Here is a 57,671-nt window from a genome sequence, read left to right as displayed (position 1 = left end):
GCAACTGAAAACCCAGGGCGCCACCATAACCGATGATCAATCGGGCTCCGTTGCTCAAGCGCTGGGGGATAGTGTTTGGAGCATACATACCTGGTTTGGTTATGTATTAGCGGGGCTATTGCTGTTCAGGCTCATCCTTGAACTTTTTCAAGTAACCGATCAAAAATTCATCCGCCGGATAAAGGACCTCTATAGTCAGTTTCATTCCACAAGAAAAGAGCGTGAACTTGCCAAACATGAGCTCATCGTGAAAGCCGTTTATGCAGCATTCTATATCTTGCTTATTATAATGGCAGTAACGGGTTTATTCCTGGCATTTGAAAATCTGTTAGCGCCATTTAAGGCTATCAGGCATAGTGTTAAAGAAGTTCACGGATTTTGCATGTATCTGATTATCGCGTTTATACTCGTGCATTTAGCTGGCGTATTTTTGGCTGAGCGGAAAGATGACAAAGGCATTGTCTCAGACATGATAAACGGTGGTAATAATAACTAAATATCATTTTCCGGTAATCAGCTTTGCCATAATAAACGCGGCCCCTGCAGCAAGAGCTCCAATAATTACTACTTTTAACGCGCCGCTTAACGCAGGCTGGCCGGTCATCTTGCTTTTGAAATAGCCAAAAATGAACAAGCAAATTATTGTTACCCCGCATGAGTAATAAAGTGCCTCTTGCGCCTCATGAATAATAATATAGGGTGAAAGCGGGATGATACCACCTACGATATAGGAAATACCAATAGTAATAGCACTTTGGGTAGCGCGGTTTGCATTAGGTTCCTCCAGGCCCAGTTCATAACGCATCATAAAATCAACCCATTGTTTCTTGTCTTTTGCCAGCTCATCCACTATCTCGTCCTGCAGATGCTTTGAAAGTCCGAAATCTGCAAATACCTTCTTTACTTCTGCCTTCTCCTGTTCAGGCACACGCTCAACCTCATCATATTCCCGCTTCAACTCAGATTGATAATGGTCAACTTCCGTTCGACCGGCAAGATATCCGCCCAGCCCCATGGCAATAGATCCGGCTACTATTTCGGCGATACCCGCAGTAACCACCAGGGTCTACGAACTTACCGCTCCACTTAGCCCTGCTGCAAGCGCAAAAGGCACGGTTAAACCATCAGACATGCCGATAACGATATCCCTGATGGTTTCTGAACTTGTTACATGATGTTCACGATGCATAAGACTTTATTTAAACTTCATTGCTAAAGTTACAATATTTGAATTTAAACCCGTCGAGCGCATGTAATGTCCCGCCCTGATCTCCAGCGAATTGAAATGCTGCCATCCAAATACGCCGGTTGGCGGCGATAACCTGATGTTGGCACCAACAAAACTACTATGGAGTGTTGACCGGTCGTAATCGCTGGTATAATACACAGCGGTTGGGTCATGTTGCCCATAAGGTGCAAAGTACCTTGTACCCTTCTAATTGTTATACCGCCGCCCTAAGCCTGGCCAGGATAAAGATCAACTACAATGGTGACGCTCATCATTCAATAAGATTTGCCCTTTACGGATATGTCTCAAGGCCTTCATGCAATGCCATTCCAGGTAAACCGCCCACACATAAGGGCCGCTTAATTACCTGTCATTTTCAAATAGTGATATATATCATTTATTTACCTGACGACCAGCATCATAAAAAAATAAAACAACAGCAATTTTGTGCTTAACATAAGTAGGTTAAAGCAGAAAATATGAGAGCATTAGTTTATCACGGCCCAGGTCAGAAAGCCTGGGAAGAAAAGCCCAAACCGGTACTGCTGTCAACAAGCGATGCCATTGTAAAAATCCTGAAAACAACGATTTGCGGTACAGATCTGCACATTATGAAAGGAGATGTTCCTGAAGTTGCCGATGGCAGGATCATCGGGCACGAAGGCGTGGGCGTGATCGAAGAAGTGGGGACCACTGTCAGTAATTTTAAGCCGGGTGACCACGTGATTATATCCTGTATCACATCTTGCGGTAAATGTACCTACTGTAAAAAGGGTATGTATTCTCACTGTACAGATGGCGGTTGGTTATTAGGACACCTGATTGATGGCACGCAGGCAGAATATGTTCGTATCCCCCATGCAGACAACAGCCTTTTTCTGGTACCCAGCGGTTCTGACGAAGAAGCATTGGTGATGTTAAGCGATATACTGCCTACGGGCTTTGAATGCGGCGTATTAAACGGCAAAGTACAACCTGGAGATACTATAGCCATAATAGGTGCCGGCCCGATCGGGATTGCCACTTTACTTACCGCACAATTTTATACACCTGCGGAAATTATCATGATCGATCAGGATGATAACCGGCTCAATGTGGCCAGGAAATTCGGTGCAACACAGATTATTAATAGCCGCAATGAAAATACAATTGAAGCGGTAATGAAACTCACCAACCAAACCGGCGTTGATGTGGCGATAGAAGCTGTCGGCATTCCCGAGACATTCGAGCTGTGTGAGGCGATTATCGCCCCCGGCGGCCGTATCGCCAACATTGGCGTTCATGGAAAAAGCGTCCGTTTACACCTGGAAGACCTGTGGTCGAAAAACATTACTATCACGACCAGGCTCGTGGACACAGTGACTTCACCAATGTTGTTAAAAACGATACAATCAAAGAAAATAGCGCCTGCCAACCTAATCACACATCGTTTCAGATTAGATCAGGTGGCAGAAGCATACGATACATTTGGCAATGCAGCCGAAGCGAAAGCGCTGAAAGTTATTTTAAGCTCTTAAACAACATGCATATACGTGCCGAATAAAACAACATCACAACCGTTAAACCTCGAATAATTATGGAAAAGATATTAGTTACAACAGATCAATCCGTTAATTCCAAAGCGGCCATCCGTTTTGCGATTAAACTGGCCAGCCAGCGTAAGGCCGAATTAACCATCCTTCATGTATACCATCTTTTAAAACCCTTCAAATGGACAGACCACGCTTTTGCGGCGTATACCAATGAATTCAGAAAAAAAACGACAGAAGAATTGTCATCATTTATTGCAGGCATCTATCGTGATATCGATGAACGCGAAATTAACTACCAATTAGTTTTGGTATCCAATATCGATGTAGTTGATGGCATCACAGATTATGCCAGCAGGAACAGTTGTTCCTATATCTGCATCAGTACCCGTGGAGCGGGCACTATCGCAAAAATATTCGGCACGCATACCGCAAAATTGATCAGCTGTTCGACTGTGCCTGTTATATGCATACCAAGCGCATACCATTTAAAAGAATTGAAACACATCATGTATGCTTCGGATATGACCGATTATGAAAACGAATTAAAAGAGGTTGTCGATTTTGCCAGGCCAATTGGTGCCAGTGTAGAGATGGTACATATCGCCTATCCTAATGAATTTGCTTTTGACAAAGAGTTGGCTGAAGCCACCTTACAGAAAAAAAATAGTTATAAAATTAGCCTTTTAAACCTGCAAAGAGATGTCAACAATAATTTACTGGAAGATATAGATCACGCTGTTAAGATCAGCAAACCGTCCCTTTTGGTCTTATTCACTCATCAGTCCAGGTCTATGCTCGAAAAGCTATTTTTCCCTTCTAATGCCACAGAATATTCCTTTTATGGAAAGGTACCTTTACTCACCTTTAAAAAAAAGGATGGCAAATAATTTTGCCAAGGTCCGCTCCTTGATATATGGATTGTCATTTTTATCTGTAGTGGACCAACGTTAATTGTCTTTGTTATACCCCGCCTGCGCTTAGTATTATTATAAGTTGTGGCTGACCGCTACAACAGCCAGCCTGTTGCCATTAGTTGTTTTTCAGGACTGCAAAGCTTTCCAGAAAATACACAACCGGAGGAGTTAAACCTGCATCTGGCTCTTTACAGGCCGCTCATCGCCCAGTAACACACCCCATTGCTTATAATTTTCGCTACGGTCAAACACTATTTTTAAAATAGATAGCACCGGCATCGCCAGGAACATGCCCGAAAGCCCCGCCATGCTTCCGCCAATGATAATACCAACGATGGAAACAAGCGGATTAATTTTCACCTGCGACCCTACGATACGCGGCATTAAAATATTGTTATCCAGAAACTGTACCACTGTAATCGCTCCCAATACAATCAGCACATCTGCAACACTATCTGACGAAGCGAGCGTTAACAGCACACCCAGAATATTGCCGATCAGGGCGCCCAGGTACGGGATCAGGTTCAGAAAAGCGAAGATAATACCAATGAGCAGTGCATTCTGAATGCCCAAAAACCATAATATGCCACCTAAAAGAACAATGATATAGGTAATCTGTATCAGCAGCCCTACAAGATAGCTTTTAACCATTTTTTCAGTTTGCCTTACAGCTTCCTCCACATTCAGATAATCCTCTTTTTTAAACCACATCAGCAGAAATTTCAAAAAAAGGTTCCTGTATAGAATGATCAGGTAGATATAGATCGGCAATAATCCAATAAATATAACCATGCCAGACAAAGATCCAGCCGCGCCGCTTAAAACTCCGCCTAAAGAACTGAATAACTTTTTGCTTTGCACATTAATGAATTTCACTTGCTCTGCCGGGGAATATCCAAATGACTTGCTGATCCAGATACTTAGGTCATCCAGGTGTTTGGCCACGGTACGTTGAATCTGCGGAAAATCATCTACCAAAGCACCTATCTGACTGGATAACAGCCAGATGATCAGCGCCACGATGACCGTTAATAACAATATTGGCAAAAAAACCGCAATAACCTCCGGCACTTTGAGCTTCCTGAAAAAACGAAAGACGGGTAAAAGCACCAGGCTGAAGAAGAACGCCATCAACAAAGGCATAATGATCGTATTTCCAGCGATGATGATGGTTCCTAAAACAAACAGGCCAATTAGTTCTATGGCCCGTTTCACGGTTACCGGCATTTCTTTTACCATGGGAGCAGTTTTACACTTTTAGGAGCGCGCTTTTTTTATTACCCAATATAAGCCTTTTATATTGGTTTCCCATTTCGGAATAATAAGTACGTGCGATTCCTCTAACAAATCAAGGATGGTTAAGCTGACAATAATAATGTCAAAAGTAAGGGAGCCGCCGATAACCTATAAAAGGTAATGGCATTTACTATATAATAACTCCGTTATGCGTGAGGTTAACAAGTATAATGCTATTCAATCATTATCATTTCTCTGTTTTAATGGAGATATCGTATCAGTTCTGATTTCCGAATGCCTGATTTGTCCGCCTAAATAGCCAGTCCTTGCAATCAGTCCAAAGCTTATCAAGGATACGGCGAGCACTATTAACGCCATACGTCTAACCTGTGATGTGTTTTTTAATGTTGCAAAAAGCCCGATCAGCGAAACCCCACCTGTAAGTATTAAAGCGATCAAAGATACCAGGGCGGACTCCTCATGATCTTCAATGAGATATTTAGATATCCCTTTTAAATGTTCAATGGTTTCTTCAGCACCCTCGCCGGTCGCATAAGCAATACCGGCACCAATTGCTGAAACGATCAAAACATTATAAGCAGCGATTAGTGTACCTTTGTTCCTTTTCCATATCCCATGGATCAGGACAAATGCCCCCAAAGCCGTACCAACGATAGGCAGGTGGGTGATCAGCAGGTGGATGTGTGTTTGGTTCATGACTTTTTTATCAAAGGTGATCAACTAATAGCACTGTTTAAATAGCAGTAATCAAGCTAATAAATGATCTTAATCATTTATTGTCGGGTAATGAACGGATAGCTTTACAATCTAAAGAATTACGCCATGAAGATGATTCTAATGCTCACTGACTTTTCGATAAATGCAAACCACGCCGCAAAAACCGCCGCAAAAGCGCTGAGGAATTTAAATGCAGATATACTGCTTTACAATACTTATTATGACCACCCTATACTTCCTACATATGCCGGTGGCCCCTGGGTGGTAGAAGAATTCGTTTTTCGTAAAGATGAAAGCGCGGCACGACTGGGCCAATTGGCTATTCAACTAAGGCATATTATTTCAGATCTAACTACAGACGGCGTTGAACCTAAAATTGATTATCAATTTGGTGAAGGTTCACTTGGCAGAAATACAGCGGCGGTTATTCAGGAGAACAATGTTGACCTTGTTGTAATCGGCAGTAGTACAGACAGCTCTTTAGACCACTTGATCTTCGGCAGAGATACGATGCAGGTGATAGATCATTCGTCATGCCCCGTATTGATCATCCCGCCAAGAGCGGATTTAGCCCGGCTAAAAAAAGTAACGTTAGCCACGGCTTTCGATATGGCCGATATCAATGCAATCAATTACCTAACCGGCTTACAAAAACAGTTACGCTTTCACCTGGAAATTGTCCATGTATCCGCCATAGAAGAGGAAGGCGATCCTGTAAAAGAAAAGGCTTTACTTAACCATATCGAAGCAATCAAACAGGATAATACAACCTTTCGGGAAATAAGGGGAAAAGACGTGATTAAACGATTAAATAGGTTATGCAAAGATAACGGATCGGATATACTGGCACTTGTTCATCATCAAAACTCTTTTTTGTCGGGGCTGTTTGACAAGTCTACAACGGTGGCCGCTTTAGACAACCAGCATTTACCTCTGATGGTCATTCCGGCTGAAATGGTCTGATCGACTCGTGACTAATTATTAGCTGATCAAATAAATGGCAATAAATAATTTCGATATACAGGGCCTGAGCGAACAGGAAGTACTTGCGGCGAGATCTAAATACGGAGCGAACAGCCTTTCGTTTAAGAAAGAAAACGGATTTGTTAATGCGTTGATAGGATTGACAAAAGAACCGATGGTAATCTTATTGTTGGTTACCTCATGTATTTATTTTATTAGCGGAAAGGCCGGAGACGGTATTTTTTTAGCTTCAGCAATTGTACTCGTGGCGGGCATATCTTTATATCAGGACTCCAGAAGCCGGAACGCGCTCGAAAAATTGAAGGATTTTTCGCAACCTAAATGCAAAGTGATCAGGCAGGGAGAAGTTTTGGAGGTAAAAAAAGAAGAACTTGTTATTGGCGACAGCCTGATGGTAGAGGAAGGCACTTTTATTACTGCTGATGGTGTTATTGAACATTCCAATGATTTCTCAATCAACGAAAGCATTCTCACAGGCGAATCCCTGGCTGTTTTTAAAGACAAATCCTCTGCAGACAATCTGATTTTCAGTGGCACAACAGTAGCAAGCGGACTGGCCATTGCAACCGTAACGGCAATAGGCAATCAAACACGATTAGGTAAAATTGGCGGGAGCCTGGAATCTATAGCGGAAGAAAAAACACCCCTGGAAATACAGATCAGCAATTTTGTAAAGAAAATGGTGATCGTGGGGGTTATTGTGTTTCTGACGGTGTGGGGAATAAACTATTTTCATTCGGCAAATATCTTAGACAGTCTCCTTAAGGCGCTTACACTGGCTATGAGTATCCTGCCCGAAGAAATTCCCGTTGCGTTTACCACCTTTATGGCGCTTGGGGCCTGGCGGCTTATGAAAATTGGTGTCGTTGTTAAGCAAATGAAAACGGTGGAGACTTTGGGCAGCGCATCGGTTATATGCACTGATAAAACCGGCACACTAACCGAGAATAAGATGAGCCTGGCGAAAGCGTATGTCCTGAATGAGGATTGCATTTATAATCTTAATGAAAAGCAATTATCCAACGCAACAATAGAGCTAATCGCGCTTGCCATGTGGGCCAGCGAACCGATCCCTTTTGATCCCATGGAAGTTGCCCTGCACAATGCCTACACCCACACAAATCTGGCAGATGAGCGTCCGGATTATAAAATGGTTCACGAATATCCGCTGGGCGGCAAGCCGCCGATGATGACCCACCTTTTTGAAAATAAAAAAGGGAATCGCATTATCGCAGCCAAAGGTGCGCCTGAAGCATTGATCGGCGTCAGCAACTTAAATCAACCCCAGAAAGAACATGTGACTGCTGCAATAGCTGCTTTGGCTATCGAAGGTTACCGGGTATTGGCCGTAGGAGAAGCAAATTTTGTGGGAAGTGATTTCCCTGCTGCACAGCAGGAGTTTCATTTTGTATTCAAAGGGCTGGTTGCGTTTTATGATCCGCCAAAGAAAAACATCGCTACTGTACTACAGGGCTTTTACAAAGCTGGTATCAAGGTTAAAATCATCACAGGCGATAATGCAGAAACTACCGGTGCTATCGCGAAGCAAATTGACTTCCGTGGAGCAGACCAATGTATCAGCGGAGACATGCTCATGCAACTGTCAGAACAGGAACTTAGGGAGAATGTGAAGAAAGCCAACATTTTTACCCGTATGTTCCCGGATGCCAAGCTAAAGATCATCAATGCTTTAAAAGCCCAAAATGAGATAGTAGCTATGACCGGAGACGGAGTTAACGACGGCCCCGCGCTGAAAGCGGCGCATATAGGCATTGCGATGGGAAAAAAGGGAACAGAGATAGCGAAGCAGGCTGCCTCATTAATTTTATTGGAGGATGACCTTTCAAAAATGGTTGATGCTGTAGCCATGGGCCGGCGTATCTACACCAACCTAAAAAAAGCCATACAGTATATCATCTCCATTCACATCCCTATCGTATTAACGGTATTTATACCACTGGCTTTAGGCTGGATTTATCCGAATATTTTTTCACCGGTGCATATTATTTTCCTGGAACTGATTATGGGGCCGACTTGTTCGATCATTTATGAAAACGAGCCCATAGAAAAGAACGCCATGTTGCAAAAGCCACGTCCGTTCAGCACTACTTTCTTTAATTGGAAAGAGTTGGCGACCAGCATAATACAGGGGGTAGCCATCACAATCGGAACACTCACGGTCTACCAATATGCCGTAAGCAAAGCAGCAGATGAACAAGTAACCCGTACCATGGTATTTACCAGTCTGATATCGGCCAATGTTTTGCTCACCTTAGTAAATCGCTCGTTTTACTACTCGCTGTTTACCACAATCAAATATAAAAATAACCTTGTGCTCCTGGTTGTCGGGCTCACAATCTTTATATCATCTTCACTGATATACATCCGCCCTTTAGCAGTTTTCTTTGGTTTCAACCCTCTAAATGTGAGTGACCTGTTGATCAGTGTAATTATAGGATTTACCTCCGTCATTTGGTTCGAGCTTTATAAAGGATGGTTACGTAAGGACTCAAATGTAAAAACCTCGTCATAGAAAATACGTTGATCGTACATTAAGATTTTGAAACAGGCACTTTAGATGGAGAATTAAACCTGATGACACTCCTTATCAATTGATCAAGACGTGATCTTCTTTTTCATCTTACCTGTTATAGTGGCATCGGGTTAAATATTTCTCAGAGAATTTACAGTTTCATTGTGCCGCTTGCCACCCCCTCCGTTTTTTCTTGCTTAACAACCTGTCTATTCCCTGTAATACTTGCGCCTAAGGAATTTGGCATACTTCATAAAGAAACATTTGTTAATTCATTTTTTTGTCTAAATTTGAATTAGTAAAACTTAGACAAAATGAATTATTCCATTTCTGATCTTGAGCAATTGTCAGGTGTTTCCGCCCATAATATCCGTATTTGGGAAAGGAGGTACCAAGCATTTACGCCTTCAAGGACAGCCGGAAATACGCGCTTTTATAATGATGACCAGCTAAAGAAATTATTGAACATAGCCGGACTTTACCACGCGGGCTACAAAATTTCTAAAGCCTGCGCGTTAAGCCGGGAGGAAATGAACAAACTACTCCAGACTGAAATAGATAAAACCCGGCCCGCTCGGCATAAGCATGAGTATTTCATTTCTCAGATCATCAGCAATGCATTAATTTTTCATGAGTATGCAGTAAACGAGCTTATAACCAAATCGTTCGAGCAGAATGGAGTTTTAGGGACATATAAATTCGTGATATACCCCATGTTAGTACGTGCTGGTTTAATGTGGCTAAACAATTCGCTTTGCCCATCACAGGAGCATTTTCTTTCGTCCATTATCAGGCAAAAGCTATTTTCTGCAATCAATGATTGTATGGAGCAACAGCAAAATAGCAAACCGTTATGGCTGCTATTTTTACCGGAAGACGAAGATCATGATATTGGCCTCCTCCTTGCAAGCTATATGTTGCGGACTGCCGGCCATCGGGTGATTTATTTAGGTCCGCAGGTGCCCATGTCGGCTTTAAACCATGCGCTTGAAAGTACGCAACCTCACAACCTTCTTTTTTTTATGACGCGTGTAAGGCCAATTGCTAATGCACAGGCATATATTGACCAGCTCGCGTCTACTTTCAAATCTGTTAAAATATACTTATCTGGCAACAAGCAAGTCATAAATAGCGTTCACTTCCCGAAAAATGTGTATTGGTTGGAAACGCTTCCGGATTTTGAACAAATAATCGCGCCGGTTATATGAGCAAAAAGGAACGAAAAAGGTACGCGATACCAGGCACTGACATTGCGGGATTAAGCGCCGCGGCGTACCTCTTTTTTGCGGGTGTTCCGCCAGCCAGCGTTTCCGGTAATGTTTCAATACATCAATTATTAAACTCTCTGAAAAACCTAATCGATGAAAGAAAAATTTGACCGCCTTTCTGCGGAATGCAGTAAACTGGCAACGCGCAGGTACAGTACCAGCTTTTTTCTGGGCATCAATTTTCTTGATAAAGAATTGCATCAGCCAATTTATGCTATCTATGGCTTTGTCAGGCTTACTGACGAAATCGTAGACAGCTTTCATAATTATGACAAGCGTGAATTACTAAATAAATTTAGAAAGGATTGCTTTGAAGCGATAGAACTGGGTATCAGCCTGAATCCCATCCTTAACGCTTTCCAGGAAACAGTCAATAAATACCATATAGATCACCAATTGATTAACCAATTTCTGCATAGTATGGAAATGGACCTGGACGATCAGCATTATGACCAACAAAAATTTGAAGAATATATCCTTGGATCTGCAGAGGTGGTTGGCCTGATGTGCTTGTATGTGTTCACAAACGGCAATAAGGCACGTTACGAAGCTCTTAAGCCGGGAGCCATGCGCTTAGGTGCGGCCTTTCAAAAGGTTAATTTCCTGAGAGATATCGGTGCGGACTATCTTCAGCTCAACAGAAGCTACTTTCCGGGGATCGACCTTAAGCATTTTTCCGAAACAGATAAAAAGAAGATAGAACAAGAAATTGAACAAGACTTCAATGAAGCGTTGAAGGACATCCGAAAGCTACCAAAATCTTCCCGCCGGGGCGTCTATCTGGCTTACCAGTATTATCGCGAGTTGTTTAAAAAGATTAAGCTTGCGAGCGCCTGCGTGGTTTTTTCGAAAAGATTCAGAATTTCTAATGGCAGCAAGCTTATATTGATATTCGACACGTTGCTTAAACACCAACTCAATTACCTTTAAAAACCGTTTTTCAGATATCCAATTTTTCAGAAATATGTCTTATAGCGTTATCAAGATTGTCTGCGGAAGCAATCAAATAACTCACCGAACTCTCAAATTCCGTTTGACGGTCATCAGCGTCCTTTATTAGTCCGATAATGCCCATGATATTGGAAAGATGACGGCGAACTTCATGCGAATGAATGAACGCGAGTTCTTCGCTTCTTGCTTTAAACACCAGTTGATCATAATAACGCTTCTTTCTTGTCGCGCCATCAATAGTCATCAGCCATACGGTGAATATTTTCGATGAGAAGTTTGAGGTTGCTCCGCTCAAGATGATCAAACCCATTACGCATCACCGATTTCTTTTCAGGATCTTTTTCAATCCAGGCGCCCAATTTTAGCATAAGCCGGTCTTTCCACGACAGTCCGGAAACGACACACCTGCCGGGCAGGAAAAATATTTCGGCAACATCTTTGATTTTGGCACCAAGATTATTTTTTATTATCTCCAGTTGTTGCGTCATGTCATTAACTGCGAAGCTGCAAACAATAAAAATGAAAAGCTTTTTGTCTTTTAGCCTGATGTCATTTTCCTTTAACCAATCGCGTAGTACCAGCCGGCCGATATAAACTGAGCTGCCTATAATAATGGTATCATAAAGGGCTAAAACTGCAGGTGTTACATTCTCTACTTTTGATACCGGCATCTGCAATGTTTCTCCAAGCCAATGCGCATACTGGCTGGTTGCACCATATTTGCCCTGATAAATAATAATTCCGTTCATAGCGGTAATTTGATTTGGTTATACAAGTTACCGAACCGGAGCTAATGCAAAAATGACAATGGTCACCCCTGAACCGTCAATTATATCAAAGCCGACAATAGCGTCAGTCGATTCTTAACCCGAAACGAGATACATAAAGCTTTTATGAGTACCACTCCCCTGTTATTCATGACGAGAATCAATGATCTTGCTGACAGAAATCACAGCACAGTATATTGTGTAATTTAAATCATTAAATTAAAGGGGCCAAATCCCGTGCTAATACAATGTATAACACAAAGCTATTGCAGCTGCCCCCATGGCAGCAAAACTGCTCCAAAGCATCAATTTGGAAATAAACTTGCTATTGTACTCTCCCATGATTTTGGGGTTAGAGGAGATCCTGGCAATCAGGAACAATAGTGGTACCGCTGCTATCCCATTTAATACCGCCGCATAAACTAATGCCTTAACCGGATCGATGCCAATATAATTGATTAGTAATCCAATTAAAGTGGCAATGCATATGACAGCATAAAAAGAGCGCGCCTTTTTCAATTTTAAATTAAGCCCTGCCTTCCAGTTAAAGGCCTCACAAGCGGCATATCCTACCGAGCCGGAAAGTACCGGGACAGCCAATAAACCAAGGCCTATAATGCCGGTAGAAAAAATTAATTTGGCTAAAAATCCGGCGTTAGGAAAGGTATGCACCAGCGGCTCTATCGCCCTTGCCGCATCAGACGCACTTTTTATGTCAGTTACACCGCTATTGTGCAAAACGGTTGCAGCAACTACAATAATACTCCAGGCAGTGAATTCTGAAAATATCATGCCGATAGTGTTATCAATACGCATTTTTTTTATTTGCATCCAACCGGGCCTGGGTTTATGCCGCGAAATCCTCTCCTTTTCTTTCTGCTCCTCCACTTCCTGTGAGGCCTCCCAAAAAAACATATATGGAGAAATTGTGGTTCCCAAAACCCCCGTTATGATAAATAGAAAACTAAAATTTAACTCAAAATGAGGTATAACAGTTGCTTTCAGAACGGTAAGCCATGGCTGGTGTACAATAAACAAAGTTATGGGATATGCCAATAAAGTTACTGCAAGCCATTTTAGTATCCTGGCGTAAGAATGATAAGAAGTAAAAACCTCCAGAACAAGGGTCAACAATGTAAAAAACAAGGTTAATGCAACAAACGGGGCTGGGATAAGTAATCGGGCCGCAGCTGCCATAGCTCCTATATCGGCCCCGATATTGATTGTATTGGCCACCAATACGAGCCCGACAACCGCATATAAAACAGTTTTGCTGTAATGTTCCTTAATTACAGCTGATAGGCCTTTACCTGCTACCATGCCGATACGTGCGCAAGCTTCCTGAACGGCAATCATAAAAGGTAACATATATAGCGCTGCCCACAGCTGATTGTAGCCAAACTGTGCGCCGGTTTGCGAATAAGTAGCAATGCCAGAGGGGTCATCATCAGCAGCACCAGTAGTAAGGCCCGGGCCTAAAATTGAAAAAAATCTCAAAAAGCGGTTCTTTTTTTTCTGTTGATTACCTTTCATGGTATTGAATATCAGAAAATTATATTATTCCCATACACCAAATGATGAATTTTCTGATCACCTACTATGTTTTGACGCTGGTAGTAGTGGCCGCTTATGAGTTAAAGGTTCAAAATTTGATTTAACAACTTTCGCGCAAAATGAAGCTTATCTTATGCTCGTATTGCGTTGAAGCTTGCTGTAAATAGCCAATTCCAGGCTTGTGTCCATATTATAGATATCCTCAAACCTGATTAATTCACCTTTTTTTATGTCACATGTCAGGTAAGTGATTTTTATAGGAACAGGTTTATTAAGCACGAAATTATGTGTCTTTGATTTTTTAAGAATTTTAAACAATTTGTCGCTTTGCTCTGAAGCGTCATATTTGAGCAATAACGCGGCGAGCCCGGCAGCATCATCTAACCAGATACAACCATTACTTAAATCACGTTTATCTTTTTCAAACAGCTTTTGATCAGCAATTTGGTTTAAGTATATGTTGTACACATTTTGAAAATGAAAAACCAGCGATCCCAGGGTGTTATCGCAGCCGGGCGCCTGTTTAGCGTAATAGCCCTGGGGCGAAGTCAATATGCTCTTAAGTTGGGCGTTAGTGATATCTTTTAATTGACCAGCCTTATTATAAATACTGATCTGAAGCCGGTCAAGGAATAAACTATCAGCTATTGCTTTCGGGAGGATGTCGCGGATAAATATCCGGTCAGGAACAAGCCAGTCTGGAAAAGAAGTAAAATAGGTGATTTGGCTCTGCAAAGTCGGACTGGGGGTTTGCGCCGTTCCGACAATAGCTTTAAATACCACCAGCGTATCCGGCAAATGAAATGTCAGCTCGTAGGTAGGGATATTAATTTGTATATATTTTTCCCGGTCATCAACGTTTGCCCACCTGATTCTTTCCATGTTGACGGCGATTTTCATTACATCATTTCCTGGGGTTCCATAGCAATCATCCGGAGCTTGTCCTCTGATTATGTGCAGCATTTCCTGAAAAGCGGTATAGAGTTTTGCATTAGGTTGTACCTCCAAAACAGACTTCGTAAACTCCTGCGAATGTATAATGTCCTGCAGTTTAGCTTCTGCATGAAATGGTACATCCATACCATGATCTACCCTGTCGGATCCGTAGTCGGGATTAAGCTTTCCGTAATGCAAATAGTTCAGCATGGTAATGACAGCATCTGTAAGCAAAACATCAAACTGTGCCTTTAAGGAGTCACTAACCGAACCTGGATTTTCCAAAATATCGCGGAGCATATCAAACTGAAGCTCTTTAGGATGAAAATCATCATGCGATAATCCGTATTGTAACACACAATCTAAAAGCACCATTGCATTCCCGGTGTTTTGACGCGATTGCGGGTTAGTCCATACCGGAAGGTAATTGTTTTGGCGATAAAACCGGGTAACGCTTTGTGGGTAATGTAATTGTTGCGACGTAGCAGCGCTTTTGAGCTGTTCGTTAATTGCATTATTGGTAATCCCCTTCTTTTCCTGGGCAAATACATTAACCAGAAAAAACGAACTGAAAGTGAATAACAAAAGAACCAACTTTTTCATTGCAATATTTTGTGAGTATCCAAATCTTCTTCAGTGCGGCCCATGGCTACATTGATATTGTGTAAAGTTTTGAATAACACCCAGCAAAAAGAATGACACACATCAAATAACTTGTTGATGCAGATCATAAAATTATGCCTACCATCAAATTGGCGTGAGCACCGTCACTATTCATCCTGATATTTATCAAACTTAAAGTACTTAAGAGTGATGACATTAGCAATATGAAAATTGTTAGGAGCTTTAGTATTACTGATAATATAACAAACCATCAGATAAATATTGTAAAAGCGATAATTACTGCATCCACGTTTCTCTTCAGCTTTTCCTGTCAATTAAAAAGCGATAAAATAAGGCCGGTAGTTGCTTCCATATCAGAGTCCGTATATGCGTCCGGCATAATTAAAAGCAAGGATCAATATCAAGCTTTTACCTCAGTTAGCGGTATCATTCAGGAACAATTTGTAACTGAAGGTCAATATGTTACTGCCGGCACTCCTTTAATATCTATTAAAAAAGAAAATCAAAAGCTAAATGTTGAAAACGCGATGATATCGGCTTCGTTTGCCGACTTCAGGCTAAATAGAGATAAACTGGCCGCAGCGGCAATCGCGGTTGATCAGGCCCGGTCCAAGATGCTTAACGACTCAGTAATGTTGGTCAGGCAAAAAGAACTGTGGGGGCAGCAGATCGGTACGAAAGTACAGCTTGAGGAAAGGGAATTAGCAGTAGTCAATTCAAAAACAGCCTTACAAACAGCCATAATTAATTTCACAGAATTGAAAAGGCAATTGCATTATAACGCCGCGCAAAGCATAAATAATCTCAGTATTAACAAACAACAGGAAAGCGACTTTACTGTTAAAAGCAATATAAACGGAGTAGTATATAACCTTTACAAAAATCCGGGCGAAACTGTTAGTCCGCAAACACCGCTGGCCCTCATTGGCAAAGCCGACCGTTTCCTGCTTGAATTACAAGTGGACGAATATGATATCGTTAAAGTAAATCCGGGGCTTACCGTTTTTGTCACAATGGATAGTTACAGAGGCAAGGTATTTGAAGCCAGAGTAACCAAAATATATCCGGAAATGAACGAACACACCAAAACATTTCGTGTTGAAGCTATTTTTACTACCCCGCCGCTAAAATTATATCCTAACACTACTTTGGAAGCAAATATAATTATCCAAACCCGAAAAAAGGCTTTGCTTATCCCCAGAAGCTACTTGCTCAACGATTCCGTTGTGATAAGAAGCGACGGTGAAAAACTTAAAATAAAAACAGGTCTTAGTGATTACCTGCAAGTAGAAGTGATTTCCGGTCTCCAGTTAAATGATGAACTAATAAAACCGATACCATGAATTTTAAGCTGACCTGGAACATCGCGGTAGCTTTATTATTAGCTCACTTGAGACAGACGATTGTTGCCGCAACCGGTGTAACTTTTAGCATAACAATGTTTATTGCCCTATTGAGTTTTATGGGTGGCTTAAACAAGCTTTTAGATGGACTGGTAATAAACCGCACCCCTCATATCAGATTGTATAATGAAATTGCAGCTGCACGGCATCAACCAGTGGACCTTACCAACGCATATCGCCACAGTTACAACTTTGTAAGCTCCGTTAAGCCGCAGAACAAGCGCCTGGGCATTTACAATAGCAAGGCTATAATGAAGGCTATCGCAGTCGATCCACGCGTGCAGGGACTATCACCGCTAATTACCGCGCAAATATTCTACAATACAGGACAGGTTAATATCACCGGCCTTATTAACGGCATTGATCCGAATATGGAAAATGAACTTTTTTTATTTGGCGACTATATTATAGCGGGCAAATTCATTGACCTTAAAAATACACCCAACAGTATTATTTTAGGAAAAGGCATTGCAAAAAAAATGATAGTCCATCTGGGGGATATCATTCACGTAACCCCTGCTAATGGAAACCAGGTGCCTTTAAAAGTAGTAGGGATTTATCAATCCGGTCTTGAAGAGATTGACAACAAGCAAAGTTATACCTCTATCGCAACAACTCAAAAATTACTTGACGAATCAAACAATTATATCACAGACATCCAGGTCAAATTAAAAAACATCACCGAAGCACCGAAAATCGCAGCTTATTACAGGCAGGTATTCAATATAGATGCGATGGATATCCAAACGGCCAATTCACAATTTGATACCGGTAGCTTTATCCGCTCGCTGATATCTTACACAGTTGGGGTAACTTTACTGATTGTAGCAGGTTTTGGGATATATAACATTCTAAATATGATGATTTATGAAAAGCTCGATTCCATCGCAATATTAAAAGCCACAGGATTTTCAGGCAAAGATGTCAGCCGCATATTTAGTACAATTGCATTAGGCATAGGTATTTTTGGCGGCCTGGCAGGGCTGATACTGGGTTTCATCTTATCTGTTATCATAAACCACATCCCATTTAATACAACCGCGCTTCCCACAATTAAAACCTATCCCATTGATTTCAATATAGGTTTTTATTTTATCGCTGGTCTGTTCTCTTTTCTAACCACCTATTTCGCGGGATATTTTCCCTCAAAAAAAGCAAGTAAAGTAGATCCTGTAATCATTATAAGAGGGAAATAACATGGACTCAATAATATTAGAAGCTTTAAACATCTCAAAAACCTTTTATGAACCCAAAGCGGTAAAAGTATTGAGGGATGTTAATTTTTCGCTTCATAAAGGCGAATTCGCCTCAATTATGGGAAAATCAGGCTGCGGCAAATCAACACTATTATATATCCTTTCAACCATGGACACTGATTATGAAGGAGACCTGAGGATTGATCATATCAGTATGAAACAAAAGAACGAACGGGAGCTGGCCTCGGTAAGAAACGAAAAAATAGGCTTCGTATTTCAGTTTCATTACCTTTTAAATGAATTCTCTGTACTCCGAAATGTGATGCTCCCAGGCCTGAGGCTTGGAAAATACAGCGCAGAAGAAACTGAACACCGGGCTTTTGAAAAATTAAAAGTATTAGGCGTTGAAACGGAAGCAAAAAAAAAGCCGAATCAATTATCTGGCGGGCAAAAGCAAAGGGTAGCCATTGCACGGGCATTGATCAATGATCCGCTAATCATCATGGCTGATGAGCCAACCGGTAATTTGGATAAAAAAAATACTGAAATCGTTTTTAACATTTTTAACGAATTGATTACCAATTATCAACAGACGATACTTGTAGTTACACATGATAGTGAATTCGCGCGTAAGACCCAAAGAATTATTGAAATGGAAGACGGAACCATCATAAACTAATTGAAAAAACAGCAACCGCATCGGCATGTAAGAATGCTTCTCAGCGGAATCTCATCATCCAAGGTTTTCTTGCTTTTATCCGGGCTTTTCCTGGTTTTGTCGAACGATCTGCCAAGTCATTTTCTCAATCAACGAATTGGGCCATCCTGAAATTATTCACAGTTACAGCTATTATAATCATGGTGATCTATTGGCAAAAACAGGTTTATATTAAGAGGCCGTATCAAAATAAATTGATACGGCCTCGCTGTCTAACAATTATTTATTATTTAATAACCGGGATTTTGCACCAGTTCGGGCGAATTCCTGTCAATTTCGGGTTGCGGAATCGGCCAAAAATCATAGTTATCGGCATACTTGGTTTTCACAGTGGGGAATAAAGGATTTTGCACAAAGCCGTTCAACTTCTGCGTAGCAATTCCCCATCTCCTCAAATCAAAATAACGGATCCCCTCCAGGGCAAATTCAACCCTTCTTTCATGACGCACTTTCTCTCTAAACTGGGCCTGTGATAGGCCGGCAGCCAGGTCGGGCATATTAACCCTTTTCCTAACCAGGTTAATTGCGTTGTAAGCGCTTGCATCCGGGCCTACTGCCTCGTTTTGTGCTTCAGCATACATCAGTAATACATCTGCATAACGCAATAAAACAAAGTCATTATCACCCTTTACTCCATAGTCAGGGTCTACAAGTGTTGGATCAAGCCATTTTTTTACAGCATAGTAACCTACTATCCATGAATCTTTTCCGGGCTGGGCCACGGCATATGATCCTGTAAATGGCCACCCCTGCGCTTTGGTATCACCTGGAAAAAACAGGGTCATCCGCATCCGGGGATCGCGATTGTCAAACGGTTTTCCCTTTACATAAACGGCAGATGAGGTTGTGTCCTTGCCATCAGCAGCTTCGTACTCGTTAACCAAATCCTGGGTTGCTAATTCTCCTTTCCAGCGTTGTAAGGGCACACTTATACCATTATCCTGGTGCGAGAGATTTGGCAGTTGGTATTTAACCGAAAACATGATTTCAGGGCTGCTGTTCTGCGCAGGTTTATAAAAATTTGAAGGATAAGACGGGTTTAAAGAAAATTTCCCGCCTGCGATAATGGTATTGGCGAGCGTGGCCGCATCGGCGTATTTTTTCTCAAATAACAATGCCCTTACCTTGTAACCCTGGGCTGTAGCTTTAACAGCATGTCCGTTGCCATAGGCAACATCCGGTAAGCCAGCTATCGCCAGGTCAAGGTCTGCCTCTACTTGTTTCAAAACATCGGCCCTGGTAGATTTGGCCATGTGTTTTTTATAATCCAGCGTAAAAGGATCGGCCGTGGTAATGATCACATTTCCGTATAATATAGCAAGCCAGTAATAATTAAAGGCACGCAAAAAATAGGCTTCAGCCTTGTATTGTTTAAGCTTATCGCCGGTAAGTACTTTATCAACGTTTGCCAAAAAATAGTTAATGGAGGCTATAGCAGTATAATTATTAACATAATAGGACGATTGATAAAGATTATAAGTATCAAAAACGCCGGGAGATAAACCAGATGACAGTGCACTGGTACCGCCACCATAGTTATATTGCCCGTAAGAATTGTCACTAAAATTATCCCATGCAACCACCTCATATTGCGATGTGGAATAGCTCCCTCCCTGTGCATATAAGAAATTGTAACAACCTGTTAATGCCAGGTCGGCATCACTTTCTGACTTCCAAAAATTTTGAGTAGAAAGTTTATCCGGTGGATTGAGGTCAAGGGAACTTTTCTTACAAGATACCAGTATGACTACCACCGTCATCAGTATGTATATATACTTATTATAAAGTTTCATAATCGTTTTCTTTAATAATTTTAAAGTTTAATGGAAGCTCCAAAGGTTATCGTTCTGTTTTGCGGATAAGTAACGTAGGTTCCGTCCCCTACCCGTTCAGGATCAAGGCCCGGATACTTACTTATAGTAAATACGTTGTCAGCCGCTACAAAAACCCTCAGCGATTTTATCGACACCTTTTTTAGCGCAGGTAAGGCGAAATTATAACCCAGTTGTAAGCTTTTAAGACGAACGAACGAGGCATCTTTTAAGAAATAAGTAGAAGGATAATTTTGAACCGCCGCATAACCATCTGCCACGTAAATCTTAGGCATTGTATTCGTATGGTTGGTTGGAGTCCAACGATTTAGCCAATCTGTTGTTGGAACAGAACCTTGCCTGAAAGGCTCAATTCCCCAGCCATTAACATAAGCCTTTTGGCCCTGGGAGCCATATAGCTGAGCGCTAAAATCAAACCCCTTATAAGCAGCGCCGATATTGGCCGAATATTGATATGAAGGGAATCTGCCGCTCACATAAGTTCTGTCATTGGCATCTATTTTACCGTCGCCGTTAACATCTTTGATCTTCAGGTCGCCGGGAGTAGGTGTAACCGGCTGTTTAGGCGAATTGTCTATCTCCTGCTGACTTTGGAATATCCCGTCCCACACATACATGTAGTAAGCATCCAGTTCATGTCCCTCTTGCCTGATGGTGTGGTCGCTGATATCCTTTGATCCGTACCTTTCAAGCTTGTTTTTGTAGGTTTGAAGATTTACGCCTACGGTATAAGAGAAATCTCTTCCAATCCTGTCGTTATATTGCAGGGCAAACTCGAAACCTTTATTACGAAGCGCCCCGTCATTGATTGTAGGCGCGTTCAAACCAATATAGAATGGCACCTGCGAGCTTCTCAAAATATCAAAAGTATATTTATTGAAATAATCTGCCGACAAAACAAGTTTGTTATTTAAAATGGTCATATCAAGGCCAATATCTCCAACCCGCGTGGTTTCCCAGGTCAGGCTCGGATCAACCAGCGTATTGGCGACGAAACCTGAAGAAACAGAGCCTCCAAAGGCATAATTGGCACCCGACAGAGTTGATTGATAAGGATAAGTTCCGATATTCTGATTACCCAACTGTCCCCACGAGCCCCGGACTTTAAGGTCATTTAACCACAAAACATCCTTCAGGAAATTCTCTTTGGAAATTCGCCAGCCACCGGAGAATGAATAGAAAGTACCATACCTTGAGTTTGAAGGCAAACGGGAGGTTCCATCGTATCTGATGTTAGCGCCCAGTAAATATTTATCTGCATAATCATAATTGGCACTGCCATAAAATGAGCTGATCGCCCATGCGGATGATGTGCCGTTATTGGTTTGCCCGTCAGAAGGCCCGGCATTCAGTTCCCGCAGGTAGTTTGTTACATACTGGGTGCGGGACGCGTTGATGTTACTGGCATTATTTTTTTCCCGCTGATAACCGGCAAATGCCGAAAAATTGTGAAGCCCAAGGCTCTTTTTATAAGTCAGCTGGCTATAATATACCGTATAAATATTGTCTGAATTGCCCACATTTAAACCCGGCGACCCATCATCAAGGTTGCCCGCAGGAGACATATCACTATAATAATATGTAGGAATTACCGGCCTGAAATCATTGAATTTATAGTAGCCATAATTAAACCCTCCTTTATTTTCCCAACGCAAACCTTTAAAAAGATCGATATCCAGGGATAGGTTACCCTGTAAATAATAATCATTACCCCGTGTTCTGATATCCTCGCCTACAATAGCCGCGGGATTTTTATTACCCTGCTCGTTGGAGTATGCTTTTTTTATCCATCTGCCATCTGAACTTTGGGCAGGATATAATGGTGATTGGGCCAATGCCGAAAGAAACTGATCACTTGCGCCATTTTCAGGGGTCAGTTTTCTGCCGTACCGCATCTGGATATCCGATCCAAAAGTGATCCGTTTATTTAGCTTTGAGTTTAAACCCAGTGAAAACGTATATTTCGAATAGTCAAATCCCCGCATCACGCCAGGCTGGTTGGTAATACCGACGCCAACACTATACGTTGTACTATCCTTACCCCCGCTCATGTTCAGATAATGGTTTTGGGTATAAGCTGTTCGAAAAATATCATTCAACCAGTTATGATTCGGATATTTTACCCTGTCGGTTGCGTTTTGGTACAGATCTATCTGGGCCTGCGTATACAGGGGCGCGAGCGAGGAGTTTGTCCGTGCCTCATTTGACAATTGCATGTACGTTGCCGAATTGGTGATTATATCAGGGAGTTTGGTAGCCTTGGAGACCCCCAGATTGTATGTATACTGGATAGCCAGGCTACCGGCCTTACCTCTTTTAGTTTTTACTACAATAACACCGTTAGCACCCCGGGAGCCGTAAATGGCCGCCGAAGAAGCATCCTTTAATACAGATATCGATTCGATATCATTGGCGTTCAATACATCAAGGCTTCCCGGAAGGCCATCAACAATAATTAATGGATTGGACCCTGCCCCGCTGAATGTACCGACGCCCCTTATGGTTAATTGAACATTTTCATTTCCTGGCTCTCCGGAACCCTGAACAACCTGTAAACCCGGCAACTTACCCTGCAGTAAAGTTGAGGGTGAAGTAGCGACCCTTTTATTAAGTTCATCGCCAGAAACGGTAACTACTGCACTGGTCAATTTATGCCTGCTCTGCGTACTGTAACCAACAACAACTACTTCGTTAAGGGCCTTGTTATCTTCCTGCAATTGAATATTGACAACTTTTTGGCCATTTATCGCTACTTCACGGGTTACGTAGCCTAAATAACTGACAATTAACGTCGCGTTATAATCGGGCGCATTTATCGTATAATTACCCTGTCCATCGGTTGCCGCTGCTACAGTGGTTCCTTTTACCTTAATGGTAACTCCCGGCAATACTACTCCCTTATCATCGGTAACCTGCCCGGTAACTTTTACCTGTATTATCTCCGGTCCATCATTTTTATCTTCACTATTTTGTGAGCCGGTGTCGGCAGGTGTTCGGAGTTTTGTCAGGATAATTTGATTGTTAACGAGTTCAAAACCAATACCATTAGCAAGAAAAACCTGCTCCAATATTGCTTTTAAATCTTTCTGCCCTCCCGCAGTCGTAACCTTTTGTTGATTACTTAAAGTTTCTTTTAAATAGACAAACTTAACTCCCGCTTTTTTTGAAAGCATATTAAGAAAAGACTTCATATCCATATCAACAGCGGCGATATCAACCTTGCGGTCCAGGACTCCCTGCGCACGCGTGGTGCCGGCTACCGATACACCTGCAAATATGATGGCCAACAAAATCTGGCAACAGGATAACTTCATAATTTTATACCAGTTGATCGATATTAGTAAATTAATATTCATACATTAGTGTGTTTTATTTGGTAAAAAAATGAGACAAAAAAGCCCCCGCACCTCTACGAAAGGTGTGTAATGACACGGCCGGGGCCCGAAGAAAGCGTGGTAACGACACGCTTTCTTCATTTTACATAAGTGGTGTTTGCTGAGGTTAATCTTTCTTCATAATTTAACTTTAGGGTTAATAATAATTGGTTAATTGGTTGTTATGGCTCTCTGTAACACAAACTTCTTCCCATCGGTTACATAGCTAACGTTGAGGAGTTTTTCAAGTACTTCCATTATTTCGGGCAGGCTTTGATTGCTAAAGTCAGCCTGTAACTTGGCTTCTGCAAGATCGTGATCCCCGTCGGGCAACATAATTATCACATCAAATTGCTGTTGAAGTACACGAACTGCTTCTCTAAGGGACACATCATTAAATGAAAGGCTGGTTTTTCCCCAAATTTTCAATACCGAGTGCTTCTCTACAAGGCTAACTTCAAGTTTATCAGTCTTTTTTGCTGTTACCTGCCAAACTGCCTTTTGCTGAGGATGGAGCATAACATCTGCAACGTCTTTATTTCGATCAGCTATCGCGACAGATACTTTTCCGGTAACTACTGCTACTTCGGCGCGAAGCGCATGTTCATTATCCTTTACACTAAAACTGGTTCCCCAAACTTTAGTTGACATGTGCGCTGTCCGGACAATAAATGGATGGGCGTGATCTTTTTTCACGTCAAAAAACGACTCGCCGGTAAGCGAAACAGTCCGGAATTCACGATTAAATGTACGGTCGTATGCAACCATAGTCCCTGGGCTAAGCCAGGCCGTACTACCATCGGGCAGCGTTACTTTTTTTATCTTTTGCCCTGTATTTACAATCCTGACATTATCATTAATAACCGTTGATTTATTTGCCGCCGGTTGTTTGTACCATAAAAGGCCAATTGTAATAAAAATCAAAATGCTGGCTGCTATTGCACCGGCCCAATAATAATTAAACTTCTTTACGGGAGGTTCGGACAAGCGTATTTTCTCGCGTATTCCCAATATCAACCGGTCCTGTAAGGCCTGTTTAGCCTCCGGCGAAAGCTGATCATACGCATCCGGTTCATTTTCCGGCGCATTAAACCACGTGAGTACTGTGGCCTCTTCGTCAGTATTACATTTCCCTGCAAGGTATTTCTCAATAAGTTCCGGTGTAATAGGTTGCATGGTTTTAAAATTGTCCTTTTAATAACCAAGACAGTTAAAACCTATGTAGCACCCAAAAGAATTTTATTTTTATTTAAAAAAAGTTTTAAGATAGAGCAAGGAGTATATAATAGCAATTGTAAACAACTGGTGGAGGGATAATCGCAAAAATCTGAGTGCCCGGTTCATATGATTTTCTACCGTTTTTTCGGTAATACCCAGCTCGGCGGCAATCTGCTTATTAGATTTGTATTGTTTCCGGCTGAGTTCGTAAACAGTTCTGCATTTTTCGGGGAGTAAATGAAGATTCCGGTCAACCTCCTGCCCAATTTCTTTAACTATCAGCATTTCCTCAGGGGCGGTTTGCGGAACAGGCGCCGCTAAACGCAAAATTTCAGTGGCCCTATCACGAAGCATTTGCTTTTGAATATGATTCAACACCAAATTTCGTAACGCAACATACAGGTATCCACTCAGGGTTGCCTTTATATACAATTGCCCGCGTTTAATCCATAAATTCACAAACAGGTCCTGCACCAGTTCTTCTGCTATTTCTGCTTCGCGGCACCGTTTTAGTGCAAATGAATATAAAGCCCCGTGATAACGGTGAAAAATTTCTGTAAATGCTGCATGGTCAGAAAAATTTAACCGCTCAACCAACTCCTCATCGGTTAATGTTTTCCAATTGTTCATGCTTAAACTAAATTTAAAATTGGTTCTCGGTGCTAAGAACGCACTGGCAGTCAAATCTAAAATAGTATTTTAATTTTTCATTAACATAATCCGACTTTCTTATGTACGAATCAGGCATTTTATTAAGCCCTTTATGCAATTTTTACTTTTATTAAATTGTTGATTGACCTGTAAAAAAGATTTTGGTTGCCCCTCTTCACCAATTTTTGTTTGCATTCCTACTATTTGACTATAATAGCAAAATGCCGCCTGTATACCGGCAGATCTTTTATTGATCTGCCAGTAATAATACAACTCGCTGGTGTTGTGGCCTGATGCGGTATAAACTGCCATTGGCGCTTTTTTCCAGAGTGCCCTGCTGCATAGCAAGCCGGTAGGTATGGCCATCAAATTCATACAGGGCGCTGTTGCCTGTCAATTGTTTAAACGGGGTTTTAGCGCCTTCCGCAATGCACAAGTCCAGGAACCAGTCGCCGGCCGGGTGGTTCTTAGCCATGATGGTCAGGGATTTTTCGTCCATATTGATTTCGAAAGAACCTTTACCAACAGGCCATGAAGCATGGGCCGTCGTCTTATTCATATTTGTGAACACAGGATCTCCTCCCTGAACCGGCGCTTCCCCGGCCCCGTCGTTCATCATCAGGCGAAAACCCTCGGGTTTGCCGCGTTTTCCCCATTGAAAACCATCTGCCACCGGGAGCGTGTAAAAGAAACTTTGATTAACGGTAGTAACGTTATTCAGGTATTTATCCGGCACGGTTTCGTTAAACAGGTGGATATCGGTTATCCGCAACGTTCCATTTTCCCAAAGCAGGTTAGTCCTGTAAAACCTGCTGTTATACCAAACGGTTTTTTTATCGCTGTTTGCCAGGTCCCTGCTTACCGTAAAGGTTGTAGCTGGGGTTACCTTATAGGTACGTTTAAACCATTCGCCCGACTGCGCCATGGTTTCTACCCGAACCTTGCCCTGTTTGCGGAGACGGGCAATAACCGGCATCTGCCATTCCAGCCCTTTTTTCATGGCATCCCAGGTGAATGAATTTTCCTGCCCAGCCTGCGTATAATTGTAGCCGAGCGAGGAATCATTGGCAAAAGTTTGCAAAAACCAGTTGATCCACTGCTCATTTCCGCCCGCGTGGGGGTAAACAGGCTCAAGCGTGGTTACCGAGCTGCCATCGGCGTATTGCCGTATAGGGTCGCTACCCAGCATCCTGAATACGGGCACGGGCAACTGCCTATCTGCATGCTGGGCAGGCATATAAGCGTTTAAACGGCTCGGGTAATACGCCTGGTTCCAGTAACCGCCCCACAGGGTGAAACCATCGGTACCTACCTGGTCTTTACAGTTGGCAGAGGCAACAATCTTATATTTATCGTACATGTAATTCAGCGAATGCGCATCGATGACCCATGAAGCGATGGATTTGGGATAATACCCGAATATGCTTTTAAAATCAGCAAAATAAACGTCGATGATCTTTTCGCGTTCCGCAGGCGTGTAACCCACAGAAAAACCGATGTCTGAATGCCAGTCCCAGGCATATTTTCCCCTCCATTTGATCCCAGCTTTTTCAATCAGCGGTTGCGGCAGTTCCCACCATCCCCCAATCTCAAACTCATCTTTCGGAAGTGTTTTCAGCAAATCCTGGTAGCGCTTGTCAATCAGGGCATCGTACTGTAACAAAAAAGTTCCGCCCAGGTGATATTGCTTCATCAGCGCAATCTGGTTTACCACGGTCTGGTACAGGACATCTTTGGTGATACCCGCATCACGTGGTTCGATGTCGCGGATAAAATTGACAATGTTAACGATTTTAGGCGTATTGCCTGGCTTTGTTTTTTGAGCGAACAAAGGTGTGGTAACGACCGCCGCCATTGCCGCTGAAGTGAAGATCAAAAGAGTTTTAAATCTCATAGACGATAGTGCTTCTATTTTATTTTCCGGGAACAGGTATCGGTAGCTTTGCGCGCGGATGAACAAGTATTCCGTTTGCCTGGTTTATAGCGATTGTAACCGCTAAGTTATCATAATTCGATTTTTTCAAACAGCCTGCTAAGATATATAATGCGTATCCGTAACCGTCCCCAACTGTCTGTCGGAGCAAACCCCAGAAGTGTTCGGAAGATTTTTAATTCCCTCCCCTGGGAGGGGTGCGGCTGGATTTCGTGGTGGCAGGGAGGGGTATATACGTCATTTCAGGCGAATAAGTCTGTGAATGAAACCCCTCCCTACACCCTCCCAGGGGGAGGGAATCGCACAATCTTCGCTTTTTTTATTTCTTCCGAACACTTCTGGAGCAAACCCGGTCGATTAACCGTACTGGCTGCTACATACCGCAGGAAAATGAAAAACGACATCTATCAAAAACTCCGCAGATTTGGCCCCTCACTTGAACCGCGCAAAATAACACACTGTCCGAGTCAGTTGCTTCCGGTTTGTAGTATAGATAGATATAAGGCCGGCTAATTATCGATTCAGGCTTAAGCTTGATTTGATCGCTGTCAGTTCCCCTAAAAGGCGCGTTTCTTTTACCATATCTTCCAGGCCCAGCTCTTTGGCTATCCGTGCGATCTCCAGGTTGAGGGTGGCAATTTCCGTAGGGCGGTGTTCATTGATGTCCTGCAGGGTAGATATCAATTGTCCATCGGATGAGCGGCTGATGGCAAGCAAGGTCTCGGTTACCTCTTCCTCCGGAAGGGAGACGCCACAAACGTTAGCTACCTGGATACACTCTTTAATTATTCGTTTTCCGATTGCCAGCGCTTCATTATTACGGTGAAAAATACTGTTATCAATGTTCAGCAAAGGGCACACAGAGTTGAACACGCAGTTGACGATCACTTTTTTCCAGATCACTGCCTGGATATTTGATTCTGGTTTAAAGGAAAATGCAGGGCTGTTTATTTCTGATACGACTGCTGCAAGACTTTCCTCATTGCTATTGATCGCCCCTACCGGGCAGGTTGCTACCGGTTTGAACCGTACCACGTTTTCGGAGGTAAACTGGCCCGTCACAAACAACACGCAACGATATAACTGCGTAAAACCAAGCATGATAAATGGCTGCTCCACATTCAGGCCATTCTGCAAAAGGACGACAGGATAATGGACTCCCTTTAAAGCTAACTTCGCCGCTAAAGCGCTATTGGCAAATGATTTGGCGGTGATGACAACGATGCCATCAATCGTTTTTATTTGACTGAAAGTTTTTACATCAATGTTTTCACTTACTTCTGATCCGTCGGGCAAGTTAATCCTGATCCTTTCAGATGTGCCCGGCAAGCCATCAACAGTTCCGCGGATCAACAGCACATTCTTACCGGCATGCTTTAATATAACCGCAAGCGTGCGGCCTATGACGCCCGCTCCTGCAATATATATCGTTTTCATATCTGTTGTGTTCCCGGGTTATCGCTTGCAATAAACCACGAGGGAAGCTTTAGCCAGGGCCGCTTTGTTAAGCAGGTATCCTGATAAAGCAGCCGGCGTGCCAGTTGCAATACCCAATTTATCTGTATTCAACGCGTAAACCGTGATGATGTAACGATGCGGTGCTTCTCCTTCACCAGGGCAGGGCCCCTGGTACCCGGCGGCGCCCGTGTCATTAATGCTTTGCAAACTACCGGCCGGCGCCGCGCTGACTTTTGGGTCACCTGCTCCACGTTTCAGTTCTGTAACAACCGGGGGGATATTGACAATCACCCAATGCCAGAACCCGCTCCCTGTGGGGGCATCAGCGTCATACATGGTAATCGCGAAGCTTTTTGTACCTGCAGGCGCGTTTGACCACCCGAGCTGCGGCGAATGATTTTGTCCGTTGCAGCCAAAGTTGCCGGCCACAAATTCATTGGTAAACTGACCGCCAAGGTCTGCACTTTTAAGGGTGAATGTCTGTGCAGATGAGCAGTAATAACTGATTGCAAAAGCGCAAAAGAGGATGAATTTTTTCATGCCTCAAATATGCCTGCGTATTGCATAAGGCAATTGTTGCTGAAAGTTCAGAATATAATGAGAAAAGCTCAAATTATGGCGTTTTACGGTAATTCGCCGGAGTTACGCCATATTTCCTTTTGAAAGCCGTGTTGAAATTGGACACGTGCTGATAACCGTAGTCCAGGTATAGCTCGCTGGCCGACTTGCCTTTTAGCAGTTCGGTACAAGCCATTTCCAGTTTCCGCTCCCGGATGTATTTTTGAGGAGCTACCCCGTAATCTCTTTCGAAGTCACGCTTAAATGACGACACGCTCCGGTTACTCAGAAAGGCAAGTTCATCGAGTGTAAGGCTGCTTAACAGGTTATTTTCAACAACAGTTTTAAGGGATATATCTGCAGGGTTGCCGAACATGCCGGTCAAAAGTTCGGGCGCCAACTCATGCAAAGCGGTGAGCAATTCGGTAAGTTTGAGTAAGGCCATTTCATAAGAAAGGCTTTGCCTGCCGGCGATCAGGGATTTGATGTTGCGCACATACTCATTGATATAAGTGTTGGTCTTGAAATAAATATACGGCGCATCGCCGGCGCTGGCTCCCCCCTTGCCGGGGCGGCTTACCGTGAATTCCTGCCCGATGCTGCGCGGAAAAAAGACAATTACACTACCATAGGGCTCGGCGTTATTGCTGTGCTCGGCAATAATTGAATTGCCCTCAGGTATCAACATGCCATAACCCGGGGTAAGAACAGTATTTTCAGCGGCACGATAAATCTGTTTTTGACCATTTTGTACAAAGCTGACCGCGCACCGGCTAAAAAAAACGCGCGTACGGAAAGCGCTGCCCCTATCATGATAATCCACGAAAGTGATCTCACCAGCCGAAATGTGGGAATGGTGACGTGTAACTTCCGGTACCTGTATGATTTCCATGCTGTTTTTTGGAACAAATAAACCGCAAAATACGCTCAATCCAAAATGAGTGCGGATAAAAACCCGCGGTTCATGAACTAAAACCTTGACTTTTCCCTGATACCTAACCAGCGATTCATTCCTTAGATTTGTTGTTAGTATGAAGAAAATTGGCTTTTTATCGTTCGGACACTGGTCCGACCACCCTGCATATAAGACGCGTACCGCGGCCGATACCTTGCTGCAATCTATTGACCTGGCGGTTGCTGCCGAAGAAATCGGCCTTGACGGCGCTTATTTCCGCGTCCATCATTTCGCATCTCAACTGGCATCTCCCTTTCCTTTGCTATCGGCTATCGGTACAAAAACAAATCGGATTGAGATCGGCACAGGTGTGATAGATATGCGGTATGAGAACCCGCTTTATATGGTTGAAGACGCCGGGGCCGCCGATCTGATCTCGGGCGGACGGTTACAACTGGGCATCAGCCGCGGTTCTCCGGAACAGGTGATCGAGGGCTGGCGTTATTTTGGATATGAGCCTGCCGAGGACGAAAACGATGCGGATATGGGGCGTAAAAAAGCATTGGTATTTTTGGATAAGTTAAAAGGTATTGGTTTCGCCGAGCCAAACCCATACCCCATGTTTCCAAATCCGCCGGGCTTGTTACGTTTAGAGCCCTACTCAAAAGGACTGCGGGAACGCATTTGGTGGGGCGCTGCTTCGAACGCCACGGCTGTTTGGGCAGCCGAGCAGGGAATGCATCTGCAAAGTTCCACATTAAAGTTTGATGAAAGCGGCAAGCCTTTCCATGTACAGCAGGCCGAGCAAATCAGGGTGTATAAAGAGGCGTGGAAGAATGCCGGTCATAATCGCGAGCCAAGAGTATCAGTAAGCCGTTCTATTTTTGCATTGGTAAACGACCAGGACAGGCTTTATTTTGGCCAGCAAGGGAAAGGAGCAGACAGTTTCGGTTATATCGAAGCGGATAAGCGGGCGGTCTTCGGCAGAAGTTATGCCGCTGAACCAGACCGGCTGATCGCCGAACTATCTAAAGATGAAGCCATCCAGGAAGCGGATACGGTGCTTTTGACAATACCTAACACCTTAGGTGTTGATTACAATGTGCATGTGCTGTCTTCTATCCTGGAGCATGTGGCTCCCGGGCTGGGTTGGCGTTAAAACACTTGGTAAGCGCATGCGGAATGCAGCCATCCTGACGGTAGGCGCTATGATTCGCGCTTCGAATTGTATGCCCATGAAATCATGGCGGCGGCTTTCGGCATACCTGCAGATGTGATAGCTCCCCCGCTGCCGGTGGCAGGCATATGCTTTACTGAACAAGATGCTTTCGCCAACAATGTCGCGAAGGCACTTGTTTACGGTCGGATCATTCCTGCCTCAATGTATAACATGGCGGCTCGATAAGCATTGCAGGAAAAAAATAATAAAACCCTTTTTGTCATGATACATTATAATTGAATCATAACATTATCCAATCCCTGCTATCTAAAACTGATAAATATCATCTTTACCATTGATTTCTTGCAGGTAAAGCGGCCTGTAATGGCGGATATATTTGCATGTGCCAACACAATATCCATTTTCAGCATTTTCCGCCCGGTCCGAAGAAGAGCAGCGTGCGACGACACTTTTTAAGAAAAAAAATCCCAATGATTGTTTTTTTCGCAATGATGCGGAATTTGACTGGCTTTACCCGGAGCATTTGCAGTCCTTATCACAAAAACAATGGACGCCTATTGCCATCGCCAGAAAGGCCGCCGAATATTTAGCAGTAAAAGGCGCCAAAGTACTGGATGTTGGTAGCGGCATAGGAAAATTTTGCTTAACCGCGGCGCATTTTTATCCTGACTCTTTTTATTTCGGGGTTGAACAGCGACATGAACTGGTGCATTACGCCCAAACCACACAAAAATACCTGGATCTTAATAATGTCAGTTTCATACATGCCAATATCACCCAGGTTAACTTTCATCAATTTGATCATTTCTATTTCTATAATTCTTTCTTTGAAAATTTAGACCAGGAGAACGCTATTGATGATCATATAGAAACTTCCTACGGCCTCTACGCCTATTATTCACGGTATTTAAAATCGATGCTGAATGATAAACCGTCGGGTACAAGAGTAGTGACCTATCAGAGTTTCGGAGAAATTATTCCGATAGATTACAGCATGAAAGATCTCGCTTATGATTCCTTACTTCAGTTGTGGGTCAAAGATTAATTACGATTTAATTTAAACACTTGAATAACATGCAGTTCCCTTTTTTATGTATAGTGATACAATAAGTATTTCTTATTTCCGCAAAGACGCGGCTTTCGATACTTTGTATCCGACACACATCCGGGAGCTATCACAAATGCACTGGACTGGCCTGGACATTTCGCTCGAAGCCAGCAATTTCCTCGCAGCCCCAGGGGCCAGAATCCTGGATATTGGCAGCGGCGTCGGTAAATTTTGTATCGCGGCGGGCGTTTATCATCCGGAGGCTACCTTTTACGGCATTGAGCAACGGGAAGAGCTGTTCAATTATGCAGAATCAGCCAAAGCGCAGATAGGTGTACCCAATGTGCAGTTTATGCATGGTAACCTCACTAACCTGGATTATGACCTGTTTGATCATTTTTATTTCTTCAATCCCTTTTATGAAAATATAGAACCAAGCATCCGGATCGATTATAGCGTCAATACCTCGTTTGATCTGTACAACTACTATACTTTGTTCATTTACGAAATGCTGAACAAAAGACCGGCCGGCACCCGGTTGGTTACCTTCCATGCCCCGGAAAAACAGATTCCGGTTAGTTATCGATTAGTGAACAATTCCTATAGCCGGGTGCTGAAAATGTGGATCAAGCAGTAAAAGAGTTGGTTCAGCCTTGCTATAGAAAACATTCAGATCAGGCCTGATGAACGCGGCAATATTTATTAAATAATAATTGAACGATAAAAAATAAAAATCATGAATTACCCCGAACATTTATTTTATACCAAAGACCATGAATGGATCAGCTTCGAGCAGGACCATGCATTGATTGGTATCACCGATTTTGCACAAAAGGAATTGGGTGATATCGTTTATGTTGATATCCCATGCCTGAATAAGATCATTGCTAAAGAGGCCATATTTGGCACAGTTGAAGCGGTAAAAACAGTATCAGATCTTTTTATGCCGGTAAATGGTAAAGTAATAGCGGTTAATCCTTTGCTTGAAACTAACCCCGAGCTGGTGAACCAGGACCCTTATGGATGCTGGATGATCAAAGTGCTGGTAAGCTTAGCAGACGACCGCGAGTCGCTGTTGACGGCAGAACAATACCTGGCACAGATCGGAGGTAACTAATCCTCTGCGTTGATACCATTTTGAACGGTATTAAGCCAAATATTTAACCTTACTGGCTAAAAAACAAAATCAAACACATTATTTATTTAACACAAAACACAATGGAAAAATTTAAAGCGGCAAAAGATTTGATAGATGCCATAGAGAAAGACATGTTCAGCTTTTACGAAAAAGGCAACAAAGCTGCAGGAACCAGGGTTAGAAATGCTATGCAGCAATTAAAAGTTATGGCAACAGATATCCGTAAAGAAATAACAGAAAAGAAAAACAATCAACAATAGTTTAAGAACTGTTTTGGGAAAATAAACCTGGTCAACCTTTGACCTGGTTTATTTTATCAATAACAGCCTGACAAATCATTCTTTTTGATATATGATCGGATTTCCTTTACGTGTTACTTATCAGCAGCAAGATTTTATTTATTATATCATTGCTGCCCCGAGTAAAAAGAACCATACCCTTGAAATTCTTTTAGATGCTAAAAGTTATACTTTTATTCTGAGTTTAAATAAACTATGGATCGAAAAAGACCCGGATAAAGATCGTCCTCTTGATCAGGGGTTGGTGCTGGCTATAAGCAGAGCGGTGACCTTGCGTTACCCTATTTAATAACAGGATTATAACAGGTCAAAGCTTTTATTAACCTGCATAGGATTTTTTTGAGGGATCGGTGTCCAATAAAACTTCATCTGCCCGTTTTAATGCTTTTTCAAATGTGTCCCGGACATTGCCTTTACCGATTTGAAATAATAAACGCGTCTTTTTTAATGCTTCTGTTACCTGTTCGCTGTTTGCCTCCGACAGGATAAGTTTAGTTCCTTTCTTTTTTATTTCCTGATGAACATCCCTTAATACCCTGATACCGGTTGCATCAATGACGGGCACATTCCCCATCCGGATAATCAATACCCGGGCGGGTTTTTCCAACACTTTCATCGTGTCTTTAAATTTATAGGCCGCACCAAAGAACAAAGGCCCATTGATCTCAAAAACGTCAACCCCTTTGGGGATATCCGATTGGTTAAATTCATCATCAGATAATTGATCCCGAGACAAAATAGTTTGCTGTACAGAACTGGACTGCATCATTTTGCGCATAAAAAGGAAAGCGGCAACAATTATCCCAATTTCAATAGCTACGGTCAGGTCTACCAATACGGTGAGGCCGAAGGTGATCAACAAAACGGAAGCATCACTTTTAGAGCCTTTAAATACGTCCATAAAATTCCCCAGTTCGCTCATATTCCAGGCCACCACCACCAATATACCTGCAAGTGTTGCCATGGGGATCAGCGCTGCCCATTTGCCTATAAAAAGCATAATAAGAAGTAAGGTAATGGCATGGATGATCCCCGCTACGGGTGTACTTCCGCCATTTTTTATATTGGTAGCCGTTCTTGCTATTGCCCCTGTGGCTGGAATGCCCCCTAAAACAGATGAACAGATATTGGCCACTCCCTGTGCAATGAGCTCTGTATTGGACCGGTGATTTCCGCCGGTCATGCCATCTGCCACAACGGCTGATAATAAAGACTCAATGCTGCACAGCAAAGCGATGGTAAAAGCAGGCCTGATCAACTGCCTGATGGTTTCCAGGCTTACATCTGGCATAACCGGGTGCGGTAAAGCAGCAGTGATCACTCCAAAACGGCTGCCAATAGTTTCTACCGGAAGATGGAAATACCGGACAAGCAGTGTGCTCATGACAATTGCGATCAGCGAACCGGGAACTTTCCGGGTTACCCTGGGCCACAGCAAAACAACCAGTAAGGTAAAAACCCCGATAAACAAGGCATAAAGGTTCAGCGAAGACAGGTGCCGGCTATAGCCGATCCATTTACTGATAAAATCAGCAGGGACATTTCCCATTTTCAACCCCAAAAAGTCTTTAACTTCTGAAGAAAAAATGATGACCGCAATCCCGGTGGTAAAACCAATGATCAGCGGATAGGGAATGTATTTAATAGTATTACCCAATTTAGCCACCCCCATAATAATCAAAATGATCCCGGCAATAAATGTGGCAATAACCAATCCGCTCACACCGAACTGCTGAACGATCCCGTAAACAACAACGATAAACGCGCCTGTGGGCCCTCCTATCTGTACCTTGCTGCCTCCCAATGCGGATATAATTGCCCCCGCAATGATAGCCGTAAAAATTCCTTTTTCGGGGGATACGCCCGAAGCAATGGCAAAAGCTATGGCCAGGGGCAAAGCAACAACACCTACAATTACTCCGGCAACAACATCTTTATAAAATTGCGCGGGGGTGTAACCTTTAAGGGTGTCAATCAGCTTGGGCCTGAACAAATTCATCATCTTGTTCATTATTGAAACCATTTAAATTTATTCCCATCCACCGGTATTTCAATATCAAGTTCGGGGTGATAATGTACCTTGGGAGATAACCAGTAAAGCAATATTACACGGGAATACCTGAAATTCAAAGGTGCAAGCAAGAACAAACCACCGAGAATGGTACTGAGATATAACCATGGCGAATCATTATTTTGGGTTATCATGAAAGTGGCGACCCACAAGATGCCTCCCTCCGCAACATTCATAGCGTAGCTGATATACATCGCTGCATAAAAATAGCCGGGCTCGATCTCGAAGATCATCTGACAATGCGGGCAATTCAGGTTGATCTTGTTGGAACCAAAACGGTATGTTGCTCCTTCGAACATATTGCCCCTGCGGCAACGCGGGCATTTTGCATGGAGCATTGCCCACGATTTTGATGTTCTTATCATTAATACAAAGCTATGCTTATAATAAAGGCCTGATATGGTATGACATCAGCAAACAAACTGATATTTATCAGTTTTAGACGGCAAGCCCGCGCCTGTACATGCTGTAAGGGTTTTTCCGGTCATACAGGTCATACCAGCCAATAACATCGGCTTCATTAAATTTATATATTTGTAATATGAGTTTATCCGGAATTTTTCCAATTGATAAGTGGGAATTCACAACACAATCTGTTCTTAATACACTTTCCGAAGAAGATTATAACTTTTTAATCTCCCGGCAAGGCGCGCAGAAATATCAAAAAGGAGAAATCATCTTCAAAGAAGGTATTGTACCTTCCGGTATCTATTTTATTCACCAGGGAAAAATAAAAAAATACAAAGTTGACCGGAATGGCCGGGAGCAGATCATATATGTAGCTAATAAAGGCGAATTAATAGGGTATCATGCAATTTTGGCGGAAGAGCGTTGCCCTGATTCTGCGGCTGCATTGGAAGACTGCCTGATCAGTTTTATCCCTAAAGAGGACTTTTTAACCATTCTGGACAGATCGCCGCTTTTCATGCGGCGCTTATTAAAATCATTGAGCCATGAATTTAGTGTATTGGCCAATAGTATTTCCGTAATCTCTCAGAGAACAGCATCTGAACGCCTCGCTATTTCGCTGATCATTTTGAGAGAAAAGTTTAAAGGGGACGGATCAGGTGAAAAAGATGTTATTCTCAATATCTCAAGAATGGACCTGGCCGGCATGGCAGGGATAGCGCAGGAAAATGTGATCCGCTTATTAAAAGAATTTAAAGAGGAAGGCGTACTGGAAACCGACGGCCGGAAGATATGGATCAAAGACATTAAACGCTTAGTTAAAAAATCGAACTACGGATTTGGGAACCCGTAGTTACATAGGCGCAATTGCATCAGCGGGGAATTAATGACAATATCTTGTCAGTGTTCAATTTTAAAAAAACGGGTGTTCAATCAATTAAAATGCAATTTCACAACTAATTGATTATCAACAACAATCTGTTCAATTTAAGATTTATTAGATTTTAATTAAACCTTAAGTAATTGATTATCAATGGCAATTTATTTTGAAAAAATATCAACTGTTCACACTTTTAAAAGTTGAACACTCGTGAGTGAACAGTTACTTCAGCAACCCACAAGGTTTTGTAGCCCCCTTAATGATACCCCGGCGCCAAATGCCACCGGGGTAGTGAAGTGTAATTAATCTGGGCTAATTTATTTATCCCAAAACACAGGTGTATCCAGGTCATCCGCGCCTATGCTGGCCACCGCCGCTCTGTAGTTATCGGCATTAATAGCCGCTTCTGTTTGCGGGTAGGTGTACCTGCGTACAAAGTTGCCTTTGATTTGCCTGCCGGGATATGTGTTTGGCGCTAATGCAGGGTACCCGCTCCTCCTGAAATTAGCCCATGTTTCTGCGCCGTTTCCAAACGAAGTTATCCAGTATTGTGTATTGATCAGTTTCAGGGCATTGGCATCAGAATATGCAATTGCCGGGTTATTTAAATAGGCATTTTGTGCATCGCTGCTGATAACAGCGGTAGCATCATAGCTGGTAAATTGATCCATGGCCGCCTTTACGCCGTTATTATAATAAGTACTTGCCGTACCTGCTATATATCCCCTAAAAGCCGCCTCGGCCAGTAACAGCTGCGTTTGAGCATATGTTACAAAGAACTGCGGAGCGGTTATTTTACCAAATACGCTGTAATTTACCTGCGAATATTTGAACCCTGATCCGCTCACACCGCGAAATCCGGGCGCTGATGGCAGCGTACCGCTGTCATAACCTATCGGCAAACCAAACTGGTTGGCTGATGCAGTATCAGGCGCGAGGGACAATGCTTTTCCGGGGTCGGTGTACATAGCCGAGATGTACTTCAGCCTTGGATCACCCGTGGATTTTAATTGCGTTATAAAAGGCTCGGCCAAATAATAAGTGTTGGTTAGCTGTTGAATTTGCTGGGTAACCAGGTTGGGGTACGTATTGTTATATTTCAGGTAACAGTTATCTGCGTTAGATTGCATTACCCCTCCGGTAACAGCTGCCTGAACAATAGTTTTTGCCTTGCCTGGGTCTAATTTAGAATAGCGCATCCCTATCCGAAGCAACAATGAATAGCCAAGCCGCTTCCATTGAGGAATATCTCCGCCAAAAAACACATCTCCCTTAACAAGATCCTTCGCAGGGTCTAACGCCGCGGTGGCTGTTGTTAGTTCGTTTACCAAGTCGGCATAAATATCCTGTTGTTTATCGTATTTAGGCAAAAAAGCAGAATTGAGGTAAGCCTGGCCAGCCTGGCTATATGGCACATCGCCATAAGTATCAACCAGCATCATGTAATTATAGGCCCGCCATATCCTGGTTTCGTTATACAAGTTAGACCTGGAAGCGTTGCCTTTTAAATCCGGCAAAATGTGCTCAAGCAATTTTATAGTATTTGGATAAGCGTTATTCCACCGCATCACTGTATAGGTTTGATTTAATACGTTGAAGTTAAACGCAGAGGTAACCCCACCAAAAGGATCAATAAACTGCTGAACAACCGTTGGTTCAGTTTCCATTAATGCCGCATATGTTAAAACTTCCGCGTTGGAAAACAAAAACACCGGATCGAGACTGGTAGTGTTATTTGGATTAACGTTCAACTCTCTGAACCCTTTATCGCAACCTGCTGCAGAAAACAGGCAGGCCGCGGACAATATGATCTTTATATATTTTTTCATGATCGTACTCTTTTAAAATTTGACGTTTAGGTTAAAACCATAAGTCCGCGTGGTAGGCAGCGAACTTTGCTCGTAACCGGTTAAAATATCACCGCTTGATGATATAGCCTCCGGATCGATATTAGGTGTGTACTTTTTAATGATAAGCACGTTGTGGCATACTGCTGAAAGCACAAGTCCTTTAATAAATTTGGTTTTCATCATTTTCGAAAAATCATAGCTAACCGAAAGGTTCCTTAACTTGATAAAGTCCGATTTATAAACGAAAGGATCCAGGATGCCCTGCGACCGGTAATTGGCATAAAAATCCTCGGCGTTCACTGCAGTTGTATTGGGAGTGCCGTCTGCATTCACCGCGTCAAACTTTACGCCTCCCTCCCTGCCTACCAGCGACTCTTTTGACAAACCTTCTCTCAGGAAATTCAGGTTAGAACTTGACAATATTTTACCACCTTTTTTATAATCGATATGCGCCATCAGGGTAAACCTTTTGTAAGTAAATGTATTTACCCAACCACCTGTAGCTTTAGGCAATGCGCTGCCAAAAAGCACAGGAGATGTGCTTGCCACTGGTTTACCACCCGATACAATGATCTTGCCATTGGCATCTCTGCGATAAGTTGAGCCCTGGATCTGGTTTAACGGAAGACCAACCTGGTCAACAATAGAGCCGAAAAATTCGCCCGCACCTAATGTCAGTTGTTTTTGACCATTTGCCAGCGCCAAAACTTTAGAGGTATTTATGGCCGTATTAAATGCCGAACGCCAGCTAAAATTTGGTTTTCTGACGGGCACTAACTCCAGCAAAAACTCCATACCCCGGTTTTGCAGTTCGCCAAGGTTTACGATGGTGCCAGTATAGCCCGACGCGTTAGAAATAGCAACACTTAAAATTTGGTTAGTAGTATGCTTATCATACGCGGCTATATCCAGGTTTACCCGGCTGTTAAACATACGCAGTTCAAGACCGATTTCTTTTTCTTTTACGCTGTATGGTTTAATTGCCTGATTTGGAGTAGTTACGTTGCTGATACTTCCCAGCGGAACACCATTAAACGCGTTTTGTGAAAGCGTGAACGTGAGCGAATTACTGTAAGGATTAATACCGTTAGCGCTACCCACATTAGCATAAGTAGCCCTGATCTTTCCAAAGGTGAGCCATGCAGGCGGGTTCTTTAAAAACTCCGAAAAAACAAAGCTGCCGCTTACGGATGGATAAAAATAATGGTTATGTTCAGGGCTTAGCACCGAGAACCAGTCGTTACGGCCGGTTACATTTAAAAACAAATAAGATTTATAGCCAAACTCGGCGGTGCCATAAAGCGAGTTTACTGTTGATTTGGAAACCGCGAAGGCAGATGTGTTGGTTACGCCATTTCCAAGGGTATAAAAATCCCTCACGTAGAAATTTGTAGCGGTGACAGTATATCCTTGTGATGAGGAGGGGAATGTATTTCCTCCTACCGTGGCATCAAAAGAAAAAGGTCCCCATTTGTGGCCGCCGCCTAATAAGAAGTCGGCGTTCAGCGCACGATAGGTGTTATCATTTGAGTTATAACTACCATTATAAAGGCCAACCGGTGCAGCCGCATTTGCTAAAGTACCTGTTGGCGAATTTTGTTCGTAGTAAGATGGACTATATTCCATATTTACACGGCCCTGCAAATAAAGCCAGTCAAAAAATTGGTATCGCAGGGTCGCAGTACCTAAAAGATGATCTTTAGTTTGCTTTGTAAATTGCTTTTGCATAATCCAATACGGATTGGTAAGCGTGGTGAAACGAGATGTAGGCGTTTCGTTGCCGTTGGCATCAATGGCGGCGGCTTTTAATACATCCAAACTAACCGAGTTACTATAACGGTACATGTAATTAGTAACCGATGAGCCCTGAATACCAATTACCGGAGGGTTATTATTATTCTCGTGGTCGTAATTCACATAAATTTGGGCAGACAACTTGGGGGTAAAATTGTAGTTTAACCCAAGATTGAATATCTTTTTGTGATAATCATTATTCGGTATTATGCCTTGTGCATCCTGATTTGAATAAGAAAACCTGAAGCTCCCTTTATCATTACCGCCCGAAAACGCAATAGTATTAGTCCATGCATTGGCCAGTCTGAAAAATTTGCTTATACGATTTCTTTCTGGTGCATAAGGGCGTTGTACTCCATCAAACTGGTAGGTAGGTGCATTATCAAATTTTTCCCCAAAACTCCATGCGCCTGAACTTTGCGCCTGCCCCTGTGTTTTTGGCCTCACATTATTCTCACCTTGCCCGTACTCATATTGAAAGTCGGTAAAATCCAGTGCCTTGTTTTGAGTAAAGTTGGAAGTAAACTCAATACCTATCCCGCCGTTTTTATTACCGCTTTTGGTAGTAATGATCAACGCGCCGTTACTTGCCCTTGAACCGTAAAGCGCAGCGGCTGTAGCCCCTTTCAATACGGTCATCGATTCGATATCATCCGGGTTGATCTGCTGCATATTATCACCAAGATCGACCGACTGGGTGTAACCGTTGGTACTTGAGGGACTTTGCGATAAAGGCAGGCCGTTTAATACGATTAACGGCGCATTATCACCCTGGAACGCTGATTGCCCCCGCAGCCTGATCTTGGTACTGCCGCCAGGACCGCTTGCCGGTGGAGAGATGTCTAAACCGGCAACTTTTCCTTCAAGTGAATTAACAAAGTTTGTTGAACGGTTAGTTGTTATTTCGGCTACACGCACATTTTCTGCCGCATAGCCTAATTTTTTGGACTCGCGCTTGATGCCTAAAGCCGTTACAATGATCTCGCTGATGGCGGTTGACTTGGGCTCAAGCGAAACATTCAGCGTAGTGCGCCCATTAAGGGGTTCGGTTTTTGGATTGTAGCCCACGTAGCTGAATAGTAAAACAGCGTTATCGGCAGATACCTGGAGTTTGTAATTACCGTTCGCGTCGGTTAAAACACCATTTTTTGTTCCTTTTTCGCTTACGCTAACGCCGATAAGCGGGCCGCCTTTTTCGTCGGTCACTTTACCGGTAACTATTTGTACCCCCACTTCGGGGCTGGTTCGGGCTGCGACGATGCTTTCCGCCTGCACATTCCCTGCAATCATAAGTGTAAAAAGAACACTTATTGCAATAGACAGCATCATTCCTGATACTTTGATTTCTTTTTCCATAATTTTAGGGTTAATTCAAATTGGCAAATCTTACTTTAACTTCTTTCTCAAAATTGGTAGTTGCGAAAGAGCTTCTCGGGGCGGTAACTTTAAAAGCCGCTTTTCATTTTAGTATCGCTTTTTCTTCATGTTATGCAGGGTTTTGGTTTAAAATTGGTTTATATACATGTACCGGTATAATCTATTTATAGTAAACAGTCCAACGATAAGACGCCGACAAGCCCTATTACAGCTACCATGCTTTCCATCACCGTCCATGAGCGGAGTGTTTCCTTTACTGATAACCCGAAATATTCTTTGCATAGCCAAAAAGCTGTATCGTTTACGTGCGAGCCAAACAAGCTGCCCGCTCCGATAGCCAGCACCAGTAAATTGGTATTTACGCCCGCATGTTGAGCTATCGGGAACAACACGCCCGCGGCGGTTACGCCAGCCACCGTAGCCGAGCCGAGGCAAATTCGTAGACAAGCCGTCGCCAGCCACGCCAACAACAAGGGATGCATGGTGCTGCTGACCAGCATACCGGCAAGGGTATTGCTTAAGTGGCTATCTACAAATACTTGCTTCAGTGCACCCGCGCTGCCAATGATGAGCAATACCATGGCTATATCTTTTACTGCACACACATACCCATCCATTATTTTTGCCAATGACCTGCCTTTACGCAAACCAAGCGTATACGTACTTATAATTACGGTGACCAGTATGGCTATAATTGGTTCGGCGAGCCATTCAGATAAACTCTTTATCAAAGATTTATCCCTAAAAAGCACAGGCAGCAAATGGGCCAGGCAAATCAATACTACAGGTAAAAGAGATGATAGTATGCTGTTAACAATACCCGGTAGTTCATGAACAGGCAAGGCGGCCGAACTATGGGTAAATTGCAAACCGTTAGGCCCTATTTTTTTGAGGGTACCTGAGAATATCGGCCCCGCAATTATGATAGCAGGAATAGCAATGATCAGCCCATAGCCAAATGTTTTTACTACATCGGCATGAAAAACGCTGATGAGTGTCATTGGCGAAGGATGAGGTGGTAAAAAGCCGTGCATTACAGATAGCGCCGTGAGCATAGGCATTCCCACATACAACAGCGGTAAACGGTAGCTGGAGGCAACCGAAAAAATGATAGGGACCAGCAGTATGAACCCAACGTTGTAATACAATGGGATCCCTACAATAAAGCCTGTAAGGGCCATGGCATAGCTTACATATCTGGCTCCAAATAAACCGTGCATGAAATGTGCTATCCGCTGCGCGGCACCGCTTTCGGCAACCAATTTACCCAACATGGCACCTAATACAATAATGATTGCTACTGACCCTAATGTATCGCCCAGCCCTTTATTTATCGATGCGATAACCGTTGTAAACGGCATGCCGAAAAAGCTGCCCGCCAGCAGTGCTACAATAATAAAGGCAAGAAAAGCATTCACTTTTGCCCAGGTGATCAGCACTATAAGCAGTAAAATACAAATGATAAGTACAAGCATTGTCATTATAATCAGCTTAGTTTAATGCGAATCGCGGGTTACAACAGATCCTGAATTTCCAACCAGGAAATCCAGATCGGCTCCTTTATCGGCTTGCTGCACATGGCGCTGATACATAGATACGTACCCCCTATCGGTATGATAAGCAGGTTTTTGCCATAACAACCGCCGTCTTTGCAATTCAACTTCATCTACAAGCAACTCTATTTTTTTGGCCGGTACATCGAGGCATATCAGGTCCCCGTTTTCAACCAGCGCCAGGTTACCGCCGATGGCGGACTCCGGTGAAACATGGAGCACAACCGTACCGTATGCGGTGCCGCTCATCCGTCCGTCGGAGATCCTTACCATATCCGTAATACCTTTATCCAGCAGTTTTTTGGGCAGCACCATATTGCCAACTTCGGGCATGCCGGGATAACCTACCGGCCCAACATTTTTAAGCACCATCACGCAGGTTTCGTCAATATCAAGCTGCGGGTCATCAACCCTGGTGTGATAGTCTTCGATAGTTTCAAAAACCACCGCCCTGCCGGTATGCTGCATTAGTGCTGGCGTTGCCGCCGACGGCTTGATAACCGCGCCATTAATGGCCAGGTTTCCTTTTAAAACGGCTATGCCCGCTTCAGCAATGATTGGATCATCATAAGCGGCGATAACGTCCTTATTGTAGCATATAGCATCGTCTTTTATATTTTCCGCATGCGATTTACCTGTTACCGTTATCGCGTCCATATCCAGCTCATTGCTAAGCTCTTTCAATATCACCGGCAGGCCGCCTGCATAGTAAAAATCTTCCATAAGGTATTTTCCGGAAGGCATGAGGTTGAGTAACAAAGGTATTTTGCTGCCCAGCCTGTCAAAATCGTCGAGGCATAAGTCAACCCCGATACGCCCGGCAATTGCCGTAAGATGTATAATGAAATTGGTTGACCCTCCTATTGCCGCGTTTACTTTAATAGCGTTTTCGAAAGCGGCACGTGTAAGAACTTTTGATATCGTTAAACCTTCCTTTACCATTTCAACGATACGCCTGCCGGATAGCTGCGCCAGTACTTTTTTCCTGGAGTCGACCGCCGGGGTAGCCGCGGCCTGCGAAAGGCACATGCCAAGCGACTCGACCATACAAGCCATGGTAGACGCGGTACCCATCGTCATACAATGGCCTGCACTTCTTGACATGCAGCTTTCAGCAGCAAGGTATTCATCGCTGGTTATTTTACCGGTTTTGAGGTCGTCGGTCAGCTTCCATACCGCTGTGCCCGATCCGATATCAGCGCCGCGATATTTACCGTTGAGCATTGGCCCGCCCGGCACTACGATGGTAGGTAAGCCTACACTGGCCGCTCCCATCATGGTAGATGGTGTAGTTTTGTCGCAGCCGGTCAGCAATACCACGCCATCTATCGGGTTGCCGCGAATTGATTCTTCCGCGTCCATACTGGCCAGGTTCCTGAACAGCATAGCGGTTGGTTTTAGCAAAGTTTCGCCTAAGGACATGATCGGGAACTCTACCGGGAAACCGCCTGCTTCGTAAACCCCGCGTTTAACAGCTTCGGCAAGGTCCCGTAGGTGTGCATTGCAAGGGGTTAGCTCCGACCAGGTGTTGCAGATCCCGATGACCGGTCTTCCGTCGAAAAGGTCGGTAGGCATACCCTGGTTTTTCATCCAGCTCCTGTATAAGAACCCCATTTTACCTGTTTTTCCAAACCAATCGGCACTTCTGAACTGTGACATTTTATTTTCTTTTATAATTTTATTTAATTGATATCGTTGCCCTGATGCAATTATTTGCCCACCAGGTTTGTAAGTGTTCCTATATTGCTTATTGTAATACTAATCACATCGCCGTAGTTAAGTGTGAAAGAATCCGGGGGCACTATACCGGTACCGGTCATCAGGTATGCACCTGCAGGAAATGACATCTCCATAAACAGGTAACCGGCAAGCTCCTGGTGCGTACGCTTCATCCTGCTGATCAATATGGTGTCGGCAAATACCTGAACATTATCTCTCACTATTTCAATTTGAATTTCGGTGTCAGGCGGGATAGCTGTTCCCGGCACATAAAGACACGGGCCAACCGCGGCGGCTCCGTCGTATGATTTAGCCTGAGGAAGATATAAGGGATTTTCTCCTTCGATATCTCTTGAGGACATGTCATTGCCAATCATATAACCCTCAATAGTACCCGCGCTGCAAATGAACAACACTAACTCGGGCTCCGGAACGTTCCATTTCGAATCTTTCCGGATGCGAACAGAACCGCCGGGGCCAACCGCACGGGATGCAGATGATTTAAAAAAGATCTCGGGGCGCTCGGCATCGTAAACCCTTGCATAGAAATCGCCGCCACCGGCATCTTTAGATTCTTCCATCCGGGCATCTTTGCTGCGCAGATAAGTGACACCCGACGCCCAAATCTCTTGGTTGGCAATGGGAGCGCTTATGTTTTCCAGATGATGAGCCAACGAAGAGTTGGATGCAATACTTTGGAGGTCTTTTAAAACCTCGCCGTGCAATGCCTGTCGGTTTATAAAATTGTCCCAGGTCCAATCCGGCGAACTGTATAACAGACCGGCGTATTTTACAATAACTTTATCGTTGGTTTTAAATATATGCATAGCTATTTATTGCTGTCCGGCGTTTATGCGGCAGTTATTTCGTTATCAAAAAATGTAACAAATCGGTTACTTGGTTATGTACAAAGAATGCTAAAGCAAATCGCTTAAGCTTCCAAAAAAACACAGCGTTGATTTTTACACAAAAAACTTAGCGTAAAAACCCAGTGCCACCTTAGTTCTCAGCAGAATTTTGCAAAGTAGTCTCGTGTGCGGGACCGGGCTTTTTTTTGTGCCAGTAAGAAGCCAGCAAAGAGCCCGTAATATTCATGAAAGTTGAAAAGATGACCGGGGCAAGGCCGAGCGTAGCAATTTTTCCCATCCCTTTGGCAAGCCCGGCGGCCATACCTCCGTTTTGCATCCCTACTTCTATAGCGATGGTACGACAGTCACGTTCTTCCATTCCAAATGCCTTTGCCGACCAAAAGCCAAGCAAATAGCCCCCAATATTATGCAGCAGTACCAATACCGCCAGCAATAGGCCAACTTTAAGCAGGCTTTCTCTCCCCGCGGCTGTTATAATAATAATGATACAGATAATCCCTCCCATGGATATCATGGGCATTATCCTTTTTAGCCATGTACTGCGTGTTTTGGCTATTGAAGAAAACAGCACACCCAAAGCAATAGGTATCATGACCATCTTAAAAATATCCGCCACCATTAACCAGGGGTCTATTTTAATAAGCGGACCAGCAAGTAAATTCATTAAAAATGGTGTCAATACCGGCGATAGCATGGTGGAAATGCTGGTTATAGTAACCGAGAGCGCCAGGTTTGCCCTCGCCAGATAGGATACCACATTGGATGCCATGCCGTTAGGGCAACAACCGATCAGTATAATGCCGGCTGCTATCTCGGCAGGCATTCCGGCTAATTTTACGCTCAGTGTCGCGATGCTAAAGCCAAGTAAGGGCATTATAATAAAATGGCTCACCACCCCTATAATGATTCCCCCGGGCGATTTTAATACGCCGAGAAAATCCTGGTAATGCATGGAAGTGCCCATACCAAACATGATGAGCTGTATTAGCGGGATAATAAGCGTAGCATATTTAAAATTGCCATAACTGATAAAAAACTCAGGATAATAAAGCGCCATAGCGGCAGCTCCGAAAATCAGTACCGTATATGCAAAACTTTTGGTTTTTGGCGAAGCACAGAGGCTTACTGCAAGCAGTATAAAAAATGCAAGTACATAAGGCCCTGTGTATCCAAGGCCTTTAGGTATCACAATAAGTACAGCGGCAAACGCAGCGATGGTTAACGTGATAGTGACTTTGAAAAAAGTATTCATACCCGGCATTGATCAAGCAAAGAAAGGGACTCCGGGCATCGCGTATTTCTTCAACCCTCCCTCGTTGATCTCAACACCCACTCCGGGCTTGTCAGATAGCACCAGGAAACCTTTCTCAATAAAGGGTTTATCGTATTGTACTATTTCCTTCCATTTTGGCTCGGTATCGCTCAACGTTTGCCATTCCAGGATATGGAAATTGGGTACCGAGGCACAAACATGCGCGGTTGCCATAGCCCCCAGGAAAGATCCCACCATGTGCGGCGAAAACGGCACATAATATAAGTTGGCAAGGTTAGCTATCCGCTGCCCCTCGCCCAGCCCGCCGCATTTTTGAAGATCGGGCATCACAATATCAATTCCGGCTTCCGAAAGCAGCCTGGTATAACCATAAGCCAGGTAAAAATTCTCCCCGGCACAAATAGGTGTGCTGGTTTCCTGGGTTATAGTTTTGTACACATCAATATTATCGGCAGGTACCGGTTCTTCCAGCCACATTAAATTAAGGGGTTCCATCATTTTTGCAACCCGGCGGCCTGTTGTAGCATCGTAACGGCCGTGCATATCTACACATATATCAATGTTTGGCCCAACCTCTTTCCTCACAGCGGCTATGGCATTATACATCCTGTCGAGTTCGGCGTTACTGGCAGTCCAGTTATAGCGGTCAAATTTATTGGGGTCACGGGCATCGTCAATATCAAATTTCACGGCAGTGTATCCGTGGTTAACCGCCCCGCGGGCAGCCTTTGCATAATCATCAGGCACAGGGTTTGTGGCTGTGTATAATTCCGTATCACAATAAACACGGCATTTATCGCGATATTTGCCGCCTAATAACTGGTAAACCGGTAAACCCAAAGCTTTACCTGTAAGGTCCCAAAGGGCCGCCTCAACCGCGGTGAGCACGGCCACAAACATCCCGGATTGCGCACCGGAAAAAAAGTTCGCTTTCCTGATCTCCTCCGCTATCCTGTTTGGATTTAAGGGGCTTCGGCCTTTCAGCATCCATTCCAGCCGTTTAACCAGGTAATAAGTTCCCGCTATGGCGTCAACTCCTTCGCCCGAGCCCCAGATGCCCTGGTTGGTATATATTTTTACAAAAAGCCCGCCACCCGCGTAGGCGCACTTAACTTCTGTAATTTTAAGGTCGGATGGGGATGATGCCTGCGGGGTGCGCTCTTTGGCATCTATTAGCCCCTGCCCAAATGTTTTATTTAATGGTGCTGCTAATACAGCGGCACCGGCTAATACAGTTTTCGAAAGAAAGCTGCGCCTGTTTTGATAGTTTGACATATTTTATATTTAGGATAGATTTATTTACCAGGTCCGGTTTTTCAGGATATTTTGGATCTGCTCCTTAGGTACCGGTAATTCGTTAATATGCTCGTTAAGCCATGCTGAAAAATCTTTTTCTATATCCGGGCTCCACCGGGCGTCTATTTGCCCGGCTGTGTATTTACCTTCTTTTAACCTCAGGTGGCCAAACATATCCCTTAACCTCACCACTTCGGAGGTGGTCACTACTTTTTCGGCCAGGTGCGGCGGGATAAATATGACTACGCCATTCTCGCCCAAAACCACGTCTCCGGGCATTACGGTAGCCTGCTTGATCCTGGTAGGCTGATTGATCCCAACAATCATGGTGTTCAGGTCGCCGGGCGGGTTATGGTACGATGGATCATAACTTTCTACAAAGGATGTAAAGCCGCCCATCTCTTTTAATCCCCGCAAATCCCTCACCGCACCATTATAAACTATGCCGTTGCCGGTTTTCGCGTAGATAGCGTTACCGACGTTATCGCCGATGGTAGGCCCGTTTTTATGGGCCCCAAACTGATCGGCCACGTACACATCGCCTTTTACCAGCAGGTCTACCGGCCAGGTGTTTTGCCCTTTTTTTCCCTGGGTTTTGCCCCTGTCGTCAATAGCTTTCCATACATCGGGGCGTGCAGGCATGAAAACAGCAGTTACTGCGCGGCCAACCAAAACGCTGTCGGGATTTATCACCAGCCAGTTTTCGGTTAGCTGATAGCCATAGCCTGCATTTTTAAGAACGGCCCAGGCTTCTTCAATACTCACCTGCTTCATCCGGGCCAGGATTGCATCCGGCACCCGGGGGCGACCATCGGCAAAGCGCTCACCTTTCCATTCGGGAGTAAGAAATATCAGCTCATCCCTGGAAATTTGCTGCGCGAAGGCGTTATGAAAAAACAAACAGCATTGCAGCAATGCAATACCCGCAACACGGTAAAGAAGACGGCATTTTCTCATCGTAATAAATTTAAAACGCGCACTATTAAGGGGAATAGCGGCTTTGGTATTGGTTGTAACTGGTTATAATACTTACAAAGTATCATAATATTTAACCCGGAAAATACCATTAAAAAACAGCGTTGGTTTTTATACAAATTTTAGTTTTGTAATGTGTAAACTTGCTTTCAATGGGCGCCCCCTGTTGGATGCCCGATAACCGTTGCAGTACAGAGGCGGCAGCAACGTATACCAATTATTATACTGAATGAATCAATTGATACTTCAGCAGGGCATATCTAAAGAACTTATGCATTTTCCGCATATTCTGGAGTTTACCCACAAAAAGAACAATACTATCCAACTCAACTCCTTTAACAGTAACGTTACGGACTGCATTTGCCTGTATTATATTTTAGAGGGAAAATTCAGCTGGATGATTGACTTACAACAACATACCTTATACCCGGGCGATTTTGCCTTAGTATTGCCCGGGCAACGCATTGGCGGCGAAACGGGAATATTAAATATCGGCGCTCTGTTTGGGTTAAAGATCTCTGCCGAAGATTGTGGAAAGATTTTGCTGGGTAAATGGAGCGGGCTTACTAAAAAGGAAAAACTATCCATCAACCAGATTTTGCTTGTAAATAAGCAACAGCTTGTTTTGAAACTGAAAGAAGCGCAGGTTTTAATGCATAATTTACAACTTGAATTACAAAATGAGGAAGTAGGCTTTTACACACGTGTAAACCAGCTGCTCGACGAGCTTTTTGTGTTGGTGAGCCGGCAATTGATCAGGCAAAACAATTCCAGAAGAGATTTCCCTCAAACATTCCTGAAGCTGGAGCAAACATTACGGCAAAACCTTGCACATCAATGGACGGTGGAAGAAATGGCGGCGCTGACAGGCATGGGGACTACCGCCTTCACGGAAAAAGTAAAAAACTATTCAGGCTTTTCACCTCTAAATTATTTAATCAACATCAGGATAACTGAAGCTACCAAACTGCTTAAAAAAAACGAGGTAAATGTTACCGACATAGCGCTGAGCACAGGATTTTATTCGTCTCAGCATTTTTCCACAACCTTTAAAAAACTTACCGGGTACACCCCAAGCGAGTTCAGAAAAAAATAAAACACCAGATCATCAATATACATCATGAATTGTATCATCATCATAGAAATGGGCACAGACGCTGTAAGGGTCTTCGCCTTTGATCTTTCCGGTAACTTAATCAGTTCGTCAAAGGGGCATTATCCCACCTTTCATGAACAACCTGACCATAGCGAACAGGATCCTGAGCAAATGTTTATTACCATGCTCTACATTTTGAAAAATCTGCTTAATGAAAAGATCTACCCTAAAAAATATACCGTAACCTGTATCTGCTTTGGCTCATCTATGCATAGTTTACTGGCAGTGGATAAGGATGGCATACCGTTAGGCAACGCCATTACCTGGGCTGATAACCGGGGCAAAAAAGAGGCCGCAGAGCTTAAACAAAGCAGCCTGGGCGAGGAGATCTACAAGGCTACCGGCACTCCCATCCACCCGATGTCGTCGTTAATTAAAATTGCCTGGATGAAAAACCACGAACCCGAAAAATTCAAACAGGCACAAAAGTTTATGCCTATAAAGAGCTATATCATTCAACAACTAACAGGAGACTGTGTGATAGATTACAGTATAGCATCTGCAACAGGCCTGATGAATATTCATAAATTAACCTGGGATGAGGCTGCGTTGGAGTTTGCCGGCATAACACCACAGGAGCTTCCGGATCTGCACCCGGTTTTCTATTCGGGGGTAACGCTGAAAAAAGAATATCAAAGGGTTTTAAAACTGTCGCCAACGGTTAAAATCCTGATTGGATCAAGTGATGGTTGCCTGGCTACACTGGGCGCGGGCGTTTGGGAAAATAGTATGGCCACTATTACCATTGAAGATAGCGGCGCGTTCCGGATCATTGGCGATAAAATAATAGAAGACCCCAAACAGCAGATTTTCAACTACCTGCTTACCGATAAGCATATCATCACCGGAGGGCCTACAAGTAACGGTGGCGTGATATTCAATTGGTTTGCGAAACAATTTGGTGATTTTCGGGAGGCTTTTGATATCGATCAATCAATGGAAATGCTGATAGAGGAAGCTGCGGGTGTCGAAGTCGGCTCGGGCGGTTTGATCTTCCTTCCCTTTTTGCACGGCGAACGGGCACCTATCTGGAACCCCAATTCAAGGGGGTGTTATTTTGGCGTTAACATCAGGCACGAGCGCAAACACTTTATACGGGCCACCATTGAGGGTATCTTATATGAGATGTACAGTATTGGCCGTACGCTGGAAAAACACCGTCATATCGAAAGCCTGTCTATCAACGGCAGTTTCGCGTCTATACCCTTTTGCACTCAAATTATAGCCGACCTGTTTAATAAACCCGTAAGCACACTTAACCATGCGGACAGCATAGGCAAAGGTGCGTTCCTGCTAAGCGCGACCGAGATGGGTATTTATCCTTCTTTAGAAGAAGCCTCCAAAACGGTAACCATGCATCAAACCTATTTGCCCAACGCGGAAAACCACAAGGTGTATGCCCAATATTTTAAAGTATTCGAAAGCCTGATAACAAAAGTCGCTGATGAATTTGACGCTATTTCTGATTTGCAACAACGGTATAGTCAATAAATTAACAAGGTGGCCGGGGCCGGGCTGGGATTGACACAGTTTATTTTACAGCCCCGGTTTTAGCTCAACTTTAGGATATTTGAACAGTTAGTTAATTTTTGTTTTTAACTCCAAAGTGGTTGCCAGTGAATCCAGTTTTACTGTGGCTAAGTCAAGATTAATACCCGTTGAATCCTGATAAAATTTAACTTTTTCACCATGCAGTACCCTGCAATGTGTAATAGTTTGTTTAACAGGCGGTAATTTAATGACAGTATCTCCCGCCGGCATTTTCAGCACGTGGATATATATTTTATCACCTCTACTTGTGGCCCCGTAGAAATCATCAACAGGTTGAAAAGGTCCCGGACGCGTTTGATATATGCTCTCGCCATTTTTTGCTAACCACTGCCCCACTTGTCTCAGGCGATCCACATGAGCAGGGGGAATAACACCGTCCGGATCCGGCCCAACATTTAATAACATATTTCCACCGCGGTCAACGGTATTAACAAGCATGTTTATAATCTTTTTCAGCGGCATCAATCGCTGAGCCTTATTGTATCCCCAACTGGTTTCATTAAGGTTCAAGCATTTTTCCCATGGGAAGGGAATAATAGGTCCTTTAACATCCGCGCCACCTTCGTCGGTCTGGAAATCTCCCACCATCCCTGATCTTGGATTAATGACCACATCCGGGTTGTAGCTACGTACCACAGCATTAAGTTTTAATGGTTCCCAAAACCAGGCAGCGTCGGCATCGGTACCTTTATGCGCCAGCCAGCCGCCATCATACCACAAAATATCTATTTTGCCGTAATTCTTCATTAGCTCCTCTACCTGCCCATATGTTTGTTTTTTGAGCAAGGCAGCATTGTCGGAAAGCCCCTTAGGGTCGAAATAACCAGGAAAACGCCAATCCAAAGGAGAATAATAAATGCCTACATAAAGGCCTGCTTTACGGCACGCATCAGTATACTCTTTTACAAAATCACGGTGAGCGGCAGTTTCCCAACTATCAAAATGCCGGTAACTTGAGGGGCTGTTCCAAAGGGCAAAGCCATCATGATGGCGGCTAACCATTACCATATATTTCATACCTGCCTCCTTGGCTACCTTAGCCCATTCTGTGGCGCTAAAATGTTTTGGGTTAAACTGATCGGCTAACCTGGCATATTCCTCTGCCGGTATCTTTTGATTGAACATGGTCCATTCACCCGTGGCCGGAATTGCATATAGGCCCCAATGTATAAACATCCCAAATTTCTGATCTTCCCACCATTGCATCTTTTCGGGCGGAAGGTTAGAACCAGGACCCGATACACCCTGCCCTGCACCCTTTAATGCAGGGTACACCTTACCTTTTTCCATTGATTTTCGTTCTGCGTCGCTCATTTGCTGGCTCTTTACCATAAAAGAATGGCTCAATAGTGTTAGCAGCAAACAAGCTGCCTTGATCGTGGTTTTTCGGTTAAGCATAATTAGGGTTTTCATACAGTAACAATTCAGGCAAATAGCGATGGTTTAAACCTTTTGCATTATAATAAACCCGACGTTTTTCAGGACGGTTTAATAATTAAGGCATACGCCACGCTAAATTAATTAAAGTCGGCGACGCAGAATTACCTAAACCAGACTTTATTTTATACAAAAACGACCTCCGGCCGGTGTCCGGCTCTGCAAAAACTGATCATTTCCGATATCTAAGCGTTTTTGCCTGGTTACAATGCAAAAACACTGCCCATCTCCAATAGAAAATGAAGTTGTCAAGCGAAAGAAAATTTATATTGATATATGAGCCTTAGATTACATTACATTTATTAATTTGCCTGGCTCCGATCTGTTCAATATGATTACTATTATAAATATCATTTTCTGTCTCTCTTTCCTGGTCTTCGCTTACCTTAACCTGAACGATGTCGATCCGTGGCTTTGGGTACCAATATACCTTAGCGCGGCTGTATGTTGCGGCCTGGTAGTTTTTCACCAGGTTTATCCGAGGTTGTATCTATGCCTGATCGCGATATACCTTGTTCACGCAGGCACCATTTATTTTTCTAAAGATGGTGTACGCGACTGGATAACGAAATATAACAGGCCAAGTTTGGTAGAAACGATGCAGGCAGACAAGCCTTATATAGAAAAAACGAGGGAGTTCTTTGGCCTGCTGATCATTGCCGGCGCATTGCTCATCAATTATATCGCAGCCTGAGCAACATGGCTCGGTCAACCCTGATGATTTGAAGATATGTTCACTTATGATATAGAAAAATTTAAGCCTCTGCTTACAGATCTTATTGCAAGACATGTGAGCCCAGATGCCAAAGACTGGCTGCTGGCCCAGGGAGTCCATGCTGCATCTGCCGCAGCATTTAACACTGCCTTCGCCGCCTTGCCGCGTAAGACGGGAAAAGCGCCGGTCAATGCCGGTCCTGAAAATGAAGCTGATTTATCGGCTATCCGTAAAGATTTTTCGATCGCAGGATGGTCGGTTGACAGGCTTGCCAGGGTATGGCTGTTGTTAACGCTTGATACCACCGATAAGGAGCGTTATCAACGCAATATCGAAAACCTATTTTTGGCTGCTGAAATGAACGAATTGGTGGCTTTATATTCGGCTTTGCCTCTGCTTGCTTACGCCCCGATATGGGTACAACGCTGTACGGAAGGTAACCGCAGTAATCTGGGCGTTGTGCTCGAAGCGATCATGTATCGCAACCCTTACCCTGCGGAAAACCTGCCTGAGCCGGCCTGGAACCAAATGGTGCTAAAGGCACTTTTCACCGAAAAAAAGCTGGAACTGATCACGGGATTGGACCAGCGTGCCAATGCCAGCCTTGCACATACATTGATTGATTACGCGCGAGAGCGCTGGTCAGCCGGCCGAAGTACAGATCCTATGCTTTGGCGATTAGTAAGTCGCTTTATGGATGACACGATACTGCAGGACATCAAGGAAGGATTACCGGGTGTAAGCGAACTTGAAAGGGAAGCGGTGGCATTAGCTATTGCCGAAAGCAGCTTTCAGCCAGCAAAAGAATTGTTGAAAGTTGATCATTTAAAGATGGCGGCGGGCAGAAAAACGAGTTGGAACGAATTTATTAACGATACAAAAAATTAATTTTGGGATATGTGTTGCAGCAATTTTGAAAACAGAGAGCAAATACCTGGCGAAAAACCAGAGTCATTTGACATAACCGCCGTAAAAGGTATGCGTTTTTTTGACCCGCATGTACATATGACATCCCGTACAACTGATGACTACCAGGCTATGGCTGATGCGGGCGTGGTTGGGCTGATAGAACCGGCTTTCTGGCTGGGACAGCCCCGGACGGGCATTGACAGCTTTCGCGATTATTACAGCAGCCTGGTTGGCTGGGAAAGATTCCGCTCATCGCAGTTTGGCATTAAACATTATTGCACCATAGGGCTTAACTCCCGCGAGGCAAACAATGAAAGCCTTGCAGAACAAGTGATGGAAATACTTCCGCTGTTTGCTTATAAAGAGGGAGTTGTGGGTATCGGTGAAATAGGTTTCGACGATCAAACAGCGGCTGAAGAAAAATATTACCGCTTGCAACTGGAACTGGCCAGGGAAGCCGGCCTGCCGGTACAGGTCCACACGCCGCACCGCGACAAGAAAAACGGCACACGCCGTAGTATGGACATCGCGATAGAACATGGCATTGATCCTTATAAGGTCATCATTGATCATAACAACGAGGAGACCGTTAAAGAGGTCCTTGACCGGGGTTTTTGGGCTGCATTCACGATTTATCCCTTCACCAAAATGGGTAATGAGCGCATGGTTGAAATCGCCAGACAATATGGCCCGGAGCGGATCATGGTCAATTCGGCTGCTGATTGGGGCATCAGCGATCCCCTGGCTGTGCCGAAAACCGCTGCACTAATGAAAATACGCGGTATCAGTGACAAAGATATCCAATTGATCACCTACGGTAACGCAATTACCGCTTTTGCTCAAAGCGGACAGCTCGATGAAACTGATTTCGCCACGGTGAGGAACGTTGATCAAAGCGTAAAATTTGAAGGTAACAGTATATTGCGAGGCGGCCAGCAACCGAGAATCGATAAATCATCCATCATCATTAGCTAATCGTGATCTTGAGGAAACTGTACATTTATCTTCAGCTCATGCGGCCCGCCAATATTGTTACTTCGGTCGCAGATATTCTGGCGGGGATCGCTATTGCCAGTGCCCCAGGTAGTTTAGTGGAAAGAGCCTGGCCAATGGCTCTCCTGCTTTGCCTTTCCACAGCTTGTCTTTACGGCGGCGGTATTGTTTTTAACGATATTTTCGATGTGGAGACTGATAAGATTGAACGGCCTGAAAGAGCTATCCCCTCAGGCAAGGTTAGTTTACCGGAAGCTTCAGTGCTCGGCACGTTGTTGTTAAGCGCAGGCATTTTATTGGCATTTCTCGTTTCGGCGGCATCTGGTATACTCGCGGCAGCTATTGCGCTCTGCGCGCTGCTCTACGACAAGTTGGGCAAACATCATCCCTTTTTCGGGCCGCTTAATATGGGGATGTGCCGGGGATTAAACCTGTTGCTCGGAGTCAGCATCATACCGGATGCGCTCAACCATTGGTCAATGTTAGCATTGGTGCCTGTGATTTACATATTCTCGATCACCCTGACCAGTCGTGGCGAAGTTCATGGGGGCAAAAGGAACAACTTGTATATAGCGGCATTTTTGTACGCCGCGGTCATCGCCTTTATCAGCTACTTTTCGTACGTTAATAACCGGCTGCTATGGTCACTGCTTTTCATCTTACCCTTTACCTGGATGAT

49 protein-coding genes and 1 pseudogene (2 of these 50 running past the window's edge) are annotated in these 57,671 nt (G+C 43.7%); 23 read left to right on the top strand and 27 right to left on the bottom strand.

Going from position 1 to position 57,671, the window contains the following annotated elements:
• On the top strand, positions 1 to 496 hold the 3' portion of the coding sequence (locus tag ABID99_RS09670; protein ID WP_373613568.1) for a cytochrome b/b6 domain-containing protein. 167 nt of this gene lie to the left of the window's left edge; only the last 496 of its 663 coding nucleotides appear in the window; its start codon lies off the left edge, out of view; it ends in the stop codon at positions 494 to 496.
• Between the two features lie 3 nt (positions 497 to 499).
• Here the strand turns inward: ABID99_RS09670 and ABID99_RS09665 are convergent.
• A pseudogene (locus tag ABID99_RS09665) lies at positions 500 to 1,189 on the bottom strand (VIT1/CCC1 transporter family protein).
• A 6-nt stretch (positions 1,190 to 1,195) separates the two neighbouring features.
• Positions 1,196 to 1,387, bottom strand: a complete 192-nt coding sequence (locus ABID99_RS09660; protein ID WP_354483439.1) for a hypothetical protein — start codon at positions 1,385 to 1,387, stop codon at positions 1,196 to 1,198.
• Between the two features lie 320 nt (positions 1,388 to 1,707).
• On the opposite strand from ABID99_RS09660, the gene ABID99_RS09655 reads away from it, so the two are divergent.
• Positions 1,708 to 2,745 (top strand): zinc-dependent alcohol dehydrogenase family protein, encoded by a 1,038-nt coding sequence (locus ABID99_RS09655; RefSeq protein ID WP_373613567.1) that lies wholly within the window; start codon positions 1,708 to 1,710, stop codon positions 2,743 to 2,745.
• A 59-nt stretch (positions 2,746 to 2,804) separates the two neighbouring features.
• Positions 2,805 to 3,647, top strand: a complete 843-nt coding sequence (locus ABID99_RS09650; RefSeq protein WP_373613566.1) for a universal stress protein — start codon at positions 2,805 to 2,807, stop codon at positions 3,645 to 3,647.
• A gap of 195 nt (positions 3,648 to 3,842) precedes the next feature.
• Here ABID99_RS09650 and ABID99_RS09645 read toward each other — a convergent pair whose 3' ends face one another.
• Both ABID99_RS09645 and ABID99_RS09640 read right to left on the bottom strand, forming a co-directional pair.
• Entirely contained in the window at positions 3,843 to 4,913 is a 1,071-nt protein-coding gene (locus ABID99_RS09645; RefSeq protein WP_373613565.1) for an AI-2E family transporter, read from the bottom strand.
• A 234-nt stretch (positions 4,914 to 5,147) separates the two neighbouring features.
• Positions 5,148 to 5,627 carry a hypothetical protein gene (locus ABID99_RS09640; protein WP_373613564.1) on the bottom strand — a complete coding sequence of 160 codons (480 nt, stop codon included), beginning with the start codon at positions 5,625 to 5,627 and terminating at the stop codon, positions 5,148 to 5,150.
• A 126-nt stretch (positions 5,628 to 5,753) separates the two neighbouring features.
• Here ABID99_RS09640 and ABID99_RS09635 point away from each other — a divergent pair, with 126 nt between their 5' ends.
• The 4 genes from ABID99_RS09635 (at position 5,754) to ABID99_RS09620 (ending at position 11,363) form a co-directional block, all read left to right on the top strand.
• Positions 5,754 to 6,611 (top strand): universal stress protein, encoded by an 858-nt coding sequence (locus ABID99_RS09635; protein WP_373613563.1) that lies wholly within the window; start codon positions 5,754 to 5,756, stop codon positions 6,609 to 6,611.
• Between the two features lie 34 nt (positions 6,612 to 6,645).
• A complete protein-coding gene (locus ABID99_RS09630; RefSeq protein ID WP_373613562.1) occupies positions 6,646 to 9,165 on the top strand; it encodes a cation-translocating P-type ATPase in 2,520 nt (839 codons plus the stop codon).
• 314 nt (positions 9,166 to 9,479) lie between these two features.
• Positions 9,480 to 10,373 (top strand): MerR family transcriptional regulator, encoded by an 894-nt coding sequence (locus ABID99_RS09625; protein WP_373613561.1) that lies wholly within the window; start codon positions 9,480 to 9,482, stop codon positions 10,371 to 10,373.
• Positions 10,374 to 10,526: 153 nt separating this feature from the next.
• Positions 10,527 to 11,363, top strand: coding sequence for a phytoene/squalene synthase family protein (locus ABID99_RS09620; protein ID WP_354483455.1), 837 nt, complete (start codon positions 10,527 to 10,529; stop codon positions 11,361 to 11,363).
• 10 nt (positions 11,364 to 11,373) lie between these two features.
• Here ABID99_RS09620 and ABID99_RS09615 read toward each other — a convergent pair whose 3' ends face one another.
• The 4 genes from ABID99_RS09615 to ABID99_RS09600 form a co-directional block, all read right to left on the bottom strand.
• Positions 11,374 to 11,628 (bottom strand): hypothetical protein, encoded by a 255-nt coding sequence (locus ABID99_RS09615; RefSeq protein ID WP_373613560.1) that lies wholly within the window; start codon positions 11,626 to 11,628, stop codon positions 11,374 to 11,376.
• A complete protein-coding gene (locus ABID99_RS09610) occupies positions 11,618 to 12,133 on the bottom strand; it encodes a flavodoxin domain-containing protein (protein WP_373613559.1) in 516 nt (171 codons plus the stop codon). The genes ABID99_RS09615 and ABID99_RS09610 overlap by 11 nt, the downstream gene beginning before the upstream one ends.
• Positions 12,134 to 12,391: 258 nt before the next feature.
• The gene (locus tag ABID99_RS09605) at positions 12,392 to 13,684 is read right to left on the bottom strand and encodes an NRAMP family divalent metal transporter (protein ID WP_090526076.1); all 1,293 of its coding nucleotides are present in this window, start codon (positions 13,682 to 13,684) and stop codon (positions 12,392 to 12,394) included.
• Between the two features lie 147 nt (positions 13,685 to 13,831).
• Positions 13,832 to 15,244 carry a L,D-transpeptidase family protein gene (locus tag ABID99_RS09600; RefSeq protein WP_373613558.1) on the bottom strand — a complete coding sequence of 471 codons (1,413 nt, stop codon included), beginning with the start codon at positions 15,242 to 15,244 and terminating at the stop codon, positions 13,832 to 13,834.
• Positions 15,245 to 15,468: 224 nt separating this feature from the next.
• Here ABID99_RS09600 and ABID99_RS09595 point away from each other — a divergent pair, with 224 nt between their 5' ends.
• The 3 genes from ABID99_RS09595 to ABID99_RS09585 are packed head-to-tail and all read left to right on the top strand — an operon-like array spanning position 15,469 to position 18,543.
• Positions 15,469 to 16,608, top strand: a complete 1,140-nt coding sequence (locus ABID99_RS09595) for an efflux RND transporter periplasmic adaptor subunit (RefSeq protein ID WP_373613557.1) — start codon at positions 15,469 to 15,471, stop codon at positions 16,606 to 16,608.
• The gene (locus tag ABID99_RS09590) at positions 16,605 to 17,864 is read left to right on the top strand and encodes an FtsX-like permease family protein (protein WP_129570028.1); all 1,260 of its coding nucleotides are present in this window, start codon (positions 16,605 to 16,607) and stop codon (positions 17,862 to 17,864) included. The genes ABID99_RS09595 and ABID99_RS09590 overlap by 4 nt, the downstream gene beginning before the upstream one ends.
• A 1-nt stretch (position 17,865) precedes the next feature.
• Entirely contained in the window at positions 17,866 to 18,543 is a 678-nt protein-coding gene (locus tag ABID99_RS09585) for an ABC transporter ATP-binding protein (RefSeq protein ID WP_373613556.1), read from the top strand.
• A gap of 269 nt (positions 18,544 to 18,812) precedes the next feature.
• Here the strand turns inward: ABID99_RS09585 and ABID99_RS09580 are convergent, their stop codons facing one another.
• The 8 genes from ABID99_RS09580 to ABID99_RS09545 all read right to left on the bottom strand — a co-directional run bounded on the left by ABID99_RS09580 (position 18,813) and on the right by ABID99_RS09545 (position 30,498).
• The gene (locus ABID99_RS09580; RefSeq protein ID WP_090526081.1) at positions 18,813 to 20,375 is read right to left on the bottom strand and encodes a RagB/SusD family nutrient uptake outer membrane protein; all 1,563 of its coding nucleotides are present in this window, start codon (positions 20,373 to 20,375) and stop codon (positions 18,813 to 18,815) included.
• 20 nt (positions 20,376 to 20,395) lie between these two features.
• On the bottom strand, positions 20,396 to 23,728 hold the full coding sequence (locus tag ABID99_RS09575; RefSeq protein WP_373613555.1) for a TonB-dependent receptor: 3,333 nt from the start codon (positions 23,726 to 23,728) through the stop codon (positions 20,396 to 20,398).
• A 231-nt stretch (positions 23,729 to 23,959) separates the two neighbouring features.
• Complete coding sequence (locus ABID99_RS09570) at positions 23,960 to 24,964, bottom strand: FecR family protein (RefSeq protein ID WP_373613554.1); 1,005 nt, start codon at positions 24,962 to 24,964, stop codon at positions 23,960 to 23,962.
• Positions 24,965 to 25,033: 69 nt separating this feature from the next.
• Positions 25,034 to 25,636, bottom strand: a complete 603-nt coding sequence (locus ABID99_RS09565; protein WP_090526084.1) for an RNA polymerase sigma-70 factor — start codon at positions 25,634 to 25,636, stop codon at positions 25,034 to 25,036.
• Between the two features lie 268 nt (positions 25,637 to 25,904).
• Positions 25,905 to 27,551: a hypothetical protein gene (locus ABID99_RS09560; RefSeq protein ID WP_373613553.1), complete on the bottom strand. Its 1,647-nt coding sequence runs from the start codon at positions 27,549 to 27,551 to the stop codon at positions 25,905 to 25,907.
• 552 nt (positions 27,552 to 28,103) lie between these two features.
• Positions 28,104 to 29,027, bottom strand: a complete 924-nt coding sequence (locus tag ABID99_RS09555; RefSeq protein ID WP_373613552.1) for a ketopantoate reductase family protein — start codon at positions 29,025 to 29,027, stop codon at positions 28,104 to 28,106.
• 18 nt (positions 29,028 to 29,045) lie between these two features.
• Positions 29,046 to 29,588 (bottom strand): YbhB/YbcL family Raf kinase inhibitor-like protein, encoded by a 543-nt coding sequence (locus ABID99_RS09550; protein ID WP_373613551.1) that lies wholly within the window; start codon positions 29,586 to 29,588, stop codon positions 29,046 to 29,048.
• Between the two features lie 73 nt (positions 29,589 to 29,661).
• Entirely contained in the window at positions 29,662 to 30,498 is an 837-nt protein-coding gene (locus ABID99_RS09545; RefSeq protein ID WP_090526089.1) for an AraC family transcriptional regulator, read from the bottom strand.
• 139 nt (positions 30,499 to 30,637) lie between these two features.
• Between ABID99_RS09545 and ABID99_RS09540 the strand changes: the two genes are divergently transcribed.
• From ABID99_RS09540 to ABID99_RS09515, 6 genes are all read left to right on the top strand, one after another.
• On the top strand, positions 30,638 to 31,660 hold the full coding sequence (locus tag ABID99_RS09540) for an LLM class flavin-dependent oxidoreductase (RefSeq protein ID WP_373613550.1): 1,023 nt from the start codon (positions 30,638 to 30,640) through the stop codon (positions 31,658 to 31,660).
• 403 nt (positions 31,661 to 32,063) lie between these two features.
• Positions 32,064 to 32,726 (top strand): class I SAM-dependent methyltransferase, encoded by a 663-nt coding sequence (locus tag ABID99_RS09535; RefSeq protein ID WP_373613549.1) that lies wholly within the window; start codon positions 32,064 to 32,066, stop codon positions 32,724 to 32,726.
• Positions 32,727 to 32,862: 136 nt separating this feature from the next.
• Positions 32,863 to 33,366, top strand: a complete 504-nt coding sequence (locus tag ABID99_RS09530; protein WP_373613548.1) for a class I SAM-dependent methyltransferase — start codon at positions 32,863 to 32,865, stop codon at positions 33,364 to 33,366.
• Between the two features lie 99 nt (positions 33,367 to 33,465).
• Positions 33,466 to 33,846, top strand: a complete 381-nt coding sequence (gene gcvH / locus ABID99_RS09525; protein ID WP_129570020.1) for a glycine cleavage system protein GcvH — start codon at positions 33,466 to 33,468, stop codon at positions 33,844 to 33,846.
• A gap of 101 nt (positions 33,847 to 33,947) precedes the next feature.
• Positions 33,948 to 34,127 (top strand): histone H1, encoded by a 180-nt coding sequence (locus tag ABID99_RS09520; RefSeq protein WP_090526095.1) that lies wholly within the window; start codon positions 33,948 to 33,950, stop codon positions 34,125 to 34,127.
• A gap of 91 nt (positions 34,128 to 34,218) precedes the next feature.
• Complete coding sequence (locus tag ABID99_RS09515) at positions 34,219 to 34,455, top strand: hypothetical protein (protein WP_091164133.1); 237 nt, start codon at positions 34,219 to 34,221, stop codon at positions 34,453 to 34,455.
• 30 nt (positions 34,456 to 34,485) lie between these two features.
• Here ABID99_RS09515 and ABID99_RS09510 read toward each other — a convergent pair whose 3' ends face one another.
• Both ABID99_RS09510 and ABID99_RS09505 read right to left on the bottom strand, forming a co-directional pair.
• Positions 34,486 to 36,177, bottom strand: coding sequence for a SulP family inorganic anion transporter (locus tag ABID99_RS09510; protein WP_373613547.1), 1,692 nt, complete (start codon positions 36,175 to 36,177; stop codon positions 34,486 to 34,488).
• Positions 36,177 to 36,602, bottom strand: a complete 426-nt coding sequence (locus tag ABID99_RS09505; RefSeq protein ID WP_373613546.1) for a DUF983 domain-containing protein — start codon at positions 36,600 to 36,602, stop codon at positions 36,177 to 36,179. Before ABID99_RS09505 ends, ABID99_RS09510 begins: the two co-directional genes overlap by 1 nt.
• A gap of 176 nt (positions 36,603 to 36,778) precedes the next feature.
• Here ABID99_RS09505 and ABID99_RS09500 point away from each other — a divergent pair, with 176 nt between their 5' ends.
• Positions 36,779 to 37,498, top strand: coding sequence for a Crp/Fnr family transcriptional regulator (locus ABID99_RS09500; RefSeq protein WP_090526098.1), 720 nt, complete (start codon positions 36,779 to 36,781; stop codon positions 37,496 to 37,498).
• A 344-nt stretch (positions 37,499 to 37,842) separates the two neighbouring features.
• Here ABID99_RS09500 and ABID99_RS09495 read toward each other — a convergent pair whose 3' ends face one another.
• The 8 genes from ABID99_RS09495 to ABID99_RS09460 form a co-directional block, all read right to left on the bottom strand.
• Positions 37,843 to 39,354 (bottom strand): SusD/RagB family nutrient-binding outer membrane lipoprotein, encoded by a 1,512-nt coding sequence (locus ABID99_RS09495; protein WP_373613545.1) that lies wholly within the window; start codon positions 39,352 to 39,354, stop codon positions 37,843 to 37,845.
• A gap of 12 nt (positions 39,355 to 39,366) precedes the next feature.
• Entirely contained in the window at positions 39,367 to 42,525 is a 3,159-nt protein-coding gene (locus ABID99_RS09490; protein WP_373613544.1) for a SusC/RagA family TonB-linked outer membrane protein, read from the bottom strand.
• A 185-nt stretch (positions 42,526 to 42,710) separates the two neighbouring features.
• Positions 42,711 to 44,027 carry a gluconate:H+ symporter gene (locus ABID99_RS09485; protein ID WP_373613543.1) on the bottom strand — a complete coding sequence of 439 codons (1,317 nt, stop codon included), beginning with the start codon at positions 44,025 to 44,027 and terminating at the stop codon, positions 42,711 to 42,713.
• A gap of 15 nt (positions 44,028 to 44,042) precedes the next feature.
• Positions 44,043 to 45,758 (bottom strand): IlvD/Edd family dehydratase, encoded by a 1,716-nt coding sequence (locus ABID99_RS09480; protein ID WP_373613542.1) that lies wholly within the window; start codon positions 45,756 to 45,758, stop codon positions 44,043 to 44,045.
• A gap of 50 nt (positions 45,759 to 45,808) precedes the next feature.
• Entirely contained in the window at positions 45,809 to 46,645 is an 837-nt protein-coding gene (locus tag ABID99_RS09475; protein ID WP_373613541.1) for a fumarylacetoacetate hydrolase family protein, read from the bottom strand.
• Positions 46,646 to 46,817: 172 nt separating this feature from the next.
• Complete coding sequence (locus ABID99_RS09470) at positions 46,818 to 47,939, bottom strand: bile acid:sodium symporter family protein (RefSeq protein ID WP_373613540.1); 1,122 nt, start codon at positions 47,937 to 47,939, stop codon at positions 46,818 to 46,820.
• Positions 47,940 to 47,951: 12 nt separating this feature from the next.
• Positions 47,952 to 49,235 carry a mandelate racemase/muconate lactonizing enzyme family protein gene (locus ABID99_RS09465; RefSeq protein WP_373613539.1) on the bottom strand — a complete coding sequence of 428 codons (1,284 nt, stop codon included), beginning with the start codon at positions 49,233 to 49,235 and terminating at the stop codon, positions 47,952 to 47,954.
• A 24-nt stretch (positions 49,236 to 49,259) separates the two neighbouring features.
• Complete coding sequence (locus ABID99_RS09460) at positions 49,260 to 50,213, bottom strand: RraA family protein (RefSeq protein WP_354483498.1); 954 nt, start codon at positions 50,211 to 50,213, stop codon at positions 49,260 to 49,262.
• A gap of 247 nt (positions 50,214 to 50,460) precedes the next feature.
• Between ABID99_RS09460 and ABID99_RS09455 the strand changes: the two genes are divergently transcribed.
• Together ABID99_RS09455 and ABID99_RS09450 are read left to right on the top strand one after the other, a co-directional pair.
• Positions 50,461 to 51,327, top strand: coding sequence for an AraC family transcriptional regulator (locus tag ABID99_RS09455; RefSeq protein WP_090526106.1), 867 nt, complete (start codon positions 50,461 to 50,463; stop codon positions 51,325 to 51,327).
• A gap of 24 nt (positions 51,328 to 51,351) precedes the next feature.
• The gene (locus ABID99_RS09450) at positions 51,352 to 52,878 is read left to right on the top strand and encodes a gluconokinase (protein ID WP_090526107.1); all 1,527 of its coding nucleotides are present in this window, start codon (positions 51,352 to 51,354) and stop codon (positions 52,876 to 52,878) included.
• Positions 52,879 to 52,965: 87 nt separating this feature from the next.
• Here the strand turns inward: ABID99_RS09450 and ABID99_RS09445 are convergent, their stop codons facing one another.
• Positions 52,966 to 54,351: an alpha-L-fucosidase gene (locus ABID99_RS09445; RefSeq protein WP_373613538.1), complete on the bottom strand. Its 1,386-nt coding sequence runs from the start codon at positions 54,349 to 54,351 to the stop codon at positions 52,966 to 52,968.
• A 355-nt stretch (positions 54,352 to 54,706) separates the two neighbouring features.
• Here ABID99_RS09445 and ABID99_RS09440 point away from each other — a divergent pair, with 355 nt between their 5' ends.
• The 4 genes in view from ABID99_RS09440 to eboC are tightly spaced (at most 36 nt apart) and all read left to right on the top strand, a layout consistent with a single transcriptional unit that may run on beyond the window.
• The gene (locus ABID99_RS09440) at positions 54,707 to 55,069 is read left to right on the top strand and encodes a transmembrane 220 family protein (protein ID WP_354483503.1); all 363 of its coding nucleotides are present in this window, start codon (positions 54,707 to 54,709) and stop codon (positions 55,067 to 55,069) included.
• A gap of 36 nt (positions 55,070 to 55,105) precedes the next feature.
• Positions 55,106 to 55,978: an EboA domain-containing protein gene (locus tag ABID99_RS09435; protein WP_354483505.1), complete on the top strand. Its 873-nt coding sequence runs from the start codon at positions 55,106 to 55,108 to the stop codon at positions 55,976 to 55,978.
• Positions 55,979 to 55,987: 9 nt separating this feature from the next.
• Positions 55,988 to 56,974 carry a TatD family hydrolase gene (locus tag ABID99_RS09430; RefSeq protein ID WP_112653741.1) on the top strand — a complete coding sequence of 329 codons (987 nt, stop codon included), beginning with the start codon at positions 55,988 to 55,990 and terminating at the stop codon, positions 56,972 to 56,974.
• A gap of 8 nt (positions 56,975 to 56,982) precedes the next feature.
• On the top strand, positions 56,983 to 57,671 hold the 5' portion of the coding sequence (gene eboC, locus ABID99_RS09425) for a UbiA-like protein EboC (RefSeq protein ID WP_255485360.1). Its footprint extends 196 nt past the window's final position; 689 of the gene's 885 nt are visible here — the first part of the coding sequence; the start codon lies at positions 56,983 to 56,985; the stop codon falls past the right edge of the window.

The sequence above is a fragment of the Mucilaginibacter sp. OAE612 genome, assembly GCF_041806395.1.
GTDB lineage: Bacteria > Bacteroidota > Bacteroidia > Sphingobacteriales > Sphingobacteriaceae > Mucilaginibacter > Mucilaginibacter rubeus.
The sequence above is the reverse complement of the archived record's forward strand: the minus strand, read 5'-3'. Positions and strand labels throughout refer to the sequence as shown.

Bases quoted from the DNA above. Each gene is read 5' to 3' on its own strand.
- ABID99_RS09655 (WP_373613567.1), top strand. From the start codon at position 1,708: ATGAGAGCATTAGTTTATCACGGCCCAGGTCAGAAAGCCTGGGAAGAA.
- ABID99_RS09650 (WP_373613566.1), top strand. From the start codon at position 2,805: ATGGAAAAGATATTAGTTACAACAGATCAATCCGTTAATTCCAAAGCG.
- ABID99_RS09645 (WP_373613565.1), bottom strand. From the start codon at position 4,913: ATGGTAAAAGAAATGCCGGTAACCGTGAAACGGGCCATAGAACTAATT.
- ABID99_RS09640 (WP_373613564.1), bottom strand. From the start codon at position 5,627: ATGAACCAAACACACATCCACCTGCTGATCACCCACCTGCCTATCGTT.
- ABID99_RS09635 (WP_373613563.1), top strand. From the start codon at position 5,754: ATGAAGATGATTCTAATGCTCACTGACTTTTCGATAAATGCAAACCAC.
- ABID99_RS09630 (WP_373613562.1), top strand. From the start codon at position 6,646: ATGGCAATAAATAATTTCGATATACAGGGCCTGAGCGAACAGGAAGTA.
- ABID99_RS09625 (WP_373613561.1), top strand. From the start codon at position 9,480: ATGAATTATTCCATTTCTGATCTTGAGCAATTGTCAGGTGTTTCCGCC.
- ABID99_RS09620 (WP_354483455.1), top strand. From the start codon at position 10,527: ATGAAAGAAAAATTTGACCGCCTTTCTGCGGAATGCAGTAAACTGGCA.
- ABID99_RS09615 (WP_373613560.1), bottom strand. From the start codon at position 11,628: ATGACTATTGATGGCGCGACAAGAAAGAAGCGTTATTATGATCAACTG.
- ABID99_RS09610 (WP_373613559.1), bottom strand. From the start codon at position 12,133: ATGAACGGAATTATTATTTATCAGGGCAAATATGGTGCAACCAGCCAG.
- ABID99_RS09605 (WP_090526076.1), bottom strand. From the start codon at position 13,684: ATGAAAGGTAATCAACAGAAAAAAAAGAACCGCTTTTTGAGATTTTTT.
- ABID99_RS09600 (WP_373613558.1), bottom strand. From the start codon at position 15,244: ATGAAAAAGTTGGTTCTTTTGTTATTCACTTTCAGTTCGTTTTTTCTG.
- ABID99_RS09595 (WP_373613557.1), top strand. From the start codon at position 15,469: ATGAAAATTGTTAGGAGCTTTAGTATTACTGATAATATAACAAACCAT.
- ABID99_RS09590 (WP_129570028.1), top strand. From the start codon at position 16,605: ATGAATTTTAAGCTGACCTGGAACATCGCGGTAGCTTTATTATTAGCT.
- ABID99_RS09585 (WP_373613556.1), top strand. From the start codon at position 17,866: ATGGACTCAATAATATTAGAAGCTTTAAACATCTCAAAAACCTTTTAT.
- ABID99_RS09580 (WP_090526081.1), bottom strand. From the start codon at position 20,375: ATGAAACTTTATAATAAGTATATATACATACTGATGACGGTGGTAGTC.
- ABID99_RS09575 (WP_373613555.1), bottom strand. From the start codon at position 23,728: ATGAAGTTATCCTGTTGCCAGATTTTGTTGGCCATCATATTTGCAGGT.
- ABID99_RS09570 (WP_373613554.1), bottom strand. From the start codon at position 24,964: ATGCAACCTATTACACCGGAACTTATTGAGAAATACCTTGCAGGGAAA.
- ABID99_RS09565 (WP_090526084.1), bottom strand. From the start codon at position 25,636: ATGAACAATTGGAAAACATTAACCGATGAGGAGTTGGTTGAGCGGTTA.
- ABID99_RS09560 (WP_373613553.1), bottom strand. From the start codon at position 27,551: ATGAGATTTAAAACTCTTTTGATCTTCACTTCAGCGGCAATGGCGGCG.
- ABID99_RS09555 (WP_373613552.1), bottom strand. From the start codon at position 29,027: ATGAAAACGATATATATTGCAGGAGCGGGCGTCATAGGCCGCACGCTT.
- ABID99_RS09550 (WP_373613551.1), bottom strand. From the start codon at position 29,588: ATGAAAAAATTCATCCTCTTTTGCGCTTTTGCAATCAGTTATTACTGC.
- ABID99_RS09545 (WP_090526089.1), bottom strand. From the start codon at position 30,498: ATGGAAATCATACAGGTACCGGAAGTTACACGTCACCATTCCCACATT.
- ABID99_RS09540 (WP_373613550.1), top strand. From the start codon at position 30,638: ATGAAGAAAATTGGCTTTTTATCGTTCGGACACTGGTCCGACCACCCT.
- ABID99_RS09530 (WP_373613548.1), top strand. From the start codon at position 32,863: ATGCACTGGACTGGCCTGGACATTTCGCTCGAAGCCAGCAATTTCCTC.
- gcvH (WP_129570020.1), top strand. From the start codon at position 33,466: ATGAATTACCCCGAACATTTATTTTATACCAAAGACCATGAATGGATC.
- ABID99_RS09520 (WP_090526095.1), top strand. From the start codon at position 33,948: ATGGAAAAATTTAAAGCGGCAAAAGATTTGATAGATGCCATAGAGAAA.
- ABID99_RS09515 (WP_091164133.1), top strand. From the start codon at position 34,219: ATGATCGGATTTCCTTTACGTGTTACTTATCAGCAGCAAGATTTTATT.
- ABID99_RS09510 (WP_373613547.1), bottom strand. From the start codon at position 36,177: ATGAACAAGATGATGAATTTGTTCAGGCCCAAGCTGATTGACACCCTT.
- ABID99_RS09505 (WP_373613546.1), bottom strand. From the start codon at position 36,602: ATGATAAGAACATCAAAATCGTGGGCAATGCTCCATGCAAAATGCCCG.
- ABID99_RS09500 (WP_090526098.1), top strand. From the start codon at position 36,779: ATGAGTTTATCCGGAATTTTTCCAATTGATAAGTGGGAATTCACAACA.
- ABID99_RS09495 (WP_373613545.1), bottom strand. From the start codon at position 39,354: ATGAAAAAATATATAAAGATCATATTGTCCGCGGCCTGCCTGTTTTCT.
- ABID99_RS09490 (WP_373613544.1), bottom strand. From the start codon at position 42,525: ATGGAAAAAGAAATCAAAGTATCAGGAATGATGCTGTCTATTGCAATA.
- ABID99_RS09485 (WP_373613543.1), bottom strand. From the start codon at position 44,027: ATGACAATGCTTGTACTTATCATTTGTATTTTACTGCTTATAGTGCTG.
- ABID99_RS09480 (WP_373613542.1), bottom strand. From the start codon at position 45,758: ATGTCACAGTTCAGAAGTGCCGATTGGTTTGGAAAAACAGGTAAAATG.
- ABID99_RS09475 (WP_373613541.1), bottom strand. From the start codon at position 46,645: ATGCATATATTTAAAACCAACGATAAAGTTATTGTAAAATACGCCGGT.
- ABID99_RS09470 (WP_373613540.1), bottom strand. From the start codon at position 47,939: ATGAATACTTTTTTCAAAGTCACTATCACGTTAACCATCGCTGCGTTT.
- ABID99_RS09465 (WP_373613539.1), bottom strand. From the start codon at position 49,235: ATGTCAAACTATCAAAACAGGCGCAGCTTTCTTTCGAAAACTGTATTA.
- ABID99_RS09460 (WP_354483498.1), bottom strand. From the start codon at position 50,213: ATGAGAAAATGCCGTCTTCTTTACCGTGTTGCGGGTATTGCATTGCTG.
- ABID99_RS09455 (WP_090526106.1), top strand. From the start codon at position 50,461: ATGAATCAATTGATACTTCAGCAGGGCATATCTAAAGAACTTATGCAT.
- ABID99_RS09450 (WP_090526107.1), top strand. From the start codon at position 51,352: ATGAATTGTATCATCATCATAGAAATGGGCACAGACGCTGTAAGGGTC.
- ABID99_RS09445 (WP_373613538.1), bottom strand. From the start codon at position 54,351: ATGAAAACCCTAATTATGCTTAACCGAAAAACCACGATCAAGGCAGCT.
- ABID99_RS09440 (WP_354483503.1), top strand. From the start codon at position 54,707: ATGATTACTATTATAAATATCATTTTCTGTCTCTCTTTCCTGGTCTTC.
- ABID99_RS09435 (WP_354483505.1), top strand. From the start codon at position 55,106: ATGTTCACTTATGATATAGAAAAATTTAAGCCTCTGCTTACAGATCTT.
- ABID99_RS09430 (WP_112653741.1), top strand. From the start codon at position 55,988: ATGTGTTGCAGCAATTTTGAAAACAGAGAGCAAATACCTGGCGAAAAA.